At 47.4% G+C, this 57,671-nt stretch carries 48 protein-coding genes, 1 tRNA gene and 3 pseudogenes (1 of these 52 running past the window's edge); 24 read left to right on the top strand and 28 right to left on the bottom strand.

Translation table 11 applies throughout. The features are described 5' to 3' along the window. Both GMA8713_RS15615 and GMA8713_RS15610 read right to left on the bottom strand, forming a co-directional pair. On the bottom strand, nt 1–1,475 hold the 5' portion of the coding sequence (locus tag GMA8713_RS15615; protein ID WP_062711888.1) for a monovalent cation:proton antiporter-2 (CPA2) family protein. The gene continues 496 nt to the left of window position 1, outside the view; only the first 1,475 of its 1,971 coding nucleotides appear in the window; the start codon lies at nt 1,473–1,475; its stop codon lies beyond the left edge, outside the window. Then, nucleotides 1,472–2,101 (bottom strand): NAD(P)H-dependent oxidoreductase, encoded by a 630-nt coding sequence (locus tag GMA8713_RS15610; protein WP_062711886.1) that lies wholly within the window; start codon nt 2,099–2,101, stop codon nt 1,472–1,474. The genes GMA8713_RS15615 and GMA8713_RS15610 overlap by 4 nt, the downstream gene beginning before the upstream one ends. A gap of 231 nt (nt 2,102–2,332) precedes the next feature. On the opposite strand from GMA8713_RS15610, the gene GMA8713_RS15605 reads away from it, so the two are divergent. Beyond that, the gene (locus GMA8713_RS15605) at nt 2,333–2,872 is read left to right on the top strand and encodes a peroxiredoxin family protein (protein ID WP_062711883.1); all 540 of its coding nucleotides are present in this window, start codon (nt 2,333–2,335) and stop codon (nt 2,870–2,872) included. A gap of 71 nt (nt 2,873–2,943) precedes the next feature. Here GMA8713_RS15605 and GMA8713_RS15600 read toward each other — a convergent pair whose 3' ends face one another. Further along, entirely contained in the window at nt 2,944–3,573 is a 630-nt protein-coding gene (locus GMA8713_RS15600; RefSeq protein ID WP_062711880.1) for a LysE family translocator, read from the bottom strand. Between the two features lie 119 nt (nt 3,574–3,692). Here GMA8713_RS15600 and GMA8713_RS15595 point away from each other — a divergent pair, with 119 nt between their 5' ends. From GMA8713_RS15595 to GMA8713_RS15585, 3 genes are all read left to right on the top strand, one after another. Continuing rightward, nucleotides 3,693–4,118 (top strand): thiol-disulfide oxidoreductase DCC family protein, encoded by a 426-nt coding sequence (locus GMA8713_RS15595; RefSeq protein ID WP_062711877.1) that lies wholly within the window; start codon nt 3,693–3,695, stop codon nt 4,116–4,118. A 212-nt stretch (nt 4,119–4,330) separates the two neighbouring features. Then, nucleotides 4,331–5,032 carry a PilZ domain-containing protein gene (locus tag GMA8713_RS15590; protein WP_062711875.1) on the top strand — a complete coding sequence of 234 codons (702 nt, stop codon included), beginning with the start codon at nt 4,331–4,333 and terminating at the stop codon, nt 5,030–5,032. Between the two features lie 37 nt (nt 5,033–5,069). Then, nucleotides 5,070–6,365: an alpha/beta fold hydrolase gene (locus GMA8713_RS15585; RefSeq protein WP_062711872.1), complete on the top strand. Its 1,296-nt coding sequence runs from the start codon at nt 5,070–5,072 to the stop codon at nt 6,363–6,365. Nucleotides 6,366–6,453: 88 nt separating this feature from the next. Here the strand turns inward: GMA8713_RS15585 and katE2 are convergent. Continuing rightward, nucleotides 6,454–7,890 (bottom strand): annotated as a pseudogene (gene katE2, locus GMA8713_RS15580) (catalase KatE2). 458 nt (nt 7,891–8,348) lie between these two features. On the opposite strand from katE2, the gene GMA8713_RS15575 reads away from it, so the two are divergent. Further along, complete coding sequence (locus GMA8713_RS15575; RefSeq protein ID WP_062711869.1) at nt 8,349–10,067, top strand: RluA family pseudouridine synthase; 1,719 nt, start codon at nt 8,349–8,351, stop codon at nt 10,065–10,067. Between the two features lie 106 nt (nt 10,068–10,173). Here GMA8713_RS15575 and GMA8713_RS27380 read toward each other — a convergent pair whose 3' ends face one another. Together GMA8713_RS27380 and GMA8713_RS15570 are read right to left on the bottom strand one after the other, a co-directional pair. Then, complete coding sequence (locus tag GMA8713_RS27380; RefSeq protein WP_157515639.1) at nt 10,174–10,332, bottom strand: hypothetical protein; 159 nt, start codon at nt 10,330–10,332, stop codon at nt 10,174–10,176. An 18-nt stretch (nt 10,333–10,350) separates the two neighbouring features. Further along, nucleotides 10,351–12,702 (bottom strand): FG-GAP repeat protein, encoded by a 2,352-nt coding sequence (locus GMA8713_RS15570; protein WP_062711867.1) that lies wholly within the window; start codon nt 12,700–12,702, stop codon nt 10,351–10,353. Nucleotides 12,703–12,943: 241 nt separating this feature from the next. Between GMA8713_RS15570 and GMA8713_RS27375 the strand changes: the two genes are divergently transcribed. Beyond that, nucleotides 12,944–13,102 (top strand): hypothetical protein, encoded by a 159-nt coding sequence (locus GMA8713_RS27375; protein ID WP_157515636.1) that lies wholly within the window; start codon nt 12,944–12,946, stop codon nt 13,100–13,102. Nucleotides 13,103–13,397: 295 nt separating this feature from the next. Further along, complete coding sequence (rarD, locus tag GMA8713_RS15565) at nt 13,398–14,297, top strand: EamA family transporter RarD (protein ID WP_062711864.1); 900 nt, start codon at nt 13,398–13,400, stop codon at nt 14,295–14,297. Nucleotides 14,298–14,385: 88 nt separating this feature from the next. Here rarD and GMA8713_RS15560 read toward each other — a convergent pair whose 3' ends face one another. Together GMA8713_RS15560 and GMA8713_RS15555 are read right to left on the bottom strand one after the other, a co-directional pair. Further along, on the bottom strand, nt 14,386–14,733 hold the full coding sequence (locus GMA8713_RS15560) for a hypothetical protein (RefSeq protein WP_157515634.1): 348 nt from the start codon (nt 14,731–14,733) through the stop codon (nt 14,386–14,388). Between the two features lie 155 nt (nt 14,734–14,888). Beyond that, nucleotides 14,889–15,230 carry a PilZ domain-containing protein gene (locus GMA8713_RS15555; RefSeq protein WP_062711858.1) on the bottom strand — a complete coding sequence of 114 codons (342 nt, stop codon included), beginning with the start codon at nt 15,228–15,230 and terminating at the stop codon, nt 14,889–14,891. Nucleotides 15,231–15,747: 517 nt separating this feature from the next. Here GMA8713_RS15555 and GMA8713_RS15550 point away from each other — a divergent pair. The 4 genes from GMA8713_RS15550 (at nt 15,748) to GMA8713_RS15535 (ending at nt 21,189) form a co-directional block, all read left to right on the top strand. Beyond that, a complete protein-coding gene (locus tag GMA8713_RS15550) occupies nt 15,748–17,343 on the top strand; it encodes an alkaline phosphatase family protein (protein WP_198159522.1) in 1,596 nt (531 codons plus the stop codon). A 52-nt stretch (nt 17,344–17,395) separates the two neighbouring features. Then, on the top strand, nt 17,396–19,270 hold the full coding sequence (locus GMA8713_RS15545) for a TRAP transporter permease (RefSeq protein WP_062711855.1): 1,875 nt from the start codon (nt 17,396–17,398) through the stop codon (nt 19,268–19,270). A gap of 33 nt (nt 19,271–19,303) precedes the next feature. Then, nucleotides 19,304–20,320, top strand: a complete 1,017-nt coding sequence (locus GMA8713_RS15540) for a TAXI family TRAP transporter solute-binding subunit (protein WP_062711852.1) — start codon at nt 19,304–19,306, stop codon at nt 20,318–20,320. Between the two features lie 92 nt (nt 20,321–20,412). Further along, on the top strand, nt 20,413–21,189 hold the full coding sequence (locus tag GMA8713_RS15535) for a helix-turn-helix domain-containing protein (protein WP_062711849.1): 777 nt from the start codon (nt 20,413–20,415) through the stop codon (nt 21,187–21,189). 335 nt (nt 21,190–21,524) lie between these two features. Here the strand turns inward: GMA8713_RS15535 and GMA8713_RS15530 are convergent, their stop codons facing one another. The 3 genes from GMA8713_RS15530 to GMA8713_RS15520 form a co-directional block, all read right to left on the bottom strand. Beyond that, nucleotides 21,525–24,674: an efflux RND transporter permease subunit gene (locus GMA8713_RS15530; protein ID WP_062711845.1), complete on the bottom strand. Its 3,150-nt coding sequence runs from the start codon at nt 24,672–24,674 to the stop codon at nt 21,525–21,527. A gap of 6 nt (nt 24,675–24,680) precedes the next feature. Next, a complete protein-coding gene (locus tag GMA8713_RS15525) occupies nt 24,681–25,802 on the bottom strand; it encodes an efflux RND transporter periplasmic adaptor subunit (protein WP_062711842.1) in 1,122 nt (373 codons plus the stop codon). Between the two features lie 341 nt (nt 25,803–26,143). Next, the gene (locus GMA8713_RS15520; protein ID WP_062711839.1) at nt 26,144–26,668 is read right to left on the bottom strand and encodes an NADPH-dependent FMN reductase; all 525 of its coding nucleotides are present in this window, start codon (nt 26,666–26,668) and stop codon (nt 26,144–26,146) included. A gap of 277 nt (nt 26,669–26,945) precedes the next feature. On the opposite strand from GMA8713_RS15520, the gene GMA8713_RS15515 reads away from it, so the two are divergent. Both GMA8713_RS15515 and GMA8713_RS15510 read left to right on the top strand, forming a co-directional pair. Next, a complete protein-coding gene (locus tag GMA8713_RS15515; RefSeq protein ID WP_062711836.1) occupies nt 26,946–28,508 on the top strand; it encodes an ABC transporter substrate-binding protein in 1,563 nt (520 codons plus the stop codon). A gap of 84 nt (nt 28,509–28,592) precedes the next feature. Beyond that, nucleotides 28,593–31,496, top strand: a complete 2,904-nt coding sequence (locus GMA8713_RS15510) for a methyl-accepting chemotaxis protein (RefSeq protein ID WP_062711833.1) — start codon at nt 28,593–28,595, stop codon at nt 31,494–31,496. Between the two features lie 37 nt (nt 31,497–31,533). Here GMA8713_RS15510 and GMA8713_RS15505 read toward each other — a convergent pair whose 3' ends face one another. Next, nucleotides 31,534–32,898, bottom strand: coding sequence for an MATE family efflux transporter (locus GMA8713_RS15505; RefSeq protein WP_062711830.1), 1,365 nt, complete (start codon nt 32,896–32,898; stop codon nt 31,534–31,536). 112 nt (nt 32,899–33,010) lie between these two features. Here GMA8713_RS15505 and GMA8713_RS15500 point away from each other — a divergent pair, with 112 nt between their 5' ends. Further along, complete coding sequence (locus GMA8713_RS15500; RefSeq protein ID WP_062711827.1) at nt 33,011–33,892, top strand: LysR family transcriptional regulator; 882 nt, start codon at nt 33,011–33,013, stop codon at nt 33,890–33,892. Between the two features lie 55 nt (nt 33,893–33,947). Here the strand turns inward: GMA8713_RS15500 and GMA8713_RS15495 are convergent, their stop codons facing one another. The 7 genes from GMA8713_RS15495 to GMA8713_RS15465 form a co-directional block, all read right to left on the bottom strand. Beyond that, on the bottom strand, nt 33,948–34,430 hold the full coding sequence (locus GMA8713_RS15495; RefSeq protein ID WP_062711824.1) for a DUF3299 domain-containing protein: 483 nt from the start codon (nt 34,428–34,430) through the stop codon (nt 33,948–33,950). 4 nt (nt 34,431–34,434) lie between these two features. Then, a complete protein-coding gene (locus tag GMA8713_RS15490) occupies nt 34,435–35,691 on the bottom strand; it encodes an ABC transporter permease (RefSeq protein ID WP_062711821.1) in 1,257 nt (418 codons plus the stop codon). Beyond that, nucleotides 35,692–36,384, bottom strand: a complete 693-nt coding sequence (locus GMA8713_RS15485; protein ID WP_062711816.1) for an ABC transporter ATP-binding protein — start codon at nt 36,382–36,384, stop codon at nt 35,692–35,694. It lies immediately after the preceding gene. 39 nt (nt 36,385–36,423) lie between these two features. Next, nucleotides 36,424–37,098 carry a zinc uptake protein ZrgA gene (zrgA, locus tag GMA8713_RS15480; protein ID WP_062711813.1) on the bottom strand — a complete coding sequence of 225 codons (675 nt, stop codon included), beginning with the start codon at nt 37,096–37,098 and terminating at the stop codon, nt 36,424–36,426. 22 nt (nt 37,099–37,120) lie between these two features. Next, entirely contained in the window at nt 37,121–37,417 is a 297-nt protein-coding gene (locus tag GMA8713_RS15475; RefSeq protein WP_062711810.1) for a hypothetical protein, read from the bottom strand. Nucleotides 37,418–37,737: 320 nt separating this feature from the next. Then, nucleotides 37,738–37,813: transfer RNA gene (locus GMA8713_RS15470), tRNA-Asn, on the bottom strand. A 150-nt stretch (nt 37,814–37,963) separates the two neighbouring features. Further along, a complete protein-coding gene (locus GMA8713_RS15465; protein ID WP_062711807.1) occupies nt 37,964–38,935 on the bottom strand; it encodes a Gfo/Idh/MocA family protein in 972 nt (323 codons plus the stop codon). A gap of 283 nt (nt 38,936–39,218) precedes the next feature. Here GMA8713_RS15465 and GMA8713_RS15460 point away from each other — a divergent pair, with 283 nt between their 5' ends. The 6 genes from GMA8713_RS15460 (at nt 39,219) to GMA8713_RS15435 (ending at nt 46,655) form a co-directional block, all read left to right on the top strand. After that, nucleotides 39,219–39,923 carry a hypothetical protein gene (locus tag GMA8713_RS15460; RefSeq protein WP_232314459.1) on the top strand — a complete coding sequence of 235 codons (705 nt, stop codon included), beginning with the start codon at nt 39,219–39,221 and terminating at the stop codon, nt 39,921–39,923. Between the two features lie 128 nt (nt 39,924–40,051). After that, nucleotides 40,052–40,663, top strand: coding sequence for an SEL1-like repeat protein (locus tag GMA8713_RS15455; protein WP_062711804.1), 612 nt, complete (start codon nt 40,052–40,054; stop codon nt 40,661–40,663). A 144-nt stretch (nt 40,664–40,807) separates the two neighbouring features. Next, entirely contained in the window at nt 40,808–42,691 is a 1,884-nt protein-coding gene (locus GMA8713_RS15450) for a metallophosphoesterase family protein (RefSeq protein WP_232314458.1), read from the top strand. Between the two features lie 80 nt (nt 42,692–42,771). Continuing rightward, the gene (locus tag GMA8713_RS15445; RefSeq protein ID WP_062711788.1) at nt 42,772–43,035 is read left to right on the top strand and encodes a DUF2960 family protein; all 264 of its coding nucleotides are present in this window, start codon (nt 42,772–42,774) and stop codon (nt 43,033–43,035) included. A gap of 424 nt (nt 43,036–43,459) precedes the next feature. Next, nucleotides 43,460–45,466 (top strand): GGDEF domain-containing protein, encoded by a 2,007-nt coding sequence (locus GMA8713_RS15440; protein ID WP_062711785.1) that lies wholly within the window; start codon nt 43,460–43,462, stop codon nt 45,464–45,466. Between the two features lie 67 nt (nt 45,467–45,533). Continuing rightward, on the top strand, nt 45,534–46,655 hold the full coding sequence (locus GMA8713_RS15435) for a PQQ-dependent sugar dehydrogenase (protein WP_062711781.1): 1,122 nt from the start codon (nt 45,534–45,536) through the stop codon (nt 46,653–46,655). Nucleotides 46,656–47,474: 819 nt separating this feature from the next. Here the strand turns inward: GMA8713_RS15435 and GMA8713_RS15430 are convergent. After that, entirely contained in the window at nt 47,475–48,782 is a 1,308-nt protein-coding gene (locus GMA8713_RS15430) for a glycoside hydrolase family 18 protein (RefSeq protein WP_062711777.1), read from the bottom strand. Between the two features lie 581 nt (nt 48,783–49,363). Between GMA8713_RS15430 and GMA8713_RS15425 the strand changes: the two genes are divergently transcribed. Next, nucleotides 49,364–49,867, top strand: coding sequence for a hypothetical protein (locus GMA8713_RS15425; protein ID WP_062711774.1), 504 nt, complete (start codon nt 49,364–49,366; stop codon nt 49,865–49,867). 132 nt (nt 49,868–49,999) lie between these two features. Then, nucleotides 50,000–50,854, top strand: a complete 855-nt coding sequence (locus GMA8713_RS15420; protein ID WP_062711762.1) for a lipase family protein — start codon at nt 50,000–50,002, stop codon at nt 50,852–50,854. Nucleotides 50,855–50,912: 58 nt separating this feature from the next. Here the strand turns inward: GMA8713_RS15420 and GMA8713_RS15415 are convergent, their stop codons facing one another. After that, nucleotides 50,913–51,365, bottom strand: coding sequence for a YaiI/YqxD family protein (locus GMA8713_RS15415; RefSeq protein WP_062711759.1), 453 nt, complete (start codon nt 51,363–51,365; stop codon nt 50,913–50,915). 62 nt (nt 51,366–51,427) lie between these two features. Next, a complete protein-coding gene (locus GMA8713_RS15410; RefSeq protein ID WP_062711756.1) occupies nt 51,428–51,760 on the bottom strand; it encodes a c-type cytochrome in 333 nt (110 codons plus the stop codon). 400 nt (nt 51,761–52,160) lie between these two features. On the opposite strand from GMA8713_RS15410, the gene GMA8713_RS15405 reads away from it, so the two are divergent. Both GMA8713_RS15405 and GMA8713_RS15400 read left to right on the top strand, forming a co-directional pair. After that, nucleotides 52,161–53,981, top strand: a complete 1,821-nt coding sequence (locus GMA8713_RS15405) for a PhoX family protein (RefSeq protein ID WP_198159523.1) — start codon at nt 52,161–52,163, stop codon at nt 53,979–53,981. A 376-nt stretch (nt 53,982–54,357) separates the two neighbouring features. Then, entirely contained in the window at nt 54,358–55,299 is a 942-nt protein-coding gene (locus GMA8713_RS15400; protein WP_062711751.1) for a hypothetical protein, read from the top strand. A 36-nt stretch (nt 55,300–55,335) separates the two neighbouring features. Here the strand turns inward: GMA8713_RS15400 and GMA8713_RS28760 are convergent. The 6 genes and pseudogenes from GMA8713_RS28760 to GMA8713_RS28520 all read right to left on the bottom strand — a co-directional run. Further along, a pseudogene (locus GMA8713_RS28760) lies at nt 55,336–55,464 on the bottom strand (Mpo1 family 2-hydroxy fatty acid dioxygenase); the annotation flags it as partial. Next, complete coding sequence (locus tag GMA8713_RS26840; protein ID WP_422615203.1) at nt 55,433–55,591, bottom strand: hypothetical protein; 159 nt, start codon at nt 55,589–55,591, stop codon at nt 55,433–55,435. The gene GMA8713_RS26840 and the pseudogene GMA8713_RS28760, both read right to left, overlap by 32 nt. Then, nucleotides 55,588–56,196 carry a LysE family translocator gene (locus GMA8713_RS15395; protein ID WP_062711914.1) on the bottom strand — a complete coding sequence of 203 codons (609 nt, stop codon included), beginning with the start codon at nt 56,194–56,196 and terminating at the stop codon, nt 55,588–55,590. The genes GMA8713_RS26840 and GMA8713_RS15395 overlap by 4 nt, the downstream gene beginning before the upstream one ends. A gap of 117 nt (nt 56,197–56,313) precedes the next feature. Then, nucleotides 56,314–56,622 (bottom strand): DUF2834 domain-containing protein, encoded by a 309-nt coding sequence (locus GMA8713_RS15390; RefSeq protein WP_062711749.1) that lies wholly within the window; start codon nt 56,620–56,622, stop codon nt 56,314–56,316. A gap of 18 nt (nt 56,623–56,640) precedes the next feature. Continuing rightward, complete coding sequence (locus GMA8713_RS15385) at nt 56,641–57,177, bottom strand: GNAT family N-acetyltransferase (RefSeq protein WP_062711746.1); 537 nt, start codon at nt 57,175–57,177, stop codon at nt 56,641–56,643. 244 nt (nt 57,178–57,421) lie between these two features. Then, nucleotides 57,422–57,514, bottom strand: a pseudogene (locus tag GMA8713_RS28520) (VOC family protein); the annotation flags it as partial. Nucleotides 57,515–57,671 lie beyond the last annotated feature (157 nt).

Genomic DNA, 57,671 nt, shown 5'->3' with positions numbered 1-57,671 from the left:
TCCATCGACACCACGAGTATTGCAGCTTCTTCAATACCTGCCGTGTGAAGATGTTCAGGACGCGTAGCATCACCAAAGTAGCTCTTGATATTGATTTGACGTAGATTTTCAATTTGTGCTGCTTCGTAATCGAGTACAACGGTCTTCACACCATTTGCTGTGAGGAGTCGGTTAACAATCTGGCCGAAGCGACCCACCCCAGCGATGATCACACTGCCCTGCTCGTCAATCTCGTCTGCTTCACGATCATTTGCACTTTGCTCGAAGCGCGGCAGAATCACGTTGTCATAAAGGATGAACAAACCCGGGGTCAGGAACATCGAAATCGCCACCACCAGAGATAGCAATTGAGCAACTTCCATTGGCAGCACATGGTTCTGCATCGAGAAACTCAGCAGCACAAAACCAAACTCACCCGCCTGTGCAAGACTTAAGGTAAACAGCCAGCGTGCTGTGTCCTTAATGCGGAAAAACAGCGACAGAACAAACAGGATCCCCGCTTTCAGTAACATTAAGCCCACAGTCAAACCAATGATGACAAAGAAATCATCAAACAGAATACCGAAGTTAATACCTGCACCGACCGTGATAAAGAAGAGTCCCAATAACAAACCTTTGAACGGCTCTATATTCGACTCGAGCTCATGGCGGAATTCACTGTTTGCGAGGACGACACCTGCCAGGAAAGTTCCCAGTGCTGGAGAAAGACCAATCAAGCTCATCAAGGCGGCGATACCAATCACCAGCATCAATGCTGTCGCAGTAAAGATTTCGCGAAGACCAGAGCTTGCCACGAAGCGGAAAAGTGGACGACTTAGGAAATGTCCGCCAACAACGACCCCCGCAATTGCACCTGTGATGACCAAGCCCAGCGCCCAGCCCGGAAGACCGGCCACAAGACTCATTTCTTCATGGTGATCAGCCGCAACCGCGGCTGCAGATTGTGCCTGTTCAACCAACTCCGGCAGCGCCAGAAGCGGTATAAACGCCAGCATTGGGATAACAGCGATATCCTGGAACAGCAATACTGAGAATGCGCTTCGCCCACCTTCCGTTTTGGTCAGGCGTTTTTCATTAAAGGTTTGCAGCACGATGGCGGTGGAAGACAGCGCGAAGATAAGACCAATCGCCAGCGCGACGCTCCATACCTGATTCAGTACCAACGCGATCCCCATAACGATGGCTGCAGTCAAACCAACCTGCAAGCCCCCCAACCCTAGTAGCTTGTTACGCATCGACCACAACATTTTCGGCTCAAGCTCGAGGCCAACCAAGAACAGCATCATCACGACGCCAAATTCGGCGAAGTGCTGAATAGTGGTGGTTTCATCACCCACCAGACCAATCACAGGGCCAATCACCACACCGGCAATCAGATAACCAAGTACAGACCCCAAACCCAGCTTTTTGGCGATAGGCACAGCGACAACAGCAGCAATAAGATAAATAAACGCCTGAAGAAAAATGCTTGTCATGACTCACCTTCCTTTAGCACATGGCCGATAGTAGCCACAGTGATTTTTTCACGAGATGCCGCGGCGTCGAGATCAACGTTTCCATCCACAAACGCCTTTAACAATAATTCGTAAGCAGCAACATGCCGGTCGACTTTGTTGTCTTCAATTGCGGTGCGTGAACCAAACAACGCAAAAGGAGCGAGATACTTCATACCCGTTAAGTTCGCCATTTGCTCCAATGGACTCAACAAATCACGGATTTTAAATTGGTTAAAACCGTCTGCCTTGTAAGCGCCTTCCATGCCACCAGCTGTGATAGCACACAGAAATTGTTTTCCGCACAGCGCTATGCCGTCTGAACCATAGGCAAACCCATATTCAAGCACCAAGTCCTGCCATTCTTTCAAAATGGAAGGCGTTGAATACCAGTAGAGCGGAAACTGGAAAATTACCACATCGTGCTCAAGCAGACGTTTTTGTTCCAGATCGATATTGATGTGGTAGTCAGGGTATTCTCCATAGAGGTCAACGGTCGTGACCCCTTCTACCGATTGAGCCACTTTAAACAGTGGAGAGTTCACTTCAGAACGCCTTTGCGAAGGATGCGCAAATAACACGAGAACCCTTTTTTTATTGTCTGCCATAGCTTTCCTTAAGGACTGACTGGATTCGCACACTGAATATCGCCATGAAAATTTAATGCACGACCTACTGCGTCTAGTCTAGTTAATCTCACTACTATCTTACCCTCTGAATCTCGCAGATATTTTCTCAATTTAGCAATTTCTCACACTGAGGTTACCAAAAGTAAACTGGTTGACAGTAGTTACCAAGCAGACCAACCTTGATTTTGCAAATAACTGGGAGGCTAGAAAATGGCATACACAAACAAACTGGCAGCGGGAAGCGAATTCCCATCAATAACACTAAAGGATCTTGAAGGCGGGGAGCATACGCTCGGAAAGCCGCGCGAAGGAGCAACCTGGCAAATGGTAGTGATATACCGTGGTCGTCACTGTCCGATGTGTACCCGATACCTGAATCATCTTGAAGATTACAAAAACAAGCTGGCGGAAATTGGCATCGATATTATTGCTGTATCTGGCGACAGCATCGCACAACTTGAAGAGCACATTACGCGTTTAGAAGTGTCCTTCCCACTTGCATATGGCTTATCTGAAGCGCAAATGAAAGATCTGGGTCTTTGGGTTTCTCTTCCGCGTTCAGAGCAGGAAACTGACCACAACTTTGCCGAGCCAGGACTTTTCGTGATTAACGAGCAGGGCACAGTGCAAGTCGTCGATATTTCCAATAACCCATTCGTTCGCCCTGATGTGGAAACGCTGGTGAATGGTCTGGCATGGATCCGTAACCCGGATAACAACTATCCAATCCGTGGTACCGCATCTTACTGATTGAAGTTGTCATGCCGGAAAAGCAAAACGCACTGCAAATACAGGGCGTTTCTTATTTATCTTTGGAGAAATTACTTAGTGCTGGTAAACAACAACTTCACACCGAATGCCAACATCACCGAACCCAAAACACGATCAACCCAGTGGCCGATACGTTTGAACTTTGCCTGCACGGAAGGCTTAGAAAGCACCAAAGCCACTGAACCAAACCATAGAAGTTGAATGAACATCATCCATGCGCCAAGCAACGCAAGTTCAATCACTGGCATGTCCGGAGACAACACAAGGGTGAACACAGAAAGGAAATAAAGCGGTGCTTTTGGATTCAACGCGTTACACACAAAGCCCATGGAAATTAGCTTAGACGCTGAACGTCGCTTCACACTCACGCTTTGGTCATCATCACCAACAGCGGCCTTGCTTCGTATGCCCTTCCAACCGAGATAAATCAAATACGCCGCGGCCAGATATTTCATCACTGTCAGCACCATAGAAGATTCACTGATCACCGTCGCGAGGCCAATAGAGGAATAAACAATGTGAACAGAAAGTCCAAGAGCAATACCGAGACTAACAAGGAGGCCGGCACGGCGGCCATGGACGAGAGACTGCTGCGATACCATCACAAAGTCTGGACCCGGTGAGGCGGCACCTAACAAGTGCACTAAAGTTAATGTTAAAAACGCCTGATAGAACTCCATTCCTTTTCTCCTTCGTTCTTTTGCTCTTTTTCTCTACTCTTCTTACGATGATATTATGGCGATCCGATTTGAAATCAAGGCCGTACTGTAAAGTCAATTAATCAAACAAGAGTACTCCGATGACCTTCACCCTTTTCTACGATGGCAGTTGTCCACTTTGCGTGGCTGAAATGGATCAGTTGCGAGCGCTTAACCGAGCGGAAAGTTTAAAGTTTGAAGATATTCTCGCGCCGGATTTCAAATCCCGGTTTCCAGATATCGACCCCATGGAAGCCAGCAGAATTCTGCATGGAAAATTGACCGATGGTACTTTGCTGCTAGGGCTAGATGTCACCCATAAAGCTTGGTCTCTTGTTGGGAAAAAGCGCTGGATTGGTCTACTTCGATTACCTGTTATTCGCTGGTTTGCAGACAAAGCCTATCTTTTCTTCGCCAGAAACCGCTACAAAATCTCCTACCTCTTCACTGGCCGTTCAAAATGTGAGCCTTGCCAGAATGGCGTTTGTTCGATTGCCGAAGAAAAACCCGACAATCATAAAAACTAACAAAACAAACGCTCTCATTCAGCAACCAAATAATTATGTAACCTGCTGATTATTAATCATAAATATGTATTTCTGTGCAGCACCTCAATCTATTGACTAAATCTTCATTAACCCTCACCATCAGTGCATTACACTATGCGTCGCAACATTAAGAAGAAGATGGCTTAGGTACATCCAAATAAGCGATGCGCATCAACTGCTTTATTTGAAACATGAAAACCACTGATATTCTTACACCTTCAGCATTCCTACCAACGCTACCTGTTGGAACACCTTTGACTTTCGAGCTTAGGTACAAAGACAAGATCAAAGCGTTTGGTGGCGCTTCACGTCTTATCGGATACCGCGAGAAAAAGTACATCCTGCTGGAAACGCCCACTGATCCTGAGCTCTCGAAGCTGCTGACTGATACATCCGGCATGCAGGCGGTTGTCCGGGGGTTAACCTCATCACGCTATGGTGAGATCTTTGCGTTCAAATCTCATATTCTCAGCGTATTACACCGCCCGGAGAAAATGATTGCGATAGCGTTGCCACCTCAAGTGAGCATCCACCGCATGCGTTCTGATGCCAGATATGCTGTTTCGCGTATTGTTCATCTCATTATTGATGGACGTAAAGCCTTGGCTAAGCTGTCTGACTTTTCGCTGAGCGGTTGTGCCATTCGCGTGTCCAGCAGCCAGTTCATTGATGAAGGTGAAACCATTGGATTTGTCATCAATGCGCTGTTTGATCACCCCGTGGAATTTGAAGGAACGGTTATGAACGTGACCAGCAATGGCGACGGTGTTCAACTCGGCATTAAATTTAGTGACGCAAGTAAAAGCAAATCTCGCGATACCTTAGCTAAACTCATTCTGGCGTCCGAATTGAGTGCTGATAACTCCACCAGCGCTGTCTCAACTGTCTCCTGACAGCCGCTTCTCCCCTTCACGACAAGGAACACAGGTTATGCAAGAATCCTTTATCGACAGTGGCGTGCTTTTTCGTCAACACCAATTCGACCTGCCGCTCAACTACAGCAAGAAAGATGGCACTCGCATCACCGTGTTTGCCCGTGAGGTGGTGGAATTATCCAAAGCAGACGCCAATCTGCCTTGGCTGGTTTACTTTCAGGGCGGTCCAGGGTTTCCGTCTCCGCGTCCTGATTCAAAAAGTGGCTGGCTGAAACGCGCCCTACAGGATCACCGTGTATTACTGCTGGACCAGCGCGGTACAGGCATGAGTTCGCCGTTGACTCACCAGACCTTGAGTCATATGGACGATGCCAAGCAAGTGGAATACATCAGCCAGTTCCGCGCAGATAACATCGTCCGTGACGCTGAAGCCATTCGCGAAGCCTTGGGGGCGGAGAAATGGTCAATTCTGGGTCAAAGCTTTGGTGGTTTCTGCTCGCTGACTTACCTTTCTTTTTATCCGCAAAGTCTGCATCGCGTTTACATCACAGGCGGTGTACCTTCTCTTACCCGTCATGCTGATGATGTTTACCGTGCCACCTATCAACGTGTGTTAGACAAAAACAAAGCCTTCTTTGACCAGTTTCCATCTGCACAAAGACGTTGCGCAGAAATTGCTGAGTTCTTACGAACCCGCGATGTGAAACTGCCAAACGGCCAAACCTTTACCGTTGAACAGTTCCAACAGATTGGTATCAATTTGGGCCGAAGCGGTGCCAATCTGCCAATGTACTATCTGTTGGAAGAAGCCTTTACAGAAACTGCCCAAGGCAAAGTGCTGAGTGTCAGTTTCCTGCAGGCGATGTTGACGGAACAAAGCTACCAGACCAACCCGATTTACGCTTTCCTGCACGAACCAATTTACAATCAGGGCGAAGCATCAGTTTGGTCTGCACACCGCATTCACAATGCGGAATACGCCGAGTTTAATTACGAACCGGGCAAACCTTTCCTGTTTACCGGAGAGATGGTTTATCCATGGATGTTCGACCAAATGCAAAACCTGCTGCCGCTCAAACAGGCTGCAGAAGCACTGGCGACTAAGTCAGATTGGCCTGCACTCTACGATGTCAAGAAACTCGCTGAAAACACGGTGCCTGTCACCTGTGCTGTTTATGCTGACGACATGTATGTCGAAATGGATTACTCACGGGAAACCCTGAAAGGTATTCCTAACAGCCGCGCTTGGATCACCAATGAGTATGAGCACAATGGCCTGCGTGCTGATGGTGAGAGAATTCTGAGCAAGCTGATGGAGATGGGCGAGCACATTGGGAACTTACCAAGCTGAACAAAGACTGAAACCACTTCCCGCTTCAATCAATTCGATACACCATTTATAAGACAATCAGGAGGTACCAGAAGTACCTCCTTTTTATTTACGATTTACGTCCTAACGCTACTTCAAGGCCCCTACCATAAGCCTCATCAGCCTTATAAGCGTGCTTAATATGACGGTCGATAATGAAGTCAGGTACACCATCCAAAGCCCTGACGGTATTGTCGATGAGCACTTGACGCTGCTCTGCAGTCATAAGGCGGAACAAATCACCTGCTTGGCTAAAGTAATCTTCATCTACTCGATGATCATAATGGTCAGCGTCTCCGCTAATACGCAGTGGCGGCTCTGAGTAATCAGGCTGTTCAGCCCATTCCTGCTGATGATTTGGTTCATAACTAATTGTTGAACCGAAGTTTCCATCAACGCGCATTGCGCCATCACGGTGGTAGCTATGAACCGGACAACGCGGCGCATTAACTGGTATTTGGTGGTGGTTCACCCCGAGACGGTAACGCTGAGCATCGCCATAAGAAAAGAGACGTCCTTGCAGCATCTTATCCGGCGAAAAACCAATTCCAGGAACAACAGCCGCAGGGTTGAAAGCGGACTGCTCAACTTCTGCATGGAAGTTTTCAGGGTTTCGGTTCAGTTCAAACTCGCCAACTTCGATCAATGGATAGTCTTTTTGAGACCAGATTTTCGTCAGATCAAATGGGTTAAAGTTAACCTCATCTGCCTCAAGCTCTGGCATGATTTGAACGAACATTGTCCATTTGGGAAAATCTTGACGCTCGATTGCCTCGTAGAGGTCACGCTGGTGGCTCTCACGATCTTTACCGATTAACTGCTCAGCTTCCTAATCGGTAAGATTTTTGATCCCTTGTTGTGTTTTAAAGTGGAACTTCACCCAGTAACGCTCATTATCCGCATTAATGAAGCTGAACGTATGGCTACCAAAACCGTGCATATGGCGATAAGAAGCAGGAATACCACGGTCACTCATCACAATCGTTACTTGGTGAAAAGCTTCAGGCAGCGATGTCCAGAAGTCCCAGTTATTTGCAGAGCTACGCATATTTGTGCGAGGGTCTCGCTTCACTGCGTGGTTGAGATCGGGAAATTTCAAAGGGTCTCGTAAGAAGAATACAGGCGTGTTGTTACCCACCAAGTCCCAGTTACCTTCTTCCGTGTAAAACTTGAGGGCAAACCCTCGAATATCACGTTCAGCATCCGCCGCACCACGTTCACCTGCGACTGTGGTGAAGCGAGCAAACAAATCCGTTTTCTTTCCTACGTCGGAAAAAATCTTTGCACGGGTATATTGGGTGATGTCATGTGTCACCGTAAAGGTACCATAAGCGCCAGAGCCTTTAGCATGCATACGTCGCTCTGGAATCACTTCGCGATCAAAGTGCGCCAATTTCTCCAGAAACCAAACGTCTTGCAACAGTTGAGGCCCTCGGGGACCAGCAGTCATCACATTTTGGTTATGGGCGACAGGGCAGCCAGCAGTGGTAGTCAATTTCTTGCTCATAATTGTATCCTTCCAGAGATGTTCCAACGGTTTGTGAATAGATCTAATGTTTCACAAAAACCATACCCCGCAGGTTGAGCAAGAGAAAAACACCTTTTCTCCATCGTTCCAATAGAATTTTCCTATCGATATCTATTCAGATATCGACTAGCTGAATGCTTTGCATTTCAATCACCCTAACAACTCATGAGTAAGTATCCTATTGTTATTATTGAATTTCCTGCAATTTTAGCAATCAAGAAACCATTACAATTTTCGACACGAAATCATTAACAATGCCACCAAAAACCACTCATCTCTCCTCGTCGTATTACATGTTACCCATACTTTTTTCATGCGTTATTTAGGTATAGTTACGCTGTCATATCACGTGAAAAGCTTTAATTCAGTTAAGTGGTTTTTCTCACCTAAACAGGTAAAATCACGCCCCCAAACCGAAATGCCGATAGACGATGACCATGCACCAAGAAAAGTTGTTTACCCCTGATGAATTGTTCACCCGTTTTCAAGGCAATACCGAACAGTCCGAACTGCCAGGTGCATTTACTTTTCCCTTCTATTATCAGCCGCATCCGCTTTGCGCATTGGCAGCAGAGGAACTGCAGCAACACCTCGCAAGTCAGACAGATTGGCAACACGATTTCGGTTTGGATGAAGCACTGGCTCCACAACTTGATAAATCTGCTGAAGGCACAGGCAAAATGTTTGGTGTGCTGCTGGTGCGATCGCCACAAGGTGAGCTCGGCTATTTCAGTGCCTTCTCCGGTAAAATTGCCGACCAAAATTTACTGCCTAACTTCGTTCCACCTGTGTTCGATATGCTGGCGGAAGAGTGTTTCTTCAGAACAGAACTGGAAGCGATCACTGCTCTAAACACTCAGGTCTCCACACTTTCTGCCAACCCTGTGTTAGAGCAGTTGGGTGCTCAACTTGCTCAAATGCAGACCGAATACGAGGTGGAAGAACAGCAACAACGCCAGCGCATGATTGATAGCCGAACCGCCCGAAAACAAGAACGAAAACTGGCGAAAGAAACCTTAACGGGCGATACCCTGAAAGCCGCATTGGACGATCTGGCAAAGCAAAGCGTGGCAGAGAAGAACACGCTCAAATACCTGAAAATGACGTGGGACGAAAAGATCCTAGCTATCGAATCACAGCTCAGTGCATTAACCACAGATATCGAGCACGCCAAACAGCAACGTAAAACGCTCTCAAATGCCCTTCAGAATAAGCTGTTTGAGCAATACCGTTTCCTTAATGCGCTTGGTGAAGAGAAGTCCCTAAAAGCAATCTTCGCGCCCACCACCAACCCAACGCCACCAGCTGGCGCGGGGGAATGTGCTGCACCTAAGCTTCTTCACTTCGCTTACAAACACGGTTATACACCGTTAGCAATGGCGGAGTTCTGGTGGGGCGTGTCACCAAAATCCGAAGTCCGTCAGCACAGGAAGTTCTACCCTTCTTGCCACGGAAAGTGTCATCCCATCCTTGGGCACATGCTCGAAGGCTTAACGGTTGACCCAAACCCACTTGAACAAAACTGGGCAGAAGATAAAACGCTGGAAGTGGTTTATCAGGACGAAGCGATTGTTGTCGTCAACAAACCTTCTGGCATGCTTTCCGTGCCGGGCAAGACGATTAAAGATTCCGCCTACACCCGCGTGATTAAAATGTTTCCTGATGCAGAAGGGCCTTTTGTGCTTCATCGATTGGATCAGGCGACATCTGGGTTGTTGGTATTCGCCCTCACCTGTCGCGCAAACAAAAGCCTACAAAAACAGTTCATCACGCGAGGAGTGGAAAAGCGCTATATCGCCATGGTGGAAGGTGTGATTGAACAAGAACAAGGTGAAATCAACTTACCGATGCGCGGCGACCCAGACGATAGGCCCCGCCAGTTGGTCTGCTTTGAACACGGTAAACCAGCTACCACTTATTGGCAATTAATTGAAGTGAAAAATGGCCGCAGCAAGCTCTACATGCTCCCCAAAACCGGCCGCACCCACCAGCTTCGCGTCCACTGCGCCCATTCGAAGGGATTAAATATGCCCATGGTCGGCGACGTACTTTACGGCGAACCCGATACCCGTCTTCATCTGCATGCCGAGCAGTTGTCGTTTGATCATCCGTATACGCATGAGCGAATGACGTTTGGGGCGGAGTGCAGGTTTTAAAAATATTGAAGGTTAAGTCTGGGGGTTGGCTCTTTTGGGGTTGAAACATTTTTGGACAATTCCGACTTAGCTTTTGTGCTCTCCATCGACCAATTCTTAGCGCTATTTACGCAAAGTGACGCACCCACTTTTCACTTTGTTGTTTTAGCGCAATGTTGGCTGAGCCCACAAAAAGAAACCGAGCCATTAGGATAGATATGGACGCGCCCGATTCACGGATTTCACGCTCTCGGTCTGGTGCAACACCGTGTTTGGGCGCGTCCATTGTGACTATTGGTATGGGCTAGTAGATGTACACCGCGCCGGTATCACCTCCACCGCCAATGTTTCCGTCACCGTTAATGCCAGTGGCACCGGAATCTTCATAGCGAGCCCCCACCGCGAGGGTGTTGCCATTCCCTGCCATCGATACCGAGTGGCCAAATAAATAGTCACCTGTATGGGTATTATACTTGGGCTTGATGTAGGCCTCCTGCGACCATTTGTTAAAGTCAAAGCGGTACACATACGCAGCGCCTCTACTACCTACACTATTATCGGTCCCGTTACCGTTAATGCCGGTGTCATTGGACTTTTCACTGCGAGCCCCCACCGCGAGGGTGTTGCCATTCGATGACAGTGATACCGCCCAGCCAAATTGGTCACCTGCCCCGGCATTCAAGGCCTTGATGAAGGCCTCCTCCGACCAACGGCCACTGGCAAAGCGGTACACATACACCGCGCCGGAATCACTTTCCCCGGTATCGTTAGAGCCATCGGCATTGGAATCTTCCCCATTAGCCCCCACCGCGAGGGTGTTGCCATTCGATGACAGTGATACCGCCCAGCCAAATTGGTCACTTGCCCCGGCATTCGAGGCCTTGATGAAGGCCTCCTCCGACCAACGGCCAATGGCAAAGCGGTACACATACACCGCGCCGGAATTACTTTCCCCGCTAGCGCTAGAGCCATCGGCATTGGAATCTTCCCCATTAGCCCCCACCGCGAGGGTGTTGCCATCTCCTGACAAAGATACCGCCCAGCCAAAATAGTCACTTGCCCCGGCATTCGAGGCCTTGATGAAGGCCTGCTGCGTCCAATTGCTACCGTCAGAGCGGTATACATACACCGCGCCGGAATCAGTTTCCCCGGTATCGTTAGAGCCATCGGCATTGGAATCTTCATAGCGAGCCCCCACCGCGAGGGTGTTTCCATCCCCTGACACAGATACCGACGTGCCAAATTGGTCACCTGCCCCGGCATTCGAGGCCTTGATGAAGGCCTGCTGCGTCCAATTGCTACCGTCAAAGCGGTATACATACACCGCGCCGGAATCACTTTCCGCGGTATCGTTAGAGCGATCGGCATTGGAATCTTCATAGCGAGCCCCCACCGCGAGGGTGTTGCCATCTCCTGACAAAGATACCGAGTAGCCAAATTCGTCACTTGCCCCGGCATTCGAGGCCTTGATGATGGCCCCCTCCGACCATCTGTTATTGGCAAAGTGGTACACATACACCGCGCCGGAATTATTTTCCCCGGTATCGTTAGAGCGATCGGCATTGGAATCTTCTTTAATACCCCCCACCGCGAGGGTGTTGCCATCTCCTGACAAAGATACCGAGTAGCCAAATTGGTCACCCGTCGAGGTATCCGAGGCCTTGATGTAGGTTATCAATGTTGTCAGGTCTGATGATGTTAAGGATTCGTAACCAGACGGTGTTTTGTCCGTGCTGTTTTCGGCTAGCACAAAAAATTCAGCCAAATGATTTTTCAGTGGGCCCAAACTCAGAGTAAGCGATGTTGTGTCAATCGTTTCGCCCAGCTTTTCACAGTCATCATCGAGTGCATCATTTTTTCTGCACAAGGTATATCCCGTCGCATGGTCGGCGACCTGCCAGGTAAAGTTGACAGGATAATAGCCATTTTCGAGCGAACCCACCCCTATCGATAAATTCGTTGCACCAGGAGCGGGAGAGAGGGCTTGCTTACCAGACGCTGTTTTGCCCGTACTGTTAGAGGCCAATACAAAATAATTAGCCGGTTCGTCCAAATTTAGATTGACAGTAAGCGAGGTATTGTTAGCTTCGGTTTCTAATAGAAATTGACAGTCATCGTCTTCTGATCCGTCTTCTCTGCACAAGGTATAGTGCGTCGCATACTCGGCGCTATCCCAGCTAAAGGTGACAGGGTAAAAACGAGAACTAACGTTGAACGCACCCACCTGTGGCGTCGCTAAAACCGGCATCTCTGGTTTGGGAATAGATACGGCTATCTCAGTAGACGCCGTTGAGCCCGAACTGTTTTTGGCCAATACAAAATAGTCAGCCGGCGTGTCCAAACTCAGAGGCAGAGTCAGTGATGTATTGGTCGTCGTTTCGCCCTGTTTTGCACAGTTATCGTCTTGTGATGCATCTTTCCTACACAGGGTATAGCCGGTCGCATTCGCCGCGCTACTCCAGCTGAAGGTGACAGGATAAGCATCACCTGTGAGCGCCCCCACAGTCGGTTGTGCTAAAACCGGTGCGCCCGGTAAAGGGAGACTATTCGTGTTCCCCGGTACGGAGGCTGTCGTATTTGCGTCATCCCCCCCACAAGCGGTGAGTCCGAGCGAGAATACCGGCACCACCCATATCGCTTTCTTGAAGAAATACATCCTATGTCCTCGATAAATTACGTCTAATGGTTGTGAAGCGTGTTAAGCCCATCAGCACACCCACAAATCGGGTGCGCGTAAAATTTCGTATCGAAAAATAAGCTAGAAGAGATTGAGGGGAATTCAACGATGAGAATATTGATTCACAAATAAGACTGAGACACTGTGGAAATCAGATTAATTGTTAAAGCAGACAGTTACTGAGAGAAATCTGGGGAAATACAGAAAGAAAGTTTCACAGATGAGACGCACCACTCCTTTAAAGAATGCGGCGCACTTCAACATAATTGGTTTTGTTTTGTTCCGCGCCATGACGGACTCAGTGACACTGGCTTTGGGGCAGAAGCGTGTCAGAGCCGACTCCCATCCCAACCTTCCCTTGGAAGGGGAAAGGGACTAAGAGCTGAATTGGTGACGAATTCTGGCTCAACGGCTATCAAGCAATTAAAAATAACAGCTTGAAATGGCGAAATTCGGCTAGAAAACAATGCACTTTGAATATTAATTCATTTCACATAATTACCATTTTTAACTGACTTCAAACCCATTATTAGCATCCACAAATTCACCATTTCTATACGTCCAAAAAATTTCGAAGCTCAACGCTTTATTCTTTCACCTTAACCACTTTACAAATCCCGTTCTCGCTATACAATCGCGCATCCTCTGACCACTTTTCATCCAGGTATTTATCTATGAGTCCAACACGTTTTGGTAACGTGATGGCGGCTGTTGCCTTCTTGTTGTGGGGCGCAATGCCGCTCTATTACCAATTTTTGCCTAACGCAGCCATGGATGAGCTGTTGGCACTTCGTATTCTCGCGTCGTTGCCGTTTTTGCTTTTGGTGTTGCAACTGCGCAAAGCCAAGTCGCCAAACTGGGCGGCGCTGATTGCCGATAAACGCTCGTTTCTTTTCGCGGGCATCGCCTCTGTGATGATGTGTGTTTCGTGGAGTGCATTTACATGGGCAATGAACAACGACCGCGTATTGGATGCGAGCCTTGGCTATTTCATTAACCCACTTTTGGTGATCGCACTTGGTGTGGTGGCGTTTAATGAAACGCTCTCTCTAGGGCAGAAAGCCGCTGTCGTTTTCGGCACCTTAGGGTTGAGCTATCAAATCTGGCAATACGGTGAACTGCCTGTTGCTGCTTTGCTGATGGCAGTGGGCTTTGCACTGTATGGTTGGTGCAAACGTCATGTGAAGTATGATGCTATTTCGAGCCTGTTGGTGGAAACCATTGTGCTTCTGCTGATTGCGGCAATCTACATGGCCTACAAGATGAGCACAGGTAACAGCGTGGCAGTATCCGGTGATATGTCTACCCTGCTGCTTTACCTTGGCGCCGCGCCAGTGACTTTGTTGCCATTGTTCTTCTTCTCTGAGGCGGTGAAGTACGCGCAAATGTCGATGATTGGCTTTATGCAGTACATTGAGCCTTCATTGCAGTTTGTTCTGGCGGTCGCGGTATTCAGTGAGACGTTTGACAGCGTGAAAACTGTCAGTTTTGGTCTGATTTGGCTGGGCTTAGCGATCGGCATTATCGAAAATCTGGTGAAGGTAAAACCCAAGCCGGATTTGCCGCAGCACTAGGGTCTGTTGACCTTGGGCCAGTGGGCTTGCTAGCAAGGTTTCGTGAAAGAAAAAGTTAAGGGGGTGTCATGCCCCCTTTTTGATCAAATCACATGTCGTCCGGCGCGCACTTATCCAGTTGCTCCGCCGTCAGTCCTGTCATCTTGGGTACTTTTTCTGTCAGGCAGACAGAGATGTCGTCAAAGCTCTTAATCTCGTCGTAGCACTGGAATAGTACTTCTTCGTACCCTTGTTTTAGTTCACCCTCAGATTTACCCGAGCATTTAGCAATAGAACCCAGAATTCCGCCTGCTTCGAGCATCATCACTGTGCTGTTCACGAATTCTTCTTTTTGTGCCTGAGTCAATTCCAGCGCGACTGATGAAGGCGCAACGCTGGTCAAAAACAGAGAACAAGACACCAAGGCGCATTTTGCATTTCTTGCCATATCAGCCATACCAAATCCTTTCAGAATAAGCTCATTTCGAGTTGATTTATACAACGCTTTACTTTCGTAGTTCAAGGCAAGCATTCCATTGCCTTTCTCCCTTTTTTAAGAAGGAATGGCAGGTAGCAATTGGGGGAGATTGGCGGACTGAACCCAGACTGGATTCAGTCGCGGCTATATTTTTTTCTTATTCTAATCTGCTCTTTGTTGATGATTCTGAGTTCGACCCCGTGATGAAGTTTAATGACTAGCTCATCTTCATCTCTTCTTAGCGGCTTGCCTTGTATTTCAATCTCACCATCATCTTCAAAATGAATAATACCGGCGATAACTTCCCCGTCTACAATCTGGGTGTCTGCTTTTAAGACAATGCGAATACCTTGCTCTGAAATCTCACACACAGGGAATGTGGTGCCATCCCACAGGAAAGAAGGCATTTCTGGCTCGCTATACCTAAGCCTAAAAAAACTACGATTCTGTTCTTCTTGTTCTTCGTCTTTTTCCATCTCAGTATTCACTCATGATTGCTGGACTCTCAACTTTAATATTAGCAACTTGATGCATAATGAGTGCGGACGATATCCCACCAAAAGAAAAAAGTATCCGAGGGCGTTTTTTATCTCTGGATGAGTCCGTCTTCTAATCACGCCAGCTTAGTTGATCCAACATGCTGTTTATAAAACAGTTTCTTGATGACCACGAACGTATAAATAGCCATATTGCTGATACACTTACTATCTAGGGGCTGTTGACCTTTGGTGATGATTTTTGCAGCAGTTTGTGGGGATTTTATGCTTTGTTGAGATGTATTTGCTTAGACTACTAGGCGCGCGCACCTCGCCGCGCCTAAAACGCTTATAGCTAGAACAAAATTTAACCACCAAAGGTCAATAGACCCTACTGGTTTCACCTAGTGAAACTTTATTTTCTTTCTACAATTTTCCGCCATACATTATCTATTAAATAAAGGAAAATAACGGCTTCCCGAGAGGGGCGTCGAGCGTTGAAAGGAAAAGCTTGTCAGTGAAAAACGACGATACCAACCCAAAAAAGCCCAACATACTTTTTGTTATGGCTGATCAGCTCCGCGCTGACTACCTTGGCTGTAACAACCACCCGACAATAAAGACGCCAACCATCGATGCGTTGGCACGTAACGGCGTGAATTTTACCAAGACGTATTGTCAGGCGCCTGTCTGCGGGCCTTCGAGAATGTCATTCTATACGGGGCGATATGCCTCTTCTCACGGTGCTAGCTATAACAATGTTCCGCTGAAGGTGTCTGAAAAGACGCTGGGTGATCATCTCCGTTCTGCGGGATATAGGGTGGCTTTGGTCGGTAAAACACACATGAAAGCTGACGCAGAAGGAATGGAAAGGTTAGGCATTGATCCGCAATCTTCACGCGGTGTGTTGGTCAGTCAATGCGGATTTGAACCATATGAGCGGGATGACGGTTTGCACCCCGATCAGCTCTTATCGCCTGATCTCGCTTACAACACCTACCTTAAAGAAAGAGGTTATGAAGGTCATAACCCTTGGCACAGTGTGGCGAATTCAGGTATTGACGAGAAGGGTAATCTGCAGTCTGGCTGGTACATGCGAAACAGTCATCTCGCGGCGAGAGTGAGCGAAGAGCACTCAGAAACAGCGTATACGACCGACAGAGCCATAGACTTTATCAACGAGGCGAAAGGGAACCCTTGGTGTTTACACCTGAGCTATATCAAACCCCACTGGCCCTATATTGCGCCAGCACCTTACCACAACATGTATTCAGAAGAAGATGTGCAGCCGGTCAACGCAACGCTTGATGAGAAAGTAAATCCACACCCTGTCGTCTCTGCATTTATGCAGCATAACGAGTCTGTTCAATTTTCAAGGGAAGAGGTGAGAAAGCGCGTTATTCCAGCCTACATGGGGCTGATCACGCAAGTGGACGACCACCTAGCGAGGCTGATTGAACATCTGAAAACTCTAGGTGAGTATGAAAACACGGTCATTGTGTTCACATCTGACCATGGTGATTACTTGGGGGATCACTGGCTTGGTGAAAAAGAGCTGTTCCATGAAGAGAGCGCCAGAATTCCTCTGATTATTCATGATCCCAGAGCGTCTGCAGATGCTTCACGAGGTAAAGCACCTGATTTACTCGCCGAGTCTATTGATCTCGTCCCGACATTTGTCGAGCTGGCCGGCCTTGAGCCTCAGTCTCATATTCTTGAGGGCCGTTCTTTGGCGCCTTTCCTCTATGGGCATGTTAAGCCGAAACAATGGCGAAAATATGCCGTGAGCGAAGTGGATTATGCATGGAGAGGAGCGAGGAGAACGCTTGGCCTAAGACCGGATCAAACCAAGGCCACGATGATCACCGACGGTCGATGGAAATACATTGATTATCATCATTTCTTGCCGCAGCTTTTCGACCTTACCGCTGACCCATTTGAACAAAACGATCTCGCCAATGACGAAGCTTGTCGGGCGGTATGCACAGAGATGGAACAGGCTCTTTTGGACTGGTACCGAAAAAGGAAAAACAGAGTGACCGTATCAGACTCCGCTATTGAAAGTAACACCGACATTGCCGACAAACGAGGATATTTGTTCGGCTATTGGTGATGACTGAAACCAGGGAAGGGACACTGGATACTTAAAGTATGAGGGAGCACGGATGACCGAGACCAAACCACAGAATTTGTTACTGAGCATAGATAAAATACTCAATATCGTTTCTGCCCCTTTATACCTTCTGATGGTTGCCTCAATCATATATACAGCGGGATGGGGGACCTGGGACGATACGATTGTTCGTGTTGGTACCGTGTCCCTCGGAGCAATTATACTGCTAATGACACGCTTGACGGATATGTCATCGTTAAGTTGGCTCCGCTGCACTGAGTTACTTTTTGTTGTCGCCGTTTGTGCCTCTACCTATCGTTATTTCTGGGTATCTGTCGAACTGGAAACAGGCTTGTATGAGCTTGAAAACATTGATATCGCGCTCGCTATTTTCGGCATGTTATCACTTGCTTACCTCGTCTATAAAGTCGTTGGAACGCCGCTGTTAGTGGTGTGCTCATTGGCATTCTTCTATGCATTATTCGGTGATGTCCTGCCATCGTTTATTGGCCATGCTGGCGTTGAGTTGTCAGAACTTCTGACAACGGTCTGGTATAGCTTCGATGGTGTTTTTGGCCGGCCTGTTGCAGTTGTCACCTCAACCATCCTGATCTTTATTTTTTTTGGTGTATTGCTGGAAACGCTGGGTACGGGCGACGTGTTGCTAAAGCTGGCTTTTCGTCTCACGAGACGTCTCGCTGGCGGTGATGCGCATGCTGCGGTGTTGGCAAGTGGTATGTTTGGTACGATTTCCGGCAGCGCAGTGGCTAACGTGGTGGCGACGGGCGTCATTACGATCCCCATGATAAAGAAAAGAGGCTTTTCAGCGGCATTTGCCGGTGGCGTTGAAGCAGCAGCATCAAGTGGCGGTCAGCTGATGCCGCCAATTATGGGGGCTGTCGCATTTATTATGGCTGATGTTACTGGTATCCCGTACTTGAGTATCTGCCTTGCTGCCCTTATTCCTGCCATTTTCTATTATGCAAGCCTCTTCGCGTTTATATCCGCTGAAGCGAAGTCTATGGGTATGAAGGCCATAGGCGACGAACACCAGGAGCCACTTACTCCCCTTGAAAAACGTAAGGCATTGGCATTTGTCGTCCCTCTTGGTTTGATTGTCGTGTTGATGGTGAGTGGGTCAAGCCCTGCTCAAGCTGGATTCTGGGCCGTTATTTCAGCCATGTTGCTCGGAGCGATAATTGAACCACAAAGAATGGCGAATATAAGTACCTGGTGGTCATTGATTAAAACCGGAGCGAGGGCTGCTGCATCTATCTCCGTCATTGTTGCTGCAGTGGGAGTGATCATTGCAGTAATGAATAGCACGGGGCTGGGTTTACGCTTCTCGTCAGCAATTCAGACATTAGCAGACGGCCATCTCTTCCTCTCTTTGATTTGTATGGCGGTAGGCTGCCTTATTTTGGGGATGGGTATGCCAACGGTACCCGCCTATCTGATCATTGTGCTTGTCATGGGCCCTGCGGTTTCATCTTTAGGGGTTGAGACGGTTGTTGCGCATCTATTTGTCGTTTACTACGCCGTTTTGTCTGCTGTGACACCGCCTGTTGCGCTTGCTGCTTTTGCCGCTGCACCGATCGCCAATGCAAATCCACTGACGCTCAGCTTTACATCATTAAAATTGGCTGTGGTCGGTTTCATCATTCCATTTGCTTTTGTCTATCAACCCTCACTGTTACTTATCACTGAGGGCTTTTCTGTTCCATCGCTTCTGCTTGCGTTGGCAACCACATCTGCCGCCGTGTTGCTCATATCCAGCGCTTTCAGCAGCAATGGCCTGAAAAAAATAATTTATATCTTGGCTGGTCTGGCAGCGATTTCGCCTTTTCTTTGGGTGCAGCTCGCTGGCATTTCTATCGCTCTTATCACCATTACTACTATGCGATATCGCATACCATTAAATCGTTAGTGCCGCCACATTCGGGCTAACAAGGAGGGAATAATGAACGGTCTCAATAAACGATTCAAACGACGGGGGATGAAGGTGCTGGTTGTCTTCTGCGCACTTTTCCTCACTGTTTTTGGCACCAGTGCAGCGGAAACATTCAGAATGTCGACGCTAGGGCCCGGAACCAGCCCGTATATGGTTATGACCCATTTTGCTAATACCGTAAATCGAGAAATCGATGACTACTCCATTGTGGTTAATGCTACCGGCGCTGCCACTAAACATGCGCTGGATGTGGCAAAAGGAAAAACCGATTTCTCTATGACTTCGCCAATGATGTTTCATTTAATGAAAAACAAAAAGGCGATGTTCAAAAAAATCAAAAATGTCGATACATTGTCTGATAATCTTCGCGCCGTCTTTAACTTCCCTATGGGGGTCTATCATATTGCTGTCTATGATGACTCGGGCATCAAAAGTCTGAAAGACATTAAAGGAAAACGTGTCTTTATAGGCCCTCCGGGTGGTGTTGCGCGACGAACGTCGCAAACCATTATTGAGGCGGCGACAGGTTACAAGGCCGGTGAAGATTACACAGCAGTAAAACTTGGCTGGGACTCTGCTGCTCAGGCATTTCAGGATAAAAATATCGACGTGTATTTCAACCCCACCAATGCGCCGAGCCCGGTGATCAGTCAAGTCGCACTGACTAACAAACTGCGTTTCCTCGGTATTTCTAAAGACGTTGCCGAAACTGACCCCAAACTCAAAAAGTTACTCAGCCAACCCAGTTATAGGCTTGCTGAATTGGCTTCCGATGCTTACGGCCCGAATCAGGTAAACAGCGAGCCCGTGTATACCGTTGGTGTCACTGTCGGTATTATGACAAATAAAGATCTGTCGGAAGAAGCCATCTACGCGATGACAAAAACCTTCTGGCAGAATGTAGAAAAAGATGCAGAAAATGCTCCGTGGCTCAGAAACATCTCTTTAGATGCTGCTTTTACGGATTTGAATATGCCGCTTCATGTTGGAGCGCTAAAATACTATCAAGAAATTGGTATCCGTTAATGGCAAAATCGCTGCTCTATTAGAGCTGCCATACCCTAACAACCTGAAGACTCAGGCGAGTTTCTTCAGGTTATTTGGGTATATAGGGGCATATGGTTAAATCTATTCAATCTTTACAACGTGGACTCCATGTTTTAGACCTGATTAAAAGCCGCTCAGCAGTCACATTGACTGACTTACATCACGATTCGGGTTTAAGTAAAGCGACATTGCTACGTATTTTGCAAACCCTACAGGAGTCTGGTTGGGTGACCCGCGACCCGAAAGGATTTGGCTACTCCATCGCCTCGACCCGAAAGCTTGGCCATCAAACGTCAACGCTAGAGGATGATGTTATCAGTCCGGTGATGGCATCGTTACATAAAGCCTTAAGTTGGCCTTCTGATATTGCCGTTAGAGATGGCCTCTCAATGAAAATTATAGAGTCAACCCGATCGTCTGCTCCCTTTGTTCTCAATCGCGATGCAGTAGGTTATCGACCCGCTTTTCTGTATTCCGCTGTAGGGCGCACCTATCTGGCTTTTTGCTCAGAAAGTGAGAGAGACGACATTGTCAACGGACTAAAAAACAAAGGTGGAAAAGAGGGACGCCTTGTCAGCGATAAGCAATGGTTCAATAAAACAATGCGTGACACTGTCACTAATGGTTATGGACAACGCGAACCGGGATATTGGGGAGTGGCTTCTACGGAAGGGCGGAAAATAGAGGCTATTGCGGTGCCTGTCATTCAGAAAGGAAAAGTGATTGCCTGCCTCAGTGCGGCGTGGCCTGAAAACAGCGTGAGCCTCGACGAAATCAGAAACAGTATCGTACCGAACTTAATGGATGCAGCACGTAGCCTGAGTGAAAAGCTGAAATCGCCTATTTAGCCTGTCAGAGAAAAATCAGCGCCTCTTCCTCACAATCTGATTATTTGGTTTTTCGTCCGGAAACTGAATTTATATTGCGAATGATGCCAATATGAACGGGTCATTTCTGCTTCCCACTGCGCAGAGTCAGTGTGTGACTATGTCCACTGTATTAGCAGCCCTATGGCAGCTTTTCCGGCATCGGCGATCCTTTCAGGTCTATGGATTAAAAGCAGCTTAAAACCTAACAACATCGGAAAATGCCGCGATCGCTAACAAAAGAAAACCCCGCTTAAAAAAGCGGGGTTAGTCATTAATCTTAAAGCACACGAGGATGCTTTTTACCTCTGGGTGAATCAGTCCGCTAATTCCACCAGCTTGGTTGAGCCACCGTGGTGTTTCTCACGCAGTTTCTGGATGAGTGCGAAGAAGCCAGGGATCAGGAAGGTACCGGCCAGCAGCACACAGAGCAGGCCACCCGTCAGCGAGATACCCAGTGAGTTCTGGCTGATATGACCCGCACCGCTTGCGAAAATCAGCGGCAGAATACCGAGAATGAATGACCAGGATGTCATGTTCACCGCGCGGAAGCGCAGCTTGCCACCCATCACGGCTGCCTGTTCAATCGGCAGTTCATTCTGTTCGCGTTCATTCTTACCGAATTCCACAATCAGGATGGCGTTCTTCGCTGCCAATGCAATCAACAGAACCAGACCAATCTGTGCGTACAGGTTGAGCGGTGTGCCTGTCATTGCAAGCGCAAGGAAGGAACCCAGCGTTGCCACCGGCACCACGAGAATGATCGCCAGCGGAATACTCCAGCTCTCATACTGTGCCACCATGAACAGATAGATAAAGATCAGTGCCAGTGCGAACGCATAGATAGCCAGATTACCTGCTTGTTTTTCTTGGTAAGCCATGCCTGTCCACTCGTATTGGTAGCCCTGTGGCAGCATCTCAGCGGCAACACGCTCCATCGCAGCAATCGCATCACCAGACGAGTAACCCGGTGCCGGCGAGCCCTGAATCACGGCTGATCGGTACATGTTGTAACGCCACGCAACATCTGGTTCGAACACCTGCTCAACATCAATCAGGGTGCTGAGTGGGATCATCTGGCCCGACGTTGAACGCACGTGGAAGCGACCCATGGAATCCAGATCGTTTCGGTAATCACCGTCCGCCTGAATCGTCACACGATAGTTCTTACCGAACAGGCTAAAATCGTTCACGTACATACCAGCCAGGTTGCCCTGCAATGTGGTGAAGATTTCTGAAAGCGGAATGCCCAGTTGCTTCGCTTTCTCACGATCAATGTCGATGTAAAAGTGCGGTACGTTTGCGCGGAACGTACTGAAGGTGCGCGCGATTTCCGGCTGCTCGTTGGCTTTCTGCATCAGTTGCTGCATCACCATCGCCAGATCGCCACGGCTACGGCCTAGGGTATCTTCAAGTACAAACTCGAAGCCTGAAGCAGGACCCATACCCGGCACCGCTGGAGGACCCATCGCAAAGATGATCGCCTCTGGCAACTGCATTGCCGCCTTCATGTTAATGCGGTTGATGATGTCGAACGAGGAATGCTCGCCATCCAACGCCTGACGCGTTTCCCAGTCTTTCAGCTTCACGAACATCGACGCACCGTTAGATGCCGCCGCGCCAGTCAGGAACGCATAACCGTTCGCAACGGTCGCGCCATCTACGCCCGGCTCAGACGTCACGATTTCACCCAGCTTACGGGTCACTTCTTCGGTACGAGACAGAGAAGCGGCATCTGGCAGCTGAATGTTTATCAGCATTACACCCTTGTCTTCCTGAGGAACGAAACCGGTCGAGGTGGTTTTCGCGAAGTAACCTGCAGCAGTAACCGCCACCACAAACATCACACCCAGCACCGCGGTTTTGCGAACAAGGAAGCCTGCCGCTGCGCCGTATTTGTTCGTTACTTTCTCAAGGCCATTGTTGAATGCCTTGAACCAGCGCGCGTGGTTGTCGCCACCCTGACGCAGCACCAGCGAACACATGGCCGGAGACAAGGTCAGTGCGTTGATGGACGATATCAGTACCGAGATACAGATGGTCAGCGCGAACTGTCGGTACATGATACCTGTGATACCCGGCAGCATCGCAACCGGCAGGAACACCGCCAGCAGTACCAGTGTCGAGGTGATGATTGGACCCGTTACCTCTTTCATCGCAAGCAGGGTTGCCTGACGCGGGGTAAGGGATGGGTCTTTCGCCATGTTGGTATCAACGTTTTCGATCACCAGAATGGCGTCATCCACCACGATACCGATAGCGAGGATAAGACCAAACAAGGTCACGGTGTTGATGGTAAAGCCTGCTGCCAACATGACGGCAAAAGTACCAATCAGGGAAACCGGAATCGCCACAACTGGGATCAGCGTTGAGCGGAAGCTACCGAGGAACAGGTAGGTCACGGCGATAACCAGAAGCACCGCTTCCACCAGCGTTTTCACTACGCCTTTGATGGACTCAGCGACAAACAGTGTGGTGTCATAACTGGTTTCGTAGGTCATGCCTTCCGGGAAGTTCTGCGAAAGCTGTTCCAGACGCTCCATCACCAAACCACCACTTTCCAGCGCGTTGGCGTCAGATTGCAGGTTCAGGATAACGATAGACGCCGGTTGGTCGCGGAACTGACCGTTACCGGTATAGAACTTCTTACCCAATGAGACTTCTGCTATGTCTTTCAGGTAAACCATTGAACCGTCTGAGTTTGCACGGACAACCACGTCTTCAAACTCTTCCACTGAGCCTAGACGGCCTTTGGTCACGAGTTTGAATGTCATTTCCTGTGCGTTGTTGAACGGTGGCGCACCAATGTCACCAGCCGCAACCTGCACGTTCTGCTCAGAAAGCACCGAACGCACATCAGAGGTCGTGATACCGAGATTCGCCATCTTCTCTGGGTTCAGCCAAACACGCATCGCGTATTCACCACCACCCAGTACACTAACTTCACTGATGCCTTTAACACGGGCGATCTGGTCTTTAATGTTCAGGTTGATGTAGTTCACCAGGAACTGATCGTCATACTTGCCTTCCGGCGAGTAGAAGTTAAGTACCATCAGAAGGTCTGGGGAACGTTTCTTGACCGTCACACCGACTTGACGTACTTCCGGTGGTAGCTTGGATTCAATCTGCGCCACGCGGTTCTGCACGTTCACCTGCGCCATGTCAGGGTCAGTGCCGATATCAAACGTCACATTCAGGTTATAGGAACCATCGTTCGCACTCTTGGAAGACATGTAGATCATGTTTTCCACGCCGTTGACCGAGGTTTCTATCGGGTCGGCGACGGCCTGTTCAACGACTTCTGCACTCGCACCGGAATACACCGCGGTCACGCTCACCGAAGGCGGGCTAATACGCGGATATTCCGCCACTGGCAGGTTAAGCAATGCGATTGCACCTGCGAGCGTCAGAATAATCGAAATGACCAGCGCAAACTTAGGGCGCTGGATAAAAAAGCGACTCAACATATTCGGTTACGCCCCTTGCGCTTCAAGGCGAACAGTCATGCCATTACGCACGCGTTGCAGACCTTTGGTCAGCACTTGCTCACCATCGTTCAGACCACCATGAATAATCACACCTTGCTCGGTTTGAGGACCCAACTCGACATTACGACGTTCAACGATGTTCCCCTCTTTCAACACCATGACGAAATCGCCTTCAAGATCGGTTTGTACTGACAGACGTGGGATCACCAACGTCGGCGTGGTGTTCTTGTCTTTCACAATCACTTCTACGTACTGACCTGGTAAAAGGCGGTGCTCTGGGTTGGGGAATTTGGCACGAAGCGCGATAGTACCGGTTTGGGTATCGATACGGTTGCCAAGGTAGTCAAGATGGCCAGCGTGTTCATAGTCGAAGCCTTTACCTAGCTTCAGCCATACTTCCACATCGCCACTGCGGCCTTTGCCAAGGCCTGACATACGGTCAGCACCGGATTGCAGGCGGTCTTTTTCACTCATTGAGAATGAAGCCTGCATTGGGTCAAGGCTGACGATAGTGGTCAATACGCCGGTTGAAGGTGACACCAAATCACCAATACTCGCTCGGCTTTCACTGATACGGCCGGTAAATGGCGCGCGAATAGTCGTGTGAGAAAGGTCAGTTTCTGCAGCTTGAAGCTGTGCTTCGGCCGATTTTAGTGCGGCTTCTGCCTGCAATTTCACAGCGGTCAGACGGTCAAATTCAGACTGGCTGATACCGCCACGAGGCAGCAAATCCTGTCCACGGTTGTGGTCGAGGTTAGCATTGGTTACGCCTGCTTTTGCCTGAGCGACGGAGGCTTTTGCACTGGCGACTTTCGCTTCATAAAGAGAGGGATCGATTTGGTAAAGAAGCTGACCAGTGTTCACCATTTCGCCTTCATTGAAGTAGCGCGATTTCAGGTAGCCTGAAACCTGAGGAACAATGCCAACATCTTCCATCGCTTCAGTACGACCGACAAAACTTTTCTGAGGCTGGTAATCAATCAACTCAGCTGATTCAACAGCAACCAGTGGGGTGAACGCATTCTTCTGCTGCGCTTCCTGTCCGCCACAACCGGCCAGAAACGTTGCGCCAATCAGCGCAGGAAGTAACAACTTCCGTTTAATCATTTTTTTCTCCTTCCCTCAACCAAAGGTCAACAGACCCTAAATAAGCCGAGCAAAAATAATGGGTATGATGCGATAGCACCGGGTAGGCATAGCTCGACGGGACTTGATTATTTTGTGTGGAAAGGACTGGGTGTTATGTGTACAACTGCCCGTAAATTTGCCACTTTTTGCCGCTCAGCGGCCATGCCGCTTTGATTATGCCAGTGGTTTCTTACTGGAACCTGTACGAGCCCTATAAACATCGACTCAGAGCAAAGATTTAGCGAAGAGAAGCAACAGATAGGAAACAAAAAAAGGCCAACAACACAACAATTGTTGACCTCTTGTTCAGGAAGAGAAAATTAGCGTAATGATGCCATTGCTTCTGCTAATTTCACATCGAGTGACTCATTCCTTAGCTTGCCCGCTTCTACATCGAAATTATCATAAAACGAAGGCACAGAAAGTGTCGCTTTGACATCACCATTGAAGTGAGGAATCGAGGTGGTTGCAGTGGCCAACACATTCTTCGCACCTCCTGGGCCCGGTGAGGTTGAAAGCAGCACCATTTTCTTACCTTGAAACACCTTTTGATTGATGCGCGACGTCCAATCAAAAAGGTTCTTGTATGCCGCTGAATAAGAACCATTGTGCTCAGCAAAGGACACAACGACCGCATCCGCTTCACCGATTTTAGCAAAGAGTTGTTGAGCTTTGTCTGGGCTTCCAAGCTCTTGCTCAACATCCACGCTAAAAAGTGGCATTTCGTAATCGTTCAGATCCAACACTTCGGTTTCAGCGTCTGCCAGCAAGCTTACTGCATAGGTCACCAGTCTTTTGTTGATCGACGTTTTGCTGTTGGACGCTGCGAAAGCAAGCACTTTCATAACCTTCTCCTTGTAGAAACAAATACTGACTAATTTAGCCATTTCTTATACTTCTACTCTCCAAGTCTCAGCAAACAAAGTCAATGGCAGAGTGCAAAGTTGCGATTAGGACTTTTATCATTTAATTCAATAACTTGAATTAATAAATGAGACAAATCGAGACACTAGGCTCTTAAATAAGACAAAACTTAACTACACTTCTGATTAGCAAATCAATTATTACACGTAGGTCTTAAGCGACCAAATTTGTTGTTAGTTAAACGCCAAGGTAGTTGTGATGAAAGCAGTCAAAGCGCTTTTGAGAGGTATTTTAGTTCTCGCTCTTTTCGCCCCAAACGCTGGCTGGGCCAAGCCTATTGCTGGCTCTCATCTCAAAGTCTTTATTCCCAGTCTTCCCTACATTTATATCTCCCACTCTATAAATGCCGCCTTGCTCAAGCCCGCAAATAACAAAAAAGGTTGGGAATATGATATGGCGGTAGCGCACCGGAAAATTGATGAAACAATTTATGAATTCGATCTTCGACAGGGCGTTAAGTTTCAGGACGGAAGCCCGTTTAATGCTGACGCCGTATTAATGAATATGGAGTATTTTAAGAAAGCACCTTTCCTTTTCACTAAAATAGACACGGTTTTCGACCGCGCAGAAAAAGTGGACGATTACACGGTACGTTTTCATTTAACTGAAAAGTATGGCCAATTCCTGAATGACGCCATTTGGATTCAGTTCTATACCCAACCTTATCTTGAAAAATATGGTTGGAATGGTAAACCAACCTGTCCCAACCTTGCTGAGCCTGGCCCATATGGCCTGGGGCCTTATATTCTAAAGGAAGGCTACATTGAAGGGGATAGGCAAACACCTAAAGCCGTGCTGGTTGCCAACCCCAGTTACTGGAACCCTGAGTATCCGAAAATTGAAACGGTGACGGTTTATACAGAACTCGACAGTAAAGTGGCTCTGGAAATGGCGGCCGACAAAGAAGGCCAATTGGACATAATGCCCATTCCGGTATCGGAAAAGGACCTCATCAGCAACTCGCGCTACTCCAAACTGGTCACCGCACCTTCAACTGACAATATTGCGATTCACATGAACCTTCGAAACGGTAATGAGCGTCTTATGGATCAAGATGTTCGCATTGCATTGAACAAAGCTATCGACCAACGCAGATTGCTGAACAAATACTATCGGGGTGAAGGCCAAATCAAACCAACCCTCGCTGCCCCACTCTATCCTGGTGTCGATAAAGTCGTGAAAAACCTTAAAGCGTACTCCGAAGTGCAAGATCCAAAATCCATACGTGATGAGCTGAAAGCCAAACTCAAAGGCTTGGAGCTCAATGTCTACACCCAAGATCGCTTTATGTATATATGGAAAGGTATTGACCGCGACTTGCGCAAAGTTGGCGTAAAGCTGAACTTCAACATCACCTCAAGTGAAAAGGATGTGTTCAGCCAACTGCTCGCCACCAATGCCAGAAAGAATACTAAAGAGTGGGATTTACTGGTGTGGGGTGATGACGATTGGTATTACAACCACCCTTGGTCTGCATTCCTTGTCTACCGCACTCACAACTACTGGAGCACCATCTTCCCCGACAGCAAACTGGACAGCTATATCGAGGAGATGTTTAGGGAGTCCGTAGGCACACCTGAGTTTGACAAGGTGGCAGAAAAAATCATGCAACACGTTTATAACAGTGGGTACATGCTGTTTGTACCCACTCCCAACAAAGTGTTAGCGGTGAACAAGGAAGTGACATACACCCCTTACCGAATGGCCAACATGCCTCTTTGGGAAATTGAGGTTTCGCCATCTCACTGGTCGGTTCGCTAGAACGGAAACCCGTCAGTTGAATAATCGCAATAGTTGAGAAGCTTCTTCAAGGAAGCTTCCCGATCGACAATAAAAGGGTATCAGATGTTCGGAAAGCTAAAGATAAAACTCTTGCTCATATTCCTGTTTATTGGCGTTTTACCCATCCTCATTGTAGGTTATCTTGCGTTGGTAAAATCCAGCGATGCCCTTCATAAACAGGCGTTTGCCCAGCTAGTCAGTATGCGGGAAGTTAAGAAGACCCAAATTGAGTCTTACCTTGATCGGGCAATGAAAGACATCCGCATTCTTGCTGGCAGTGAAGACACCAAGCAAATTCAGAAGCAACTTTCCTTCTACGCCGCTGATGAAGAAATTCAGGCAGATGATGAGTTCCTTACCGACACCTACGAATACCAAGAGATATGGCAAACTAGAGGCAAAACCCTCAATGATTTTGTGAAAGTCTATGGCTATTCTGATGTTTACATCATCCAGGCAGACACTGGCCATGTTATTTTCTCCGCCCGCAGGGATAAAGACCTCGGTACAAATCTTTCTTCTGGAGAGTACAAAAACAGCCCACTTGCCACACTTTACCGCCAAGTGGTTAGCACTAATGCCACTGCGATGCAGGACTATGAACGTTATGAAGTGAAAAGTAACCGACCTGCAGCTTTCATTGGTAGTCCGATTACTGATTTAAGTGGTCAAACGCTTGCTGTTGCAGTGCTTCAGCTTTCCATCGATGAAATCAACGAAATCATGCTACAACGCACTGGTATGGGCGAAACCGGTGAAACTTACCTTGTTGGACCTGATTTTCTGATGCGCTCTGATTCCTATCTGGCAGACCAAAGCCACTCTGTCATCGCCTCTTTTGCTGACCCGATAAAGGGCAGCATTGTAACAGAAGTGACAAGAAAAACCCTCGCAGGTGAAAGCAATTACGAAGTGGCAAAGGATTATAGAGGCATTCCGGTGCTAACAGCGTACACACCCATTAAGTTCGGGAGCACAACGTGGGCACTGTTGGCTGAAATTGATCGCGCTGAAGCATTCGGTGAAGTCGATGCTCTCAAGGGACTCATTGGTCTCAGCTTATTGCTGGGCATTGCAATTCTCTCCACTATTGCTCTGTTGGTCACACGTTCATTGACAAATCCGATACTGGAAATGACTCAGAGTCTTGAAAATGTTGCGCTGACGGGCGACTTTTCTGCTCGGGTCAACGTCACCAGCCGCGACGAGATCGGTCAATCCGCTGTCGCTTTTAATACTTTGATGGACAGCACTCAAAATGCAATCGAAGACATCAAGAAAGTCATGGAAGGACTAGCTGAAGGTGATTTTAGTAACAGAATCCAATCAGACCTGAAAGGAGATCTTCTGGTGATTAAGCAAGCGACGAATACTTCGCTTGAAAACGTAGAAGAGTCCGAACGGGTAAAAGCAAAAATGGAATACGAAGCGAAGATGAAGGCGGAAGAAAATGCCCGCGTGAGGCAAGCGCTCGATAACGTTTCAACCAATACGATGATTGCTGACCGCAATTACGACATCATTTATATGAACCGGGCAGCAACCAAAATGCTGACCGATACGAAAGAAGATTTCAGGGCCGAAATTCCCGAGTTCAACCCCGATAGCGTTATGGGTCATAACATCGATCTCTTCCATAAAGACCCTTCCCACCAGCGCCGTCTTTTAGACCAATTGGAAGACCTATATCGAACAGAACTTATTGTGGGAAGTCGAAGCATGGCGATTTCCGCCACACCTATCATCGACGATAATGGCGATCGCATCGGCACCGTTATTGAATGGAAAGACAGAACCGCTGAAGTCGCTATCGAGCGGGAAATCGACGAAATGGTCGATGCGGCATCACGAGGCGATTTTTCTATTCAGTTATCGCTAGACGGGAAGCACGGTTTTCACCAAAATCTGGCCAAAGGCCTTAACGGTTTAACTACCAATATAGATACTGCTCTTGCAGACATGCAACGCATTCTTGGTGCCATGGCACGCGGGGATCTCACAAAACGTATCGACAAGGATTATCACGGTCGTTTTGCGCAACTCAAGATAGACGCGAATTCTACCATTGAACGTTTAACCCAGGTCATAGGTAACATTCGACAAGCGTCCGTGACGATTTCAAATTCCTCCAATGAAATCGCTTCTGGCAACCGCGACTTGAGCCAGCGCACTGACGATCAAGCCACGTCCTTACAAGAAACCGCCGTTAGTATGGACAGCATGACCGACACGGTAAAACAAAGTGCTGAAAATGCGATTACCGCAAACAAACTGAGTGATGAAGCCGTTGATAGAGCGCGCCAAGGTGGTCATGTAGTGATGAAAACCATCACAGCCATGGATCAGATAAGCGGCGCCAGCAACAAGATTTCTGACATTATCGGCGTGATAGATGAAATCGCCTTCCAGACCAATCTTCTCGCATTGAATGCCGCTGTAGAAGCCGCTCGTGCCGGTGATCAAGGGCGTGGCTTTGCGGTTGTGGCAGGAGAAGTCCGAAGTCTGGCGCAACGCTCTGCCGAAGCGGCGAAACAAATCAAAGACCTGATCCGTGACACCAATAAGAAAGTCGAAGACGGCGCAGTCTTGGTCAGTGAGTCTGGCAACACCCTGCAAGAAATTCTAAGCATGGTGGAAGAGGTAGGTAGCAAAATGTCGGAGATCAGTGAAGCTGCTCAGAATCAGAGTTCGGGAATCGAACAGGTGAATGTTGCGATTTCCCGCATGGATACCATGACGCAACAAAACGCTGCGCTTGTTGAACAAGCCACAACTGCTGGCGAAAGCATGCTTTCTCAGGCACAGGATATGAGCACCATGGTGGAATTCTTCACCATTGATGAAACCATCGAGCCCGTAAAAACGCCCAAGTTTAATAAGGTACGTAAGAAAGCCGTTGTGCCTAAAAAAAATAAAGAGAAGCCCAAGCCCATTGCGGACGACGAGATAGAGTGGGACGAATTCTAAAGAAGCAACGGGGGAGCGAATGCTCCCCTTCTTTTTGTTAGGCCATTGCAGGACACAACTCTGGCTGTTTCTTTTGCTGCTTCAAAATGTCATGCCACATTACTGGAATTACCACCGATGCCAGCACCACATTCGAGATAGGCATTGCGAGCCAAACGCCTTCCACACCCCAAAACTTAGGCAAGGTATATAGGAACGGGAACTGCACTAGCATGTTAGCAACAGAAATACTCAATGACTTTCCGCCTTTGCCAACAGACAAGAAGTACATGGATGCCAGAATAATTAAGCCATCCAGATACATGGCTGACAGGTGTAGCCTGATACCTAACGTTGCTTCCTGGAGTAGCGCTTCATTACCGCCGTTGAACATGCCAATGACAAAGTCCGGGAACAGGTTCAGTACAGCCAGCCAAATAAATCCAGCAGTCAGTGACACCATAGTGGCCAGTTTCGCGACCTTCGCAATCTTTGAGTAAGACTGTGCACCGTGATAGAAGCTGACTTGCGGCTGCATACCTTCCGCAATACCTTCAGCCACCACGTAATAAAGCGTCATCAGGTACCCCACAACAGCAAATGCAGCAACACTCACTGGCGTACCATATTCCGCAAACAGCCGATTATGGAAGCCTACCAGCACACCGTAATACATAAACATTACCAGCGATGAGCAGCCAAGTACCAAGCTTTGGCCCGCGTCAGACACACTGAGTTTTATCGGGTGACGGAAGATACCCAGAAATGAACGGGATGAGCAGAGGTATGCGAGTCCCATTAACACACTGACCAATTGTGCCAACACGGTTGCGACTGCAGCGCCTTTGAGCCCCCACCCCAGTAAACCAATGAAAAGATAGTCCAATACGATATTGGTCAGTGCACCCGCTACCATCATAGAGGTTGCAACAAAGGGACTATCGTCATTTCGGATGAGAAATGGCAATGCGCCCGCTATCACGGTTGCCACCGAACCTAACTTAAAGACATCTAAATAGTCATTGGCATAGCCATAAGCTAGCCCTGACGCGCCCTGCAGTTTAACCAGTACATCGCCAAACAAAAGAAGATAAAGGGACGCTAATGCACCCAGCACTATCGTTAATACTAACCCTGTAGCCATCGCGCTTCTGGCTTTGCAAGGATTATCTTCACCCCGATAGATGGAAATAAGGCTACCAGCACCCATACCTATCATCAGACCCAGACCTCCAACAATAGCAATCACAGGCCAGGCGATGTTAATCGCTTCCAGTCCTTCTGCACCAATGTAATGGCCAACAAAAATACCATCTACAAGTTGGTATAGACCGTTAACGATCATTGCTGCAATGGCAGGAATCGTAAATCGCCAGAATGTTTTGGTGATGGAATCACCTTGTTTAACTTCAGTCACGTGCATAAAAGCGAATCTATAAAGTGATAAATCGACAAAGTGGATTTTCACGCTGTTTAGCTATAGATTAAAGTTAAAATCAATCACAAAAGCGGATAGGTAAAAGCGAGAATAACCTATGCAGTGGACATTGGAACAACTCAAGGCATTTGTAGAAGCTGCCGAAACAGGCTCATTTTCCGCCGCCGCGAGGAAACTTGGTAAGGCACAATCGCGAATAAGTACCGCCATTGCGAACCTCGAAATTGATCTGGGATTTGAGCTTTTTGATCGCAGCGCCAAACTGCCTGTGCTAACAGAAGCAGGAAAAGAAATGCTGATCGATGCAAAGGCGATTTTGCAGCAATGTCAACGGATGAACTCCCGAGCTATGGCGGTGACTAGTGGAGAGCCTGTCTCATTCAATGTCGCCATGGATGAAGCGGTTCCCATCCAGACGTTTGAAATACTTTTCGAACGGCTTGCTGATGCCTTTCCTGAGCTTAAACTCACTATTCTTAACGGCTCTCAAGAAGATATAGCTACCTGGGTTAACGAAGGTCGCGCTGACATCGGATTCATCTTCCGTGTTAAACCGCTTTCTGAGTCACTGGATTGGTATGATATCGAGACAGTGAAGCAATGCCTTATCACGGGCCATGATCACCCTCTTGCTAAGCTTGAACACCTTCACGAAGATGACTTGGTTAAATATCGCCAACTCGCCATTCGAGATCGACTCGGTTATTCCCAAGAGGAGCCGCTTTCCCCACGGTATTGGCACGTTGACAGTTACTACTACATTTCAAACCTGATCACGCGAAACCTTGGCTGGGCGTTTGTCCCTGAACACATTGTCTCTCACGAATTGATGGAAGGTTCGGTCAAAGAGCTTTCGACCGCAGAGCTTTCCAGCCCTCCTCTATTAACGCTGAGCGCAATTAAACGGAAAGCCAGAGGCTGGGATAAAGTCATGATATGGATTGATAGCACCCTGAATGATTTGTTCCAAAGTCACTAAACACAAAAAAGCCCGCATTTTTCGGGCTTTCTGTTTAACGTTTACTCGTTTGAGCTTATTCATCGTCGTAAGGTTCAATTGCAGAGCCTTCCAGCAGATAACCCGCCTGCGCAATGTCATGGGAGACAGTCTGTGTTTTCAGTTGGCCAACTACATACACCACATCCCAAAGCTCCTGTACAGGCGCACCTTCTTCAAACTTCACGTAGACAATTTGATTCGGTGGTGGAGGCGGCACGTGGATACAAGCCCCAAAGAAAGGAACTAACAGAAATTCGGTCACTATGTTGGCATCGCCTTCTAAAGGAATAACAAAGCCCGGAATTTTCACTTGGCTGTTGTTGAGTTCAGAACGCACTTTGCCGACCAAATTTTGTTGTGGCGCCTCGTTAGTGTGGTCAATCACAGGCGTACCGCGATCATTGAACTGATTGCGTTCAGACTCGGGAATTAAATCCAACCAATCCAATTTCAATGCTTCATCAGCCTGCGCAATCATTGGCAGGCACGCCGTGAGAATTAATAACCATTTTTTCATTATCTTATATCCGTATTGTCATGCCGTCTGACAGAGATTGGCGATACGCGCGAAGCGCAGGGAACATTCCCACCAAAAATCCTGCCACCAGCACAATGCCAATTAGCATCCATTCATGTTGACTCAAAAAAGCAGAGGAAAGTTGCAATCCATATTGACTCAATACAAAAGGAGCAGCCAGATTAATCATGATTAGCAGCACTGTCACTCCAGCAATGATTCCCAACAGGGTCAAGAGCAGGGCTTCGCTGATAAGCAGGAAGAAAATATGAGCAGGTCTTGCTCCCATTCCCCGCAATATTGCCATTTCACGCCGGCGTTCATTCAGGCTGGTCAGCAGACTTGAAAGCATCCCCATCAAACCAGCAACTACCACAAAGCCGGAAACCACCAGCAAAGCCTGTTCAGCAACTGACATCATGCTCCAAAGTTCGTGTAACGCGATACCCGGCATAATGGCCGTTAGCGGCTCTTGTTTGTATTCGTTAATAGTTCGTTGCAAAGCAAACGTCTGAATACGGCTTTTTAGTCCAAGCAACACTGCGGTAATTTGCTCTGGCTGCAGCAAGTCAGGATCGATATCTTCCGGCTTTACCCCCGGCCCCATTCTGGCGCCGCTTTCCCAGCCAATATGAATCGCTTCAATGGCTGGCATAGAAACATGCACGCTTCGATCCACCGGCGTACCCGTTGGCGAAAGGATACCGGTAACCTTAAACGGAAGATTATCGTGTCGGGCAAAGCTCTTATCCGCCAAACCGTGAGCAATAACGATCTCATCGCCCAGTTGATAACCCAGCTTCTTAGCCACTTCTGAACCAATGACCGTATCGAATAAACCATCAAACGACTTGCCTTCTTTGAAAGATAACGGCTGCTTTTGGCCGTAACGGTAGTATTTAAAGTAGTCATCAGTTGTACCGACAACGCGGAATCCACGGTGAGAGTCGCCCAGCGAAATCGGGATAGTCCAAGCTACAGCAGGATGGTTTTTAACATCCTCAACACTTTTCCAATCGATGTTATTGGTCGCGTTGCCGATGCGGAACACAGAGTAAAGCAGCAGATTCACTTGCCCAGAGCGGGCACCGACAATGAGATCTGTACCTGAAATGGTGTTGGCAAAACTCTCTTTAGCTTGGGTTCTTACGCGCTCGACACCAATCAACAAAGCGACTGAAACAGCCACGGTGAAAATAGTCAGGATTGCCGTTGCTTTGCGGTTACGAAGGCTTTGTAGTGCCAATCGAAGGATAGCCATTTAGAGCACCTCCGTTGGTGTTGCCGCTCTGTTTAAATCTGGCAGGGAGATAGAACGATCAAAGTGTGATTCCAGTGAACCGTCGTGAGAAACAAACAAAAGGCTGGAGCCTGAGTTCTCACACTCATTCATCAAAAGCGAGATAAAGGCATTGCGTGTATCCGCATCCAGGGCGGACGTTGGCTCATCAGCCAAAAGCAACGCGGGCTTACCAATCAATGCCCGCGCCGCAGCCACACGTTGTTGTTGGCCAATACTGAGCTCGGTAACTGCTTTGTTGAGGCAATTTTCTGGCAATGCCAGCGCACGGAGTAATCGCTCCGCTTCTTGTTGTAAGTTATCCCCTGCCTTTTCTTTACGCGCTTTAGAAAAGCGACAAGGCAACGTCACATTATCAATCACAGAGAGATAAGGCAGCAAATTAAACTGCTGAAAGATATAGCCAAGATGATCTGCACGAAAAGCATCCCGCTTCGCACCTTTCAGAGCGGTTAAATCCGTATTCTGAATGCGCAGCGAACCTTGGTCAGCAGAATTAATACCGGCAATAAGTCCAAGTAAAGTGGACTTACCGCACCCACTGGCCCCTTTGAGAAAAACGCGCTCTTTGGCTTGAAGAAAAAAGTCCGGAATATCAATTTGCCATTGTTCTTGGCCTGGCCACCTGAAGCGGAGGTCTTTAATCAATAACATAGAATTACAACCAAAAGGCCCCCGAAGGGGCCTGAATATTTAAAAACGGAAAGTCGTGGACGATGGCAGCAATTCTTGAGCCACTACACCTTTATCGGTCACTGCCTGAATACTGATTTTCTCAGTGTTACCAAATGCCGTGAACCAACCCGTTGTAATAGATTGAATCTTGTCTGGCGCTTTACAGTGGAAGGTGTATTGCGCTGAGAACTCGCCATGTTGTGCTTTCTTATGATCATGTCCGTGGTCGTGCTCATCATGAGCATGGCCTTTATGCTCGTCATGGTGATCATGCTCATCGTGATGGTCGTCATGCTTGTCATGGTCGTGACCCGTATGATCATCGTGCTTATCGTGATTGTCATGGCCGTCGTGGTCATCTTCATCTAGCGTATGGGTAACCTGCTGGGCTTCCAGATCACAGCCTGCCTCCGCATTGATTGCAAACAAAGCACCTGGTTTCGCCAGTGCAGCAAGCGCTTTTTCAATCGCCGCTTTCTGCTCTGCATTTTCTGGTGCGTGCTCGAAACCTACTACATCACTGCCTGGTGCAATGATTTCTGCAAGAAGCTCGTCGCCATCTTGCGCAATATGCCACTCAACAAACCCGTGTTGGTGAGCGTCATGCTGACGGAATTCATGATTTTCTGCAGACGCTGCCGACGTCACACCCAAAGCAATCCCACTGAGCGCAAACAAATGTTTAGTACGCATAATTTCTCCAAAATTTAGTCTTTTAAATGTAGATGATTGAAAAGGTGAACTCTGGAGGGGAACGCGCATTTTGGGCGATATGTGCTGTCGGCAAAGACAAAAGCCAAAGGGTTGGCTCTGCAAAAGTCAGTATGTTGTTTAAGGGGGAGTCAACAACATCGACTTCAATGACTGGCATACCGAGAACACAGAGCATGCACTCATGATCCACTTTGTGCTGGTGATGATGTTCGCCCTTATGATGCGCAACCGCAAAACCCTGCCAGCCGAGAAATACAGCTAACAGTAAAGGAAGCAATTTGCGGAAGGGTAACAACATGATCCATCAAGAGCCTTGAGCAATAATGTTATAATATAACATTACATTCTCAGTGATTTGAACGGATTTATTGGAATAATCTGCTGAAGTTTGATGGAAGCTTGTTATGAGGGTGATTCAACAAGATAGGAGAGCTAACCAAACACTAAAACGAAAAAAGCTCCGTCTTTCGACGAGACTTTAAATTTGGCTCCCACTGCTGGACTTGTGACGGGGCCGCCTAGGTCAGCGACATATCGCGAAGTGACAGTCTCGACGGTTTCACTCATTCCTGAAGAGGTAAACGAAGAAAGCCCCGTCTTTCGACGAGGCTCTAAATTTGGCTCCCCCTGCTGGACTTGAACCAGCGACATACGGATTAACAGTCCGCCGTTCTACCGACTGAACTAAGGGGGAATAATCTGTGTTCCTGAGAACGAGATGAATATTAGGGAAAGCGCCTTAGCCTTGCAAGCACTAATTTGCGTTTCAAGCCGAATTTGCTCTCAAGTGACTAAATGATGACCTATTCGCCTTTCAATTCAGCAAATTCTCAGACCAATTTACTCAACCGTTAAGAATTTGCTCCATCGCCCAAGTGGTATTTCGACCTGCGATTCCAGTGCTTGAGTATTCTTGATGGCCATTCAAATGCGCAACCATGTTCTGGACATGAAAATACTGAACCGGATCAGGGAGAACTACATTTGCCCTTGCCTTTTCTTTTCCATCCAGCACAAAGTCATCCTCACCAAACACAGAGCAAATTATCCGTCCATCACTTCCAATAATCTCGACCCGATCTTCGCTATTTACCGCTCCAAAGTTCCAGTAACCTGAACCTATTACACCGCTCTCAAATGCCAGGCTAGCCGCTACTGCATCCTCTGCTTCGTAATAACCCTGTTGATTGGTTTTGATGCCTTTGGCAGCAACAATGTCCCCAAACCACTGTTGAAACAAATTCAACCCATGACTTGCCAGATCAACAAAGTAACCACCTCCAGCTTGCTTGGGGTCCACACGCCAGTTGTCTTTACCTGCAATATCATCAGCGCTCGGCGCGCGGTGATAAGCCCAGTGGATATGTCTGACATCACCGACCATTCCCTGCTCTATCCATTCTCTCACCACATCAAATCTTGGTAGTGAGCGGCGGTAATATGCCACAAAAATCGGCACCTGGGCTTTTTCGAATGCGGCCAACATTTGATCGCATTCTTCCGTCGTCAGTGCCATTGGCTTTTCAACAACGCATGGCTTGCCTGCATCGGCGGCCATTAATGCGTATTCGAGATGACTGTCCGGTGGTGTAGCGACGTAAATCGCATCCACATTGGCGTCATTAATCAGCGCCGATGCATCAGTTGTGTAACGTACTATTCTGTGACGTTCGGAATAGTCCTTAGCTTGTTCCTTTCGCCTAGCCATCACCATTTCTAATGACGAGCTATCGACCAGCCAAAAAGCAGGACCACTTTTTCGCTCAGTCACATTGCCACAGCCAATCATTCCCCAACGAATAGTTTTATTCCCCATGAGCCTTCCTCGAAAATCCCTCCATTAAAGATACACGATTCAGTCAGTTACCCGAACCAGTAACATTGAGACAAAACAGCGATAGATGAAACTTGGAACTTCAGGCAAGCAACTCGTTAAAGCAAGTATGACATTTGTATTTCCGGCCTCATAAATAAGACACCTTGTGAATAATTGATGACGTATATTCGCTTAACTTGACTTAAATCACATAAATATGAGCTCTCGTTAACGAGCCGACAATTCATTGTGACAAACATCACGGATAGGTAGTCATTCTGGAATGAGAAACGTATTCATGCAGTTTGAGAGGAAGCTGATGCCATATCGCAGTAATAATACATCCGCCATCTTTAATGCCTTTGCACAGTTTTTATTTCTCGCTGTCTTGGTCTCTTTGCCGGTTCTAGTTATCCGGTTCGACATTGACACGCTGAAAACCGGTGCATCGGAAGGTACTTTGGTCGAATACATGGAACAATTTCTGTTATCACTGACTATCCTTTGTTACGCATACATAGCAAAGCACAATCCATCATTTAAACGTTTTGGCGCTTTGGTGATAGGTTTTTTTCTGTGCTTGCTGATTCGCGAACTAGACATGTTCTTTGATGAATTAGTTTTCCATGGTTTCTGGGTGTACCCCGCTGCCATCGTTGCAGCTAGTGCCGTTATTTATTCGCTGACAGATCGCACTGAAACAGCTAACCAGTTTGCAGCCTTTGTCAATCACAGGAACTTTGGGCTTCTGTGTATGGGTCTAGCCATGCTGCTGGTCTTTTCAAGACTATTCGGCATGAGCTCGCTGTGGCGGGAACTGTTGGGTGACGGCTATGTCCGCGCAGCGAAAAATATCGCCGAAGAAGGCACCGAGTTGATGGCATATGTCACTATATTTTATGCCTCACTCAGATACGTGTTCGCTATGAAACCAGCGAAACATAAGTCTACGCACAAATCAGATTCCAGTGTTTTGTGTAAACGCTGAAGCCGAATTTCTACATCAATTGGCCGTACAATGTGCGGTCAATTTCCTCTGTTGTTTCTCAATGATGGGAAAGCAACGTATATGCCACTCCTTTTACACTCAACCCAGTGCTGTAAAAGGAACGAAGTATGAAGTGGTTACTTCCCGCGCTGTTGGTCACCATCACAGCTTGCTCTGAAGAAACGGAATTTGCCAACGCGAGCTGCCCTACGCTGGCTAACTATTCTGATGCATTTTTAGAAAGTGACTTCTATCGTGGCTGGCAACACCTTCAGCGTAGCCAGTACCCCACCGAAAACTGTGCAGATGCCTATCCCTATTTTCTAAGAGGAGTGAATGACAGCGCCGTTTTTGAGCTTTCTACTCTTTACATCGATTTCTGTAGTGCCCCCCCTCAGAAAGACACGCTGATAAATAGCAGCATTTATCACAGCGAACAACTGTCGAATGGGGTCGATTACGACGAATTCAAATGGGTGCTTGATCTCGCGCTTTGCAATAGCCCTGTCGAGCAATACGCGCTAGGTCAAATGCTATTTAATGGCTTTATTACAGACAAAGACATAGAAAAAGGCATCTACTTTTTAAGCCTTGCTGCCCGTCAGGATCATGTGCAGGCACAGGTTGCACTTTCCTCAGCGCTACGTGATATCGGTGAAAGTGAGGTTGCTGCTCAGTGGCTCGCTAAAGCAAAGGGCAATGGTGCGAACATCCTATCTGATAGAGGTATATCGGATTGATGAACCGGTGGTCTACTTAACTTATTTGCAAGACTTTACATTTCCACTGCTACAAATCCTCTCATAGAGCGCGTAAAGTGGAGGTAATAGACAATAAAGTCGAGTTATCTTGTGGTGTTACCTGTTTTTCTAGCCGGACCTATATTGAGGAGGACAACCCAAGATGAGGTCTGTATTTGGGCAGTTACCTCTAAGCCTCTTACAGCAGATTTTACTTTGTACCAAGCTGAGCAGGACGACGCATTTTATGAGGCTAACTTTGCCGACCAAAAACAGATCCAACTTGGCGATCATTGCTATATAGTGATGGCACAATTTAAAGGCGATGCTCCCTTCCTCGTCGACACGCCGCTTCAATACGACATCGTCCTCGACGGTCATTCAATGCTCTCATCACTGGAGGGGGTTCTGTATGGCGATGAATCCCGCCCAACGTTTGTCATTCCCTCAAGAGCAGAACACATCGCACACGGCTCCTGCCGCCACCCTCACCACCATTGTGAAGATGCCTTGGCAGCGCTCGATATAAGCCACGAAGACACACCTGTAGAAAAGCGGGCAAATTTGCTGATCATGACTGGCGATCAGATCTATGCCGACGACGTTTGCGGCCCTTTAATGTCTGCTATTCGACAGACTATCAGTCTACTGGGTATGAAGAATCAGGAGATGGAAGGGGATAATATTCGCTGGTGCAGTGAATTATCGCCAGACAAAACGCCTTATTACAGCCGCACCCAGATACTGCCATTCAGCGATATTAACCACGGGTTAATAAAGCGGCTTTTCAAAGCCAAACCTGAGCCGGTTTTCAGTTCCCGCACCACTGAAAATCATCTCATCAGCTTCAATGAGTTTATTGCAATGTACATGCTGGTGTGGTCACCGGAATTGTGGCAGCACATTGAAATTGAGAAAACAGTTCCCACCCTTTCCCAGGAGCTTCAGAAAAGGTGGGATATTGAGCTGGCAGAATTAGCACGCTTCCGCACTGGTTTGGTCCACCTGCGAAGACTGTTTGCTCATATTCCGACCTATATGATTTTCGACGACCATAACGTCACGGATGATTTTAACCTCACCGTTGGCTGGGAGCGCGCGGTCAACAACTCGGCGTTCGCCCAAGGCATTATCACCAACGCCATGATGGCCTACTTTTTCTGCCAGGGCTGGGGAAACCAACCAAAAGCCTTTACCCAAGACTTCTGGACGCCTTTACAGACTTTTCTTGATTCACCGGATCCAGCCACTTTTTACGCTATGACTCAAGTGACGCACCATTTTGAGCAATGGCATTACACTATTCCCACCACGCCCAAAGTGGTGGTGGTCGATACCCGAACACGGCGTTGGCGCTCTGAGTCAAGCTATAACAAGCCATCAGGTCTAATGGACTGGGAATCTCTAATGGACTTCCAACAAGATGTTTTCAATAACGATGCAGTGGTGGTGGTCTCACCTGCCCCCATGTTTGGTGTGAAGTTCATTGAAACTATCCAGCGTATTGTGACCTTTCTGGGCCATCCACTCGCCACAGATTCGGAAAACTGGATGGCTCACCCTGGTTCAGCGAATGCTCTGTTAAACATCTTTAAACATCCCAAGACACCAAAGAACTTTGTGATCCTTTCTGGTGACGTGCATTACTCCTTTGCATATGATGTTCGTATGCGTTTTCGGAAAAGCAGCCCTCGCATCTGGCAAATCACCTGTAGTGGTTTCAGGAATCAGTTCCCTGAACCGTTTCTGTCGATTTTTGAATGGCTGGACAGAAAGCTATTCTGGCCAGAATCCCCGCTCAACGTTTTTACCCGAAGAAAACGCATGCGCATCGAGCGCCGCAAGCCGGATAATGGCGGTCCCGGACTCCTCGTCAACCAAAGTGCCGTGGGTGTTGTAAAGCTCGATCAGGACGGCGCACCTAAATACATTGGTCTTCTCACCGGCAAAGGAACACGTGTGGCCTTCCACCCTTGCGAGGACACAGATAAAGAGGAAGAGTTCCCCAGCGCCGACCTCTCGCGCTGACGATTTCCCCCATTGGGATTGACTTGGTGAGGCCAGTAAGAAATACTCCGCTCCCCATTTCCTTAGCAATGAGTGCTGATATGTCGCGCCAACTTCAATATGTCTATAAAGGCGAAACCAAAGTGATTACCTTTTCTTACCAGAAGCATCGCTCGCCGCATGAAGCCGCCGCGGAAGCAGAGGGTATCGATCTAACTGCATTCCTGAAAATGGAGCTTCAGTTGGAAATGGTGGCTGATGGTAAAGCAGTGAAAAATCACAGAGACAGCTACTTCAGTAAATTGGGTTTTGGCAAAATCACTTTGCTGAAAAAAGAAGCGGAGTCCATCAAGGACAAACGCTGATATCTACAGGAATACCCAGCAAAAAGGCGCTTTCATCGCCTTTTTAGTTTCTGTGAAGTAACCTTTAACCTTTCTGATCAGACCTTAGTACCTGTCTGCCAGCTCATATTCAAACGTTACTTTGGTGATGATTTTCACAGCGGTTTGTATAACTACTGCTGCACTATGTAACAGTACTCTCCTCGATACGAGTCTATTTCCTCTCAGGCAAAACCAGCTATGACTACCTACGCTCATCTAACGACCGATAGGAAGTTCATACATTCGGCTCAAAATTAATACAAAGTCCTTATAATGCGTTGGGTATTCTAAGTGCGAAAACTGGCTCAATATATTGTTTTCCCTTCATTGAGCTCAACTTGGACTAGAACAAAAAAAAACGACGAGTTGACGCTTAGCTAAGTCGAACATGGAAGCTTCACCAATGCAAAAAATACTAAAAACCCTCTTTTTATTCTTCGCTATTTTTTCCGGGATAACACATGCTTCTGTGGAGAAAACACAGTCTTTCGAGAAGACGCTTAGCGGCGTTCAGTCAATCCTTTATTCTGTTCCAATAAAAGCTCGGGCCCTACTCAGTGAGTTAGAAAAAGTCGAGCTGAAACAAAACCAACCGCTGCCTCTTCTGGTTCGGTATTACCTGCAAAAGGCCACAGTTGATCTTTTACTGAACGACCCAGAAAGCGCTATCACAGCAGCAAACAGTGGTATCGAATTGGCGAAAAACGACCCGCTTTTAAAGGCGGATCTCTATCTGATGCAGCTTCGACTTGGACAAGCGCGAATTCTTCAAGGTGAAGAAGCCTTGGTGCTCGACCAATTAGATAATTTACTCTCAGAGTCTAAGAAGCTGAATAACCCATCAGTGACTGCAGAGATCCTTTTGGTTAAAGGTGAAGCCTACAAAGCACAGAACGATTACGACGTTTCCATGGCGGCGTTTATGAGCTCGTTGGAAGCGGCTAAAGCCACGCAAGATGCCCTATTGGTTGAACGCATTGCGTCAAGTCTGGGTGGCACACTGGTTAAGCTGAATGGATTCGATAAAGCTTCCCTCCTACTCGACAAGTCTTATCAGTTCTTCCGTGAGCGAAAGATGTCGTTCAATCAACTCCTGGTTAAGCTCGATATGGCGGAGTTGGCTAAAAAGCAAGGCGACAAAAAGCAGGCTTTACTTGAATATAAGCAGGCACTGCAGATTGCTCAGATATTAGGTGATGGTTCCCACCGTTTCCGCATCAACCTCCAAATCGCCGATCTCTTGCTGCAATCCGGTGACACTAAAAGCATGGCCCGCTACCTCAAGCAAACTGATGCTTTACGTCAGCGCGAAACCATTCGCTACTACATCAGCAAATACAACTACCTGAAAGCTAATCAAAGCCTCTTAAGCGGAAACTTTCAGGGAGCCATTGACCTGGTGACTCCCCTTATTACGGGACAGACAGAACTCGCGCGCCTTTATCGCACCGAGATTGACTTGTACTTGGTAGCATCAAAAGCGCACTTTGGTCTTGGAGACTACAAAAATGCCTACCTGACCCTATTGGATTACCAGAACCGCTTTAATAACTTCAGCGCAGATGAGCAGGTAGATAATCTCGAACGCCAACAAATGCTCTTCAATCTGGAAAAACTCAAGGCAGAGAACCAACACTTGAGTTGGAATAACGTTCTGCAGACACTTGAGCTAAAAACCAATGAAGACAAAGTAGAATACCTAAATGTACTGGTTGTAGCAGGTGTCCTAGCCACTGTGGTCGCTACATTGGCAGCACTATGGATTAACCGCCGACGTGCGCGCTGGGGAAAAATCGCCAACACAGACAGCCTGACAGGCCTGTACAACCGACGTTATCTAAGCTCCCAACTCGATATCTTGAAGTCAGGGATGGAAAACGATAGTGATCCTGTTTGCTGTTTGCTGCTTGATGTCGACCACTTCAAGAAAGTGAATGACACTCATGGTCATCCCGTTGGCGATAAAGTGCTTACCGGTATTGCAGAACTGTTTAAAAACAACCTACGCCGGAACGATATCTGCTCCCGCGTCGGTGGTGAAGAATTTATGCTTCTACTTCCAAGCAGCCACCTAGAGCAAGCTCAGTTGATTGCGGAGGATTTGCGTACGCGTATTAGTGAACTTTCGTTCATGACAGAGCAGGGTGATGAGTTCAGTGTCACTGCCAGTTTCGGTGTATCAGCGGTGGATTCCAATCAGTCACTGTCCGACATTTACAGTGAGGTTGATAAGCTGCTTTACCGAGCAAAGCAAAATGGACGAAACCGTGTAGAAAGTAGCGGCCAAAACAGTTCAGACAACAGTACGGAGCAGGCAGCAGAAGACGCCTCTTCAATGTCGGATAAGTTTTCACAACTTAGCCGGGGTATGCGCCGACTGAAATTCCGTTTTGCACAGCATTTCTCGTGAAGCTACCAACATGAGGTAAGATTGAGGGGTGACGGATAAAGCGGACAACAATGGAAGGGACCCCCTAATGAAAATAGTAACCTTCATTGCAGGAGCCATACTCTCAACCTTTGCTCCCTTGGCAGCAAACGCAGACACCATTACTTCTGAAAAACACACCTTCACCATAGACAGCGTCGCACAGGGCCTCAACCACCCCTGGTCGCTCGTCTTCCTTCCAGACGGTGACATGCTAGTTTCTGAACGAAATGGCGCTCTCAAGCGCGTTAGTTCTGAAGGTGTTATGACGAACATTGAAGGTTTGCCTGAGAATCTGGTTTATCGTGGGCAAGGCGGCTTATTGGGGCTTGCTCTTGCTCCTGATTTTGAGCTCTCAAAACGTCTGTACATAGCCTATTCCGAAGACGGTGACTTTCGGAAATCCGGCACTGCAGTGTCTTCTGCCATTCTCAATGGCAATAAGCTCTCCCACGTTACGCTCCTGTTTTCCCAAAAGCCTAAACTGGCTGGCGGCCGTCACTATGGCGGAAGATTGCTAGCAACAGACGAACATCTTTTTATCGCACTGGGCGACCGCGGTAACCGAGACAAAGCCCAACAGAATGATTCACACATTGGCACTCTTATCCGGTTGAACCTTGATGGCTCAGTCCCTGCTGACAACCCATTTGTTAGCGATAGTAATAGCTTCCCGGAGATCTATTCCTATGGTCACCGTAATATTCAGGGTATGACGCTGGACAATGACGGTAAAACCCTCTGGACACACGAACACGGTCCGCAAGGAGGTGATGAACTGAACCCAATAACAAAAGGTAGTAACTATGGTTGGCCCACTATTACCTATGGTGTGAACTACGGTACGGGTAGCAAGATTGGTTCAGGCACTGAGCAGGCAGGCATGGAGCAACCTGTTCATTACTGGGTTCCTTCAATTGCCCCCTCCGGGATGGACATGCTTTCTGGTGCTAAATTCGACCAATGGAAAGGCGATATTCTGCTTGGTTCCCTAAAGTTCGGGCTTTTGGTTCGGCTGGATATAGAAAATAGCAGGGTAATGGGTGAAGAAAGGCTACTGGATGGCAATTATGGGCGCATCAGAGATGTGGTCGAATCCCCTGACGGTGATATCTATCTCTTAACAGATTCCTCAAATGGCGAAATTTTAAGGTTATCGCCAAAACACTGACTAACTTGCTTTTATTTCAGTCACTTGAAAACAAAAGTGTAAAGAAAAAATTACAAGCATAGATTTCAGTTCCTGCTGAGAAATCAGCTTGGTTTTGGAAAAGAGTCTCCAACAAATTTGTGAAACTTATTTCATTACATAACTAAAGTGATACACCGCCCAGCATTTAATAAACCTTACAGAAGCGTTGGACATCCAGTGATCGTGCAGACTATAGTCAGCGCATACAAACAAAAACAAAGATATCTTTGCTTGCTGAAAAAGACAAAACCCCGCTGTGCGGGGTTTTGTCTTTTTCACGGACACGCGGCCAGAATTCACTCTATCCTTCTGATTTAAATACTTATATAGCAACGCACATACTTATTCTATCAAAGAGGTATACGACATCCTCTTTAGCAATTCGATGGTGTTGCTTACAGATGGCTTGGTGCCTCTAGACGAATCACTAAACTGAAAACGCAATATGGAATACAGGAAGTAAAAGAAACCCTTGGTAACCCCCAAATAAAAAACCCGACAGATCGCCGGGTTATACAAACAAGAATGTATACCCAAACAACCTAAAGATACAGGATTCACCGAGATTGACTGGCGTTGTGATCGCGACGTTCCTTTGTAGGTGCAGTCATCTCCATCAAAAAAGAACAACAAAGAGCACGGCGTCAGTCAATCTCGTCCGAAGGGAGGCCTTCAATGCGCCTACTTCTTCGTTAAATCCCACGGAAATAGAACCACTATTCCTCGTGAAGTTTGCCTCGAATTGAACGCATTGATGACCTCTGAATGCGAACATCTTCAGGTCGTGGGTATACTTGTTTATTTCTTCGCGGTTTTGCTCTGCAGCACCTTATGCATAACTGAAGTCAGCTCGTTGTCAGGGTCACCAGAGAGCTCCCAAGTGAATACACCTGCCAGTCCCTTCTGCTTTGCCCATTCCGCTTTCGCTTTCACTGAACGCGCATCTTCGAAAGAGATAAAAACTTTCTTCTCAGGGTTCCAAAGATATGGCGCATGAGAAGCTTCATCATAGCCGTATTGGTAACCTTCAGATGGAGTGTAATTTTGCTTCAAATCCCAGTACATGAAGTACCCTGGCTCACCGGTACCAAAGCTTGCGCCTTTTTCGGAAGCCAAGTTAGATGTTGGTAAGCTGCCATCAAACTGAGAGCCTTCCCAACCGCGGCCATAGAATGCAGCTCCAAGCACCAGTTTTTCTTTCGGAATGCCCAACTCAATCATCTGATTAATAAACACATCGGCCCCCATGCCCCACCAACTGCGGTCAGTCGCATGTAGATTCGTCAGATGACCAGTTTGTGTACCCCATCCACCAAGGAAGTCATACGTCATCGCGAACATATTTGTCAGCTTTGGCGCAGCAGCTTCCCAGTCGATTTGTGCTGCTTTCGGGCCTACGCCCACTGCTGTAGAAAGCTCATATTCACGGCCGGTTTCTGCAGACAATGTATCCAGTTCGTCACGAAGCAAGGTGACCAATATTGTAAAGGCCTCGCGCTCCTGCGTTTTCACCTCGTTTGACAGCTTAGTTTCCGGGTTCCAAGGAGATGTCGTTAAGCCGCCACCGCCAGGGTATTCCCAGTCCAGATCGATACCATCAAAAAAGTCGTATTCAGCGATCAAAGCAACAGCAGATTTCGCGAACTGCTTAATACTGGCATCGTCTTTTGCCATCGCATGGAAAGGCTCTGACATAGTCCAACCGCCGAATGAGGGCAGGATCTTCAAATCAGGGTACGCTTTCTTAAGCTCGGCTAACTGAGCAAAGTGCCCTTTATAAGGGACATCGACAGAAACATCGCCGAAATCTATTTCCATAGCTGCTTCTTTATCAACGACGATGGCAGAGTACGGAGCCTGTCCTTCACAGGCTTTAGCAACCTGTTGTTGAACGAGCTCAGATGCACCAGTATGAGGGCCACACATGCTGAGGAACGCATATATAATATGGGTCAACCGGTCTGCAGGAATATCTTTCACAGTGTAGGGATTATCAGCATTGGCATATTGCCAGTCTGCAAAATAGCCACCCACGACGTGATTTTTCGCAAACGCCGGGGCCGCTAAACAGGCACTCAGCGCTGCACCTGCTAGAATTTTGTTCATACTATCTCCTTGTAAGCCACGTTCTTACAACCAATCAACCTGAAGTTACAGGATTCAACTTGCCCGAAGGGAGGCACTCAATGCTGCGCCCACTTCTTCGTTAAATTCCACGGAAATAGAATGACTATTCCTAAAGAAATTCGCCTAAAATTGAACACACTGTTGGCCTCTGAATAACGAGCAATGTCAGGTTGTATGGATATATTGCCGAAGCCACTCAATTCATTGATGACTAAGACATAAGTGGATAATTATTAGTTGAAGTGGTTTTTTGAAACTGATGTATTCGTTCCGAACAGGACCTTCATAACAGTTAGGTTACAAAGTTTGCGAGTCTCTTGTTTTTTAACGATAAAACTGGACCTTGGGTCCACATAAACTTGTACTACAGCGCACAGTTTTTCGACAACGAAAATCAAAGTATGGAGCGAATTCAGCGTAAAGGAATTCCGTTTTACACATTGAGGGGTTATGCTGCGCCTAGTTTGTTGAAAATCAGCTTATTGTTACCAAGCACATCATTTCAACCCGCCAACAAACTGGCTGCGAATTGAAGCTTGGATAGTTACAAGGAAATCACTTTGAGCAATAAACTCATCAGTATCGATTTGTTTTTTGTTATCGAAAAACTCTTGCCGGGCAAGCGCTCGGTTGAACTCTTCAGAAACAATAAAAAGCACCTACCCGTCACCACACTGCCTCTTGAACACTGTGACTCCGGGTCTGCACTGCAACTGGCGCTTTTTAAATACTGTAGAAATTACGCTGCCTTTTCACAGGGTCAACCCTTGGCAGATGAGTACGCCATCGACGGTAAAGATGAACAAATCGAACCTGCGACCAGCATAATTGCTGCCTTTATCCGTGGCGCCTACTGGTGGGTGGAACATTATCATGAGATTTATCGCAACGATTGGAGCGAAGATCAGAAAGCGCGTTGGCTTCGGGATTTTAAACTGTTGGTTCAAGCCATCATCGGAATAGGAAATATCAGCAAGGCGGAGTGGTTGATAAACAATCACAGTGCCGTTAAGGCGCTAACCTATAACACACATATCTCCCCGTTCCTGCAGCACTATGATTAATCTAAAAAGCTGCCTAGTGCAGCTTTTTTTGGTCACTCGCACAAAAAACCTCTTCCTCTATTCTTCCTGTCGCTGATTCGTCATTTTTTATGACTACACTGATCCGCTTTACGGTTCATACTGATTTAACGGGTGAAAAGACTTAATCGCTATCAATACGAGCGCTACGCGATCCTCTGTCGGGACGCTTATCCCAAACACTTTGACCACGTCCAGTATGGTTTTTCAGAAAATGGACGTAGGGATATTCACAACCGATGGGGGAAAACCATCATCCGCGTTTTATGGCGCGAAGACGGCGATGCCGTTATCGTGTTCAAAGGCTCACAAAGCGTTTGGGATTGGCTGTTAAACCTAATTGTGTTGCCGAGTAAAGTCGATGCTCCGAAAAACGCAGGACACGTTCATTGGGGTTTCCAGTTTCTGTTGCGCCAACCCAGCACCTCCAGACGCTTTGTCATCGACAAAGACTATTCTCGACTTTCCCCAGGCCAACAAGCCGAATTTCAGCACTCTGAAGAAATTAATCGACTTGAAGGCATCAGCGTGATGGAAAAGCTGGAATCGTGTGCTGCAAGATTAGTTTCGCAAGGTAAGCGCTTGACGCTCACTGGTCATTCCTCGGGTGGCAGCATGGCCATTATTGCCGGTGAGATACTGGAGCAGAAATATCCTGGGTCGATTAAACGTATTGTCACCTTCGGGCAGCCAGCCACAGGGTTCTGGAGTTTCAAAAAACGCTATGGCTTGAAAAACCGTACTTACCGGATTTGCTGTGATGTCGACATAGTCACTTTCTTGCCAGGTATTCCTTTAATGTTCTGGCATGTTGGCGAGCTCTTGTGGCTTCACAACGACAAGATTTACCACAATATGCCTTCCCTTATCCGCATCATCAGGGTATTAACCAGCTGGCTTCTACGCCCTATCGCCTATCACTTCATGGATAAATACATCCGGCGCAAAGACTATTTTGATAAGCATTAGAAATTCCTTAATTAGAAAAAGGAAAAGGAGTGATTTATCGCTCCTTTTTTGTATTTAATCACCGCTTCGCGCGCTGCAAAAATTTATCCAACTCATTAGCAAATTTCTGTCTTTCCTGCTGACTCATGGTTGCAGGGCCTCCGGTTTGAATACCGCTTGAGCGCAGCGTATCCATAAAGTCGCGCATATTCAGTCGTTGACGGATATTCTCCGGCGTATACAACTCGCCACGGGGATTCAACGCGACTGCGGATTTCTCAATGACTTCTGAGGCCAAAGGAATGTCTGCGGTGATGACCAAATCACCTTTTTCAACACGTCTAACGATCTCGTTATCTGCCACATCAAACCCTTTATCCACCTGAAGGCTTCGAATATAGCGGGATGGTGGTGTTCTCAAAGATTGGTTAGCCACCAGCACACATTCGGTTTGAGTGCGGTCTGCAGCACGAAAAAGGACCTCTTTGATCACGGTCGGGCACGCGTCCGCATCAACCCAGATTGTCGGCATGTCAGTTTCCTGTTTTATATTTTGCCAGAACAATATCAGCGAGTAAGGTAGGTCGCAACAGGTTACTGAGGCTTTCCACGTTCTTGGCTGGCGTAGAAAGCAGCGATGTCTTTCATGTCCTGATCACTCAACACTGACATCTGCTGGCGCATCATATTACCCATTGCACCAGTGCGCTCTCCCGCTTGATAGGATTTCATCACGTTATATAAGTACTGGGTATTCTGACCATTAATGTGAGGGTAATCCTTCTTTGGGGTATAGCCAGTTTCTCCGTGGCAAAATTGACAGGTGTAAGCCTTTTGCTTTCCTATACTAGGATCACCTTCTCCTTCTATTGCCATCACATGGGTTGATAACAGCACTGCACAAAGCGTTCCCAAAGATCTCAGCATCGTTTATTCCTCATCTTGATTCACGCTAAAGATGCCGAACTTCTAATCAAGGGACTTTGTGTCCGATCAATTCTGCTGTCTCGTCGACTTTGATTTGCGCAAGAATTCACACCAACACCAAAAAATGAAATCAGACTCATATTGATGTGCCCAATACTTATTTATCAGTGCATAGTTCTCGATACTGACATTTACATTTCATTGAGAGTTCACGAACTTTTAACAATCGAATCTCAGAATTCGGTTCCGGTAGATACCCAAACGCAAGGAGAACCTGCGTTTGGGTAAATCACACGATTAATTAATAAAATCATCTGGAAAGGAAGTCATCGTGAGCAAACATATTGACCAACGTCAACTGGACAGCGAGCCAGAGTTTAACCGTTTTATTGACGCGGCGATGAATCGTCGTAATTTCCTACGTGCTGCCGGTGCAGCGGGCTCTGTAGCTTTCTTCGCAGCAAGTCCAGTAGCACAAGCGGTTGCTGGTTCAATGGACAAGAGCAAGCTGATGGGCTTTAAGGCCATTCCTGCTTCTACTGCTGATACGGTTGTTGTTCCAGAAGGCTATGTCGCTGAAACAATGATCTCATGGGGTGACGCACTGTTCCCCAACTCACCAGAGTTCAGTCAGTCTAACGATTCAAAAGCACAGGAAATGCAGTATGGTGATAACACTGACGGCATGACCTTCTTCCCGCTGTCTGATGACCGCGCGGTACTGGTCGCAAACAACGAATACACCAACAACGAATACCTCTATACCCATCAGGGTAAAAACATCTCTGCCGATGATGTACGTAAATCTCAGGCTGCACATGGTGTTTCTATCATCGAACTGGTAAAGAAAGATGGTAAGTGGATGCCAAATGTTGAAGGTCGACTGAACCGTAAGGTAACCGCATACACCCCAATGGAAATGACAGGCCCCGCACGCGGTAACGACTTACTAAAAACGGCTGCAGACCCAGAAGGTGGTGAAACCATTCTAGGTACCTACAACAACTGCGCAAACGGTCAAACGCCATGGGGTACTTACCTTGCATGTGAAGAGAACTTCAACGGCTACTTTGCGGCTTCTGAAGAAGTGGATCTGGGGCCGACCTATAAGCGCTATGGTGTGACAGATAAAGATTGGGGCTACGACTGGTGGAAACACGACGAGCGTTTTGACGTTGCCAAAACACCTAATGAACCGCACCGTTTTGGCTGGGTTGTCGAAATCGACCCCATGGATCCCAACTCCAAGCCGAAGAAACGCTCAGCACTGGGTCGTTTCAAACACGAAAACGCAGCGCTAACTATCAATAAAGACGGTCACGTTGTGGTTTACCTCGGCGATGACGAGCGTGGTGAACACCTCTACAAGTTCGTTTCGAAGAACAAATACAAACCAGGCACTCACGCTTCAAACCGTGATCTGCTGGAAGAAGGCACGCTCTATGTGGCGAAACTCGACGGCAAAGAAGGCGAACTGAAAGGCAAAGGTGAGTGGGTTGAGCTGACTTTCGGCAAAAATGGCCTGACACCAGAGAATGGCTTCAAAAGCCAAGCAGAAGTATTGATCTTTGCCCGTGAAGCAGCAACACAAGTTGGCGCGACCACCATGGACCGTCCTGAGTGGGTTGCTGTTCATCCAGACAACAAGCACGTGTTCTGTACTCTCACAAACAATAAGTACCGCGGTGTCCGAGAGAATCAGCCTGTAAACGTGGCAAATCCTCGTGAGAAAAACCCGTATGGCCACATTATTCGCTGGCAACCGCAAGGCGGCGACCACACTGCATCTGATTTCAAATGGGACATCTTTGTGATGGCAGGTAACCCAGAGAATCAGGAAGGCCTGATGGCAGGCTCAGCAAACGTGAACAAAGACAACATGTTCAACAGCCCAGACGGTATTGGTTTCGATGGCGCTGGTCGTCTCTGGATCCAGACAGACGGTAAGTACTCCAACGAGGGTAAATTTGCGGGTATGGGGAACAACCAAATGCTCTGTGCAGACACGAAGACCGGTGAAATACGTCGATTCCTGACAGGCCCAATCGCATGTGAAATCACAGGCTTAGCATTCTCTCCTGACTATAAAACCATGTTTGTAGGTATTCAGCACCCAGGTGAAGACTTGGCACCATCCCACTTCCCTGATGGTGGTGATTCTGTACCACGTTCAACCGTGATGCGTATTACCCGCAAAGATGGTGGCGTAATAGGCGCATAATCGTTCACTAAGTTGAATCACTGAATACGGCTCCTTTTCGGAGCCGTTTTTCTATTCATGGCATTTCAAAAAATCCTTCGGCGCCCTCCCACTTTTAGGAGAAAGATGTATCGTGAACAAACATTAGCTGCAAACAAATTAGTTATTAATTTCACAACATTAAGTCCTCTAAATAAGATTCACGTTTCAGTGCTGCGAAGTTGAAATCTATTCCTTTATTTATCAAAGAAAATAATATTCGTCGGTGTTAGGATGCATTATTAGACATTCTTACAACTTGATGTACAGAATATTTTACTTCAGTCGTCACTTGTCAGCCTGTCCCAGAATTCAAAAACTAGGTGTAAAAAATTTTTAAGGACATAGGAGCCAGGAAATGAAAAAGACACTGCTATCATCACTCGTATTAGTAGGCACTTTTAGCATGTCAGCTGCCTCAGCAGAGTGTGATGGTAACCTCTACACCATGAACGCAGGCCGAGGCGATGTAGGTGTGCTTGTTAATGTTCACGAAGGCCTTGCCCGGAGCATCACTCGCCAAGAGTTCCACACAGAAGCAGCTAACCTCGTAGAGATAAACTCTCGCGCGCTATTCAGTGCTTCTGCGATGGCTTACGATGCAACCAATAACCGCATTTATTACACCAGTACGCCAACACCGGATGAGTATTATATTGATGGTGTTGAAGACGGTGAATTTACAGAACAGGAGATTTCTAATCTCCCATTCCTGCACAAAACGCATAAACCCTATGAGTTGGCGTATTTTGATGTAGCATCGCAAACTCACCACGTAGTTGGTTCAACCAAGTATCAAGTTTGGCGAATGACCTTCGACCCAGAGACTGGAACGCTTTACGGTTCCGATATCCGTCGACTGTTCACCATCGATCCTTCGACTGGCGTGCAAACTTTGATCGGTAATCTGGATTTGAATATTCGTCTTGGTGGCTACGCGAACTGGGGTGATTTGATCTTCAAAGATGGCGAACTTCTTTTCGTGACTAACACCCGCGTATTTAACCTCAGCACCGAAGATGCTTCAGCAACCGTGAAGTTTTTCCACCACGTTGATGAAATCACAGCGGCTACGCTTGATCAGAACGGTGAAATCTTGGTTGCGGCTATGAACAACAACGTGACGGGTCATCAGAACAGTACCAATTTTTGGGTGCTGGATCCGACCACTAATGACCAAAACTTTGGTAGCCAATCACACGCTGGTTTGGTGCCAATGCGTATTGATGCGATGACACGAGTAACGGCGGAAACCGATACCTGTTACGCGCCGAAGTTCCTGCCAAACAAAGCAGCTTAATTGAAACTAAAAAGCCAACCTCTCGGTTGGCTTCTTTTATGTCTCACTGTGCGGCATCAAAGGCAAAAAGAAGTGAAATACCCACGCCGGCCCAATCAATAGAAACTGCACATCTTTAAAGAAAGAAGGCTTTTTACCTTCGATATGGTGCCCGACGAAGTGCAAATTGGTGAATACGCCGTTGCACATCGTCATCCCAACCAAATAACGCTTCCCCTTCCGCCTGCTTTTTCACTTCAAGCAGAAACTCATAGTCTTCGATGGTTGCCAAACGGTGCGTTATTGCCTTCATATCGATTTGAAAATTTCCAAAACCACAGGAACAACCGACAATACCAGCAAGATCGCCATAAAGTAATTGAAGGCCTTGCGACGGGCGGCGGATGACAACACTCGTTTCAATGCCGAACCAAACAATAACCAAATCCCCACGCTGGGAAATGACACCACAAAAAATGTCGTGGCAATCGTCAAATTCTGGGTATAGTAACCTGCACCTAAAGTGGTGAAGGCTGCAATCGCCCCAGTTGCTACGACCCACGCTTTGGCGTTCACCCATTGGAAAAGTGCGCCTTTCATGAAAGTCAGTGGTTTGGCTTCAGCGCCGCTTTCTTCAATCTCACCAGAGCGGGCAATTAAAAACGCAAGATAAAGAAGATAAGCCGTACCAACACATTTAATGATGAAGTGAAGCTCTGGAAACTGTTGGAAGATTTGCCCAAATCCAACGCCCACCAGAAACAGCATCAGCGCGAAACCAAAGCAGATCCCACACATCAGCGGTAGGCTTTTCTTCACGCCGAAGTTGGCGCCAGAAGACATCAAAAGAAGGTTATTTGGGCCGGGCGTAGCAGAGGCTGAGATCGCGAATAGCGTTACTGCAATTAGGTAGTCCATATCAGTCATCACTCCTTAGTGTCGGTGTCCTTATAACAACAACCCGAAGACAGAGTGTTCTGCGGGTTCAGGTAAAGGCGACATTGTTGCTCGCTAAGGGATTTTCAAGTGCTAGGTTCATTTTTGATTGCTTTCTTTGAGGAATAGATAGAAAGGTAAACCAAAAGCCACGCCGATCGTCAATGTACCCGCGATCGCCCAACCGTGAAGTCTTACGTTGTTATCCTTGCCATCAACCACGATGAAAACGATAAGCGCCACGCCCGCGATGATGACATCCAGCCACGCCATCATGCTGATGGGGTTTGCCATCGCATCTGCAAGAAGCAGAGAAACATTTAGGCCATTCTCCACCAGCCAAACTCCAAAAGCAGCATAGGGAAACAGTGCCCCAAGAACGGCAAGAATGAAGTAGATGATCGCCAAGGTTATTCTCCTTTTCTGTTAGAGTCTGCTGACACTAAGTCCATAGATCGCATGGTCCACCACACGACCGTTTAGATTCTCGTTACGGGTGATGATCCCTTCAAGCACAAAGCCAAGGCGTTCAGCCAGTTTCCGACTTGGCAGATTCTCCGTTGCCGCCGCGATTTGGATTTTTTCCATTTCCAACTCTTGGAAAGCGATATCTATCAACGCCTGAACACAGCGAGAAGCAATGCCTTTTCCCTGAAAAGATTCACTCAGCCAATAGCCAATTTCCACTTTCTTGAGCTCGTGGTTAATTGAGTTGAAACTGATATTGCCAACGATCTCGTCCTGATACACCATGGCACAGGTCAAGGATTTTCCCTCTGCGTAATCATGAAGCGCACTTTTTACGAAGGTTTCGAAAAATGCCTCACCATTGGCATGGGGTGGCCAAGCAAGCCAATGGGACAAATACTCTCGCTCGCGGCAAACAATTTCGTAATAGTTTTTTGCAAAAGAGGGCTGAACCAAGGCAATAGCAAGGTCCTCAGTAACTTGACGTGTAAACATAGGCTCTATACCTTCTATTCTTTGATTGAGCGCTCTACGAGTTAGCGTTTGTAAGCCCTTAGATCGTAGCGAGTATGCATAGCGATCTTCAATGTTGTCTTCATAAGGGCTGACACGTAGACAAACATAACATTATGTAATGTTAATGTTCATAAAGACCCCACACGATATTTACCCTCTTTATCAACAAGTAAACGAGAGCTTAGCAGAGTACATCAAGCCAGACACAGAGCCATTCAGTAGTTTAGAGATAGTTCGAAACCTCGATGAGGTTTCCATCAGGATCTCGGAAGTACACTGATTCAATCGCTCCGGTTGCCCCTGTCCTTTTTATGGGCTCTTCCAGCAACGCTACATTTTCCCTATGTAGTCGGCCCTGAATTACAAATAAGACACTGATCTATTTGATGATCTCATCGATCTTCCTACCCTCATATTGCAAGCTTTTTAAGCCTCCCCTTCCAAAACCTTGCAATTTGGGTGATGAAAATGAA

It is taken from the genome of Grimontia marina (assembly GCF_900060185.1).
In the GTDB taxonomy this organism is placed as follows: domain Bacteria; phylum Pseudomonadota; class Gammaproteobacteria; order Enterobacterales; family Vibrionaceae; genus Enterovibrio; species Enterovibrio marinus.
This window is presented reverse-complemented; position numbering and strand designations above follow the sequence as displayed.

What these genes read in the sequence shown, in the direction of transcription:
- GMA8713_RS15610 (WP_062711886.1), bottom strand. Translation starts at nt 2,101, where the DNA reads ATGGCAGACAATAAAAAAAGGGTTCTCGTGTTATTTGCGCATCCTTCG.
- GMA8713_RS15605 (WP_062711883.1), top strand. Translation starts at nt 2,333, where the DNA reads ATGGCATACACAAACAAACTGGCAGCGGGAAGCGAATTCCCATCAATA.
- GMA8713_RS15600 (WP_062711880.1), bottom strand. Translation starts at nt 3,573, where the DNA reads ATGGAGTTCTATCAGGCGTTTTTAACATTAACTTTAGTGCACTTGTTA.
- GMA8713_RS15595 (WP_062711877.1), top strand. Translation starts at nt 3,693, where the DNA reads ATGACCTTCACCCTTTTCTACGATGGCAGTTGTCCACTTTGCGTGGCT.
- GMA8713_RS15590 (WP_062711875.1), top strand. Translation starts at nt 4,331, where the DNA reads ATGAAAACCACTGATATTCTTACACCTTCAGCATTCCTACCAACGCTA.
- GMA8713_RS15585 (WP_062711872.1), top strand. Translation starts at nt 5,070, where the DNA reads ATGCAAGAATCCTTTATCGACAGTGGCGTGCTTTTTCGTCAACACCAA.
- GMA8713_RS15575 (WP_062711869.1), top strand. Translation starts at nt 8,349, where the DNA reads ATGCACCAAGAAAAGTTGTTTACCCCTGATGAATTGTTCACCCGTTTT.
- GMA8713_RS27380 (WP_157515639.1), bottom strand. Translation starts at nt 10,332, where the DNA reads ATGGACGCGCCCAAACACGGTGTTGCACCAGACCGAGAGCGTGAAATC.
- GMA8713_RS15570 (WP_062711867.1), bottom strand. Translation starts at nt 12,702, where the DNA reads ATGTATTTCTTCAAGAAAGCGATATGGGTGGTGCCGGTATTCTCGCTC.
- GMA8713_RS27375 (WP_157515636.1), top strand. Translation starts at nt 12,944, where the DNA reads ATGAGACGCACCACTCCTTTAAAGAATGCGGCGCACTTCAACATAATT.
- rarD (WP_062711864.1), top strand. Translation starts at nt 13,398, where the DNA reads ATGAGTCCAACACGTTTTGGTAACGTGATGGCGGCTGTTGCCTTCTTG.
- GMA8713_RS15560 (WP_157515634.1), bottom strand. Translation starts at nt 14,733, where the DNA reads ATGGCTGATATGGCAAGAAATGCAAAATGCGCCTTGGTGTCTTGTTCT.
- GMA8713_RS15555 (WP_062711858.1), bottom strand. Translation starts at nt 15,230, where the DNA reads ATGGAAAAAGACGAAGAACAAGAAGAACAGAATCGTAGTTTTTTTAGG.
- GMA8713_RS15545 (WP_062711855.1), top strand. Translation starts at nt 17,396, where the DNA reads ATGACCGAGACCAAACCACAGAATTTGTTACTGAGCATAGATAAAATA.
- GMA8713_RS15540 (WP_062711852.1), top strand. Translation starts at nt 19,304, where the DNA reads ATGAACGGTCTCAATAAACGATTCAAACGACGGGGGATGAAGGTGCTG.
- GMA8713_RS15535 (WP_062711849.1), top strand. Translation starts at nt 20,413, where the DNA reads ATGGTTAAATCTATTCAATCTTTACAACGTGGACTCCATGTTTTAGAC.
- GMA8713_RS15530 (WP_062711845.1), bottom strand. Translation starts at nt 24,674, where the DNA reads ATGTTGAGTCGCTTTTTTATCCAGCGCCCTAAGTTTGCGCTGGTCATT.
- GMA8713_RS15525 (WP_062711842.1), bottom strand. Translation starts at nt 25,802, where the DNA reads ATGATTAAACGGAAGTTGTTACTTCCTGCGCTGATTGGCGCAACGTTT.
- GMA8713_RS15520 (WP_062711839.1), bottom strand. Translation starts at nt 26,668, where the DNA reads ATGAAAGTGCTTGCTTTCGCAGCGTCCAACAGCAAAACGTCGATCAAC.
- GMA8713_RS15515 (WP_062711836.1), top strand. Translation starts at nt 26,946, where the DNA reads ATGAAAGCAGTCAAAGCGCTTTTGAGAGGTATTTTAGTTCTCGCTCTT.
- GMA8713_RS15510 (WP_062711833.1), top strand. Translation starts at nt 28,593, where the DNA reads ATGTTCGGAAAGCTAAAGATAAAACTCTTGCTCATATTCCTGTTTATT.
- GMA8713_RS15505 (WP_062711830.1), bottom strand. Translation starts at nt 32,898, where the DNA reads ATGCACGTGACTGAAGTTAAACAAGGTGATTCCATCACCAAAACATTC.
- GMA8713_RS15500 (WP_062711827.1), top strand. Translation starts at nt 33,011, where the DNA reads ATGCAGTGGACATTGGAACAACTCAAGGCATTTGTAGAAGCTGCCGAA.
- GMA8713_RS15495 (WP_062711824.1), bottom strand. Translation starts at nt 34,430, where the DNA reads ATGAAAAAATGGTTATTAATTCTCACGGCGTGCCTGCCAATGATTGCG.
- GMA8713_RS15490 (WP_062711821.1), bottom strand. Translation starts at nt 35,691, where the DNA reads ATGGCTATCCTTCGATTGGCACTACAAAGCCTTCGTAACCGCAAAGCA.
- GMA8713_RS15485 (WP_062711816.1), bottom strand. Translation starts at nt 36,384, where the DNA reads ATGTTATTGATTAAAGACCTCCGCTTCAGGTGGCCAGGCCAAGAACAA.
- zrgA (WP_062711813.1), bottom strand. Translation starts at nt 37,098, where the DNA reads ATGCGTACTAAACATTTGTTTGCGCTCAGTGGGATTGCTTTGGGTGTG.
- GMA8713_RS15475 (WP_062711810.1), bottom strand. Translation starts at nt 37,417, where the DNA reads ATGTTGTTACCCTTCCGCAAATTGCTTCCTTTACTGTTAGCTGTATTT.
- GMA8713_RS15465 (WP_062711807.1), bottom strand. Translation starts at nt 38,935, where the DNA reads ATGGGGAATAAAACTATTCGTTGGGGAATGATTGGCTGTGGCAATGTG.
- GMA8713_RS15460 (WP_232314459.1), top strand. Translation starts at nt 39,219, where the DNA reads ATGAGAAACGTATTCATGCAGTTTGAGAGGAAGCTGATGCCATATCGC.
- GMA8713_RS15455 (WP_062711804.1), top strand. Translation starts at nt 40,052, where the DNA reads ATGAAGTGGTTACTTCCCGCGCTGTTGGTCACCATCACAGCTTGCTCT.
- GMA8713_RS15445 (WP_062711788.1), top strand. Translation starts at nt 42,772, where the DNA reads ATGTCGCGCCAACTTCAATATGTCTATAAAGGCGAAACCAAAGTGATT.
- GMA8713_RS15440 (WP_062711785.1), top strand. Translation starts at nt 43,460, where the DNA reads ATGCAAAAAATACTAAAAACCCTCTTTTTATTCTTCGCTATTTTTTCC.
- GMA8713_RS15435 (WP_062711781.1), top strand. Translation starts at nt 45,534, where the DNA reads ATGAAAATAGTAACCTTCATTGCAGGAGCCATACTCTCAACCTTTGCT.
- GMA8713_RS15430 (WP_062711777.1), bottom strand. Translation starts at nt 48,782, where the DNA reads ATGAACAAAATTCTAGCAGGTGCAGCGCTGAGTGCCTGTTTAGCGGCC.
- GMA8713_RS15415 (WP_062711759.1), bottom strand. Translation starts at nt 51,365, where the DNA reads ATGCCGACAATCTGGGTTGATGCGGACGCGTGCCCGACCGTGATCAAA.
- GMA8713_RS15410 (WP_062711756.1), bottom strand. Translation starts at nt 51,760, where the DNA reads ATGCTGAGATCTTTGGGAACGCTTTGTGCAGTGCTGTTATCAACCCAT.
- GMA8713_RS15405 (WP_198159523.1), top strand. Translation starts at nt 52,161, where the DNA reads ATGAATCGTCGTAATTTCCTACGTGCTGCCGGTGCAGCGGGCTCTGTA.
- GMA8713_RS15400 (WP_062711751.1), top strand. Translation starts at nt 54,358, where the DNA reads ATGAAAAAGACACTGCTATCATCACTCGTATTAGTAGGCACTTTTAGC.
- GMA8713_RS26840 (WP_422615203.1), bottom strand. Translation starts at nt 55,591, where the DNA reads ATGAAGGCAATAACGCACCGTTTGGCAACCATCGAAGACTATGAGTTT.
- GMA8713_RS15395 (WP_062711914.1), bottom strand. Translation starts at nt 56,196, where the DNA reads ATGGACTACCTAATTGCAGTAACGCTATTCGCGATCTCAGCCTCTGCT.
- GMA8713_RS15385 (WP_062711746.1), bottom strand. Translation starts at nt 57,177, where the DNA reads ATGTTTACACGTCAAGTTACTGAGGACCTTGCTATTGCCTTGGTTCAG.